Source organism: Mycobacterium sp. 1164985.4, from assembly GCF_001668575.1.
Taxonomy (GTDB): domain Bacteria; phylum Actinomycetota; class Actinomycetes; order Mycobacteriales; family Mycobacteriaceae; genus Mycobacterium.
Map to the genome: position 1 here is coordinate 1 of NZ_LZMD01000070.1, position 57,671 is coordinate 57,671.

The 57,671-nt window shown below is 65.1% G+C and carries 8 protein-coding genes (1 of these 8 running past the window's edge); 7 read left to right on the forward strand and 1 reads right to left on the reverse strand.

What is annotated here, in order from left to right:
* On the forward strand, nt 1-43,185 hold a 43,185-nt coding region (locus tag A5650_RS14035; RefSeq protein WP_067292206.1), incomplete at its 5' end, for a non-ribosomal peptide synthetase.
* 226 nt (nt 43,186-43,411) lie between these two features.
* Nucleotides 43,412-44,812: an MFS transporter gene (locus A5650_RS14040; protein ID WP_082950758.1), complete on the forward strand. Its 1,401-nt coding sequence runs from the start codon at nt 43,412-43,414 to the stop codon at nt 44,810-44,812.
* A gap of 37 nt (nt 44,813-44,849) precedes the next feature.
* Here the strand turns inward: A5650_RS14040 and pks2 are convergent, their stop codons facing one another.
* Nucleotides 44,850-51,155: a sulfolipid-1 biosynthesis phthioceranic/hydroxyphthioceranic acid synthase gene (pks2, locus tag A5650_RS14045; RefSeq protein ID WP_231992619.1), complete on the reverse strand. Its 6,306-nt coding sequence runs from the start codon at nt 51,153-51,155 to the stop codon at nt 44,850-44,852.
* A 1-nt stretch (nt 51,156) separates the two neighbouring features.
* Here pks2 and A5650_RS27125 point away from each other — a divergent pair, with 1 nt between their 5' ends.
* From A5650_RS27125 to A5650_RS14065, 5 genes are all read left to right on the forward strand, one after another.
* A complete protein-coding gene (locus A5650_RS27125; protein WP_197501882.1) occupies nt 51,157-51,672 on the forward strand; it encodes a hypothetical protein in 516 nt (171 codons plus the stop codon).
* An 81-nt stretch (nt 51,673-51,753) separates the two neighbouring features.
* Nucleotides 51,754-53,676 carry a molecular chaperone HtpG gene (htpG, locus tag A5650_RS14050; protein ID WP_067292213.1) on the forward strand — a complete coding sequence of 641 codons (1,923 nt, stop codon included), beginning with the start codon at nt 51,754-51,756 and terminating at the stop codon, nt 53,674-53,676.
* A gap of 184 nt (nt 53,677-53,860) precedes the next feature.
* Nucleotides 53,861-55,606 carry an AMP-binding protein gene (locus tag A5650_RS14055; RefSeq protein ID WP_197501876.1) on the forward strand — a complete coding sequence of 582 codons (1,746 nt, stop codon included), beginning with the start codon at nt 53,861-53,863 and terminating at the stop codon, nt 55,604-55,606.
* 28 nt (nt 55,607-55,634) lie between these two features.
* A complete protein-coding gene (locus A5650_RS14060) occupies nt 55,635-56,501 on the forward strand; it encodes an SAM-dependent methyltransferase (RefSeq protein WP_067292216.1) in 867 nt (288 codons plus the stop codon).
* Between the two features lie 6 nt (nt 56,502-56,507).
* A protein-coding gene (locus tag A5650_RS14065; RefSeq protein ID WP_067292219.1) for an AMP-binding protein crosses the window boundary here: on the forward strand, nt 56,508-57,671 show its 5' portion. 573 nt of this gene lie beyond the right edge of the window; 1,164 of the gene's 1,737 nt are visible here — the first part of the coding sequence; the start codon lies at nt 56,508-56,510; its stop codon lies beyond the right edge, outside the window.

Sequence of the window (57,671 nt, forward strand, 5' to 3'; positions counted from 1 at the left end):
GGCATCTTCGCTGAGGTGCTCGGGGTGGAGCGGGTCGGGGTCGATGACTCGTTCTTCGAGTTGGGTGGGGACTCGCTTTTAGCGATGCGGGTGGTCGCCGCGGTCAACACCGGCCTTGACGCCGGTCTGTCGGTGCGTGCGGTCTTCGAGGCGCCCACGGTGGCCGAGCTGGCGCCGCGCATCGGCACCGACCAATCCCGGCTGGCGCCGCTGGTACCTATGGCGCGTCCGACGGCGCCGTTGTCGTTCGCTCAGAACCGGTTGTGGTTCCTCGACCAGTTACAGGGACCATCACCGGTTTACAACATGGTGGTTGCGTTGCGACTGGGCGGGCGCCTCAACGCCGAAGCGCTGGGCCAGGCGCTGACCGATGTGGTGAGCCGACATGAGAGCCTACGCACGCGCTTTGTGGCTCCGGAGGGCACGCCACAGCAGGTCGTGGTGCCGGTCGAGGACGCCGACTTCGGGTGGCGGGTCGTGGATGGCAGTGGCTGGTCGGGCGGTGAGATCCAGCAGGCCGTCGACACCGCGGCGCGTCACCCGTTTGATCTGGCTGCCGAGATTCCTTTGCGAGCAACGCTTTTCCGGATCAGCGATGATGAGCATGTGTTGGTGGCGGTGGTGCACCACATCGCTGCCGATGGCTGGTCGATCACCCCGCTGGTGGCCGATCTCGGGGTGGCCTACTCGAGCCGGTGCGCCGGGCAGGCCCCGGACTGGGCCCCGCTGCCGGTGCAGTACATCGATTACACGCTGTGGCAACGCGCCCAGCTCGGTGATATGGCCGATGGCGACAGCCCCATCGCCGCGCAGTTGGCCTACTGGCAGGCCGCCTTGGCGGGTATGCCTGAGCGGCTGAATCTGCCCACCGATCGACCTCACCCCCCGGTGGCCGAAAACCGCGGTGCCAGTATGGTTGTCGAGTTCCCGGTCGATCTGCACCAACAGGTCGCTCGACTCGCCCGCGAACACAATGCGACCAGTTTCATGGTGGTACAGGCTGCGCTGGCGGTGCTGCTGGCCAAGCTCAGCGCCAGCACTGAGGTGGCGACCGGTTTCGCGATCGCCGGGCGCAGCGATTCGGCCCTCGACGGGTTGGTGGGCTGCTTCATCAACACCCTGGTGTTGCGTTTCGAAGTCGACGGTGACCCCACTGTGGCCGAGGTGCTGGCACAGGTACGCCAGCGCAGCCTGGCCGCCTACGAGAATCAAGATGCCCCGTTCGAGGTGTTGGTCGAGCGGCTCAACCCGACGCGCAGTCTGGCTCATCACCCGCTGGTGCAGGTGTTGTTGGCCTGGCAGAACTTCCCCGGCCAGGAGAACGGCCCCGTCTCGGGATTGAGCTTGGGCGATCTGCAGGTCACCCAGCTGCCGACCGAAACCCACACCGCGCGCATGGATCTCGCGTTTTCGCTGGGAGAACGATGGACTGAGGCCGGCGAGCCCGCCGGAATCAGCGGCGCGGTGGAGTATCGCACCGATGTCTTCGATGCAGCCAGCATCGAGGCGCTCATCGAACGTTTGATTCGGGTGCTGGTGGCCATGACCGCCGACCCGCAGCGGTTGTTGTCGTCGGTGAACCTGCTCGATGAGCATGAACAGGCCCGGCTGCAGCAGTGGGGCCACCAGGCGGCGCTGACCACCCCGGCCGGTACGCCGGAATCCTTACCAGCGCTGTTCGCGACTCAGGTGGCACGTAACCCGGACGCGCTCGCACTGACCTGCAACGGCCGTTCCACGACCTATGGGCAGCTGGACGAGGCGGCCAACCGGTTGGCGCACCTGTTGGCCGCTCACGGTGCGGGTCCGGGAACCCATGTGGCCCTTTTGTTCTCCCGGTCGGCCGAAGCGATCGTGGCGATGTTGGCGGTGCTCAAGACCGGAGCGGCGTACGTGCCGATCGATCCCGGCCACCCAGACGCGCGGATCGAGTTCGTGCTCACCGACTCCGCGCCGATCGCGGCGATCACCACCGCGGACCTGCGTCCGCTGCTGGACGGACACGAACTGCCGGTCATCGATATCGACGACCCCGCCATCGAGTCGCAATCCAGCACAGCGCTGCCCGCGCCGTCACCAGACGACATCGCGTACCTGATCTACACCTCGGGCACCACCGGCACACCCAAAGGCGTGGCCATCACTCACCGCAACGTCACCCAGATGCTCGGCGTACGAAACGGCCTGCCGCCGGGACAGGTTTGGACGCAGTGCCACTCGTATGTCTTCGACTTCTCGGTCTGGGAGATCTGGGGCGCACTGCTGCACGAGGGCCGGCTCATCGTGGTGCCCGAAGCGGTGGTGGCTACGCCGGAGGACTTCCACGCCTTGCTGGTCTCGGAACGCATCAGCGTGCTCACCCAGACTCCATCGGCGGTGGGGACGTTCTCCCTGGAGGGCCTGGAGTCCACGGCGTTGGTGGTGGGTGGTGAGCCGTGTCCTCCCGAGTTGGTGGAGCGGTACGCGCCCGGCCGGGTGATGATCAACGCCTACGGACCCACCGAAACGACGGTCTATGCGGCGATGAGCGCGCCGCTGGAAGCGGGCTCCGGTATGGCGCCGATCGGTTCGCCGGTGCCGAACGCAGCGTTGTTCGTGCTCGACGAGCGGTTGTGTCCGGTGCCCGCCGGAGTCGTCGGTGAGCTGTATGTGGCCGGTGCCGGCGTGGGGCTCGGCTATGTGGGCCGCGCATCCTTGACGGCATCACGGTTCCTGGCCTGTCCGTTCGGCGGTGCTGCGGCGCCAGGCAAACGCATGTATCGCACTGGGGATCTGGTGTCCTGGGGCGCTGACGGGCAGCTACGCTATCTGGGCCGCGCCGACGAGCAGGTCAAGATTCGCGGTTATCGCATCGAACTTGGCGAGATCCAAGCCGCGATATCCAGGTTGGATGGCGTCGAGCAGGCGGTGGTGATCGCCCGCGAGGACCGCCCCGGCGACAAACGGCTCGTGGCTTACGTCACCGGGACCGCTGACCCCACCACGCTGCGGGCTGCGGCCGCCGAGCAGCTACCCACCTACATGGTGCCGGCTGCGGTGGTCGCACTCGACGCGCTGCCCTTGACGGTCAACGGCAAACTCGACACCCGTGCGCTGCCGGCTCCGGACTACTCCGATATCAATCGGTACCGCGCCCCGTCGACCCTGACCGAGGAGATCCTTGCCGGCATTTACGCCAAGGTGCTCGGCGTGGAACGGGTCGGTGTCGACGACTCGTTCTTCGACTTGGGCGGGGATTCACTGTCGGCGATGCGGCTGATCGCCGCGATCAACAAGACTCTGGATGCCGGTCTTCGGGTGCGCACGTTGTTCGAGGCCCCCACGGTGGCCGGTTTGGCGCCATTGATCGGCGTCGATGAAACCCGTCCAGAGCCGCTGGTGGTGGCAGAGCGGCCAGCGGTGGTGCCGTTGTCGTTCGCCCAGAACCGGTTGTGGTTCATCGACCAATTGCAAGGCCCGTCAGCGGTTTACAACATGGCCGTGGCGTTGCGTCTGGATGGACGTCTCGATGTCGAGGCGCTCGGGCGAGCGCTTGCCGACGTCGTCGCCCGCCATGAAAGCCTGCGCACACGGTTCCCCGCACCCAAGGGGATTCCCGAGCAGGTGGTGGTCCCGGTCGAGCACGCTGACTTCGGGTGGGACGTCATCGATACCGACGGCTGGCCGGTGGACCGGTTGCATCAGGCCATCGACGGCGCGGTCCGTGAACCGTTCGATCTCGCAGTCCGGATTCCTCTGCGGGCCAAGCTCTTCCGCGTCGCCGATAACGAACACGTGTTGGTAGCGGTGGTGCATCACATCGCCGCTGACGGCTGGTCGGTCGCCCCGCTGGTGGCTGATCTGGGCGTGGCGTACAGCGCCCGGTGCGCGGGTCAGCCCCCCGGGTGGACCCCGTTGCCCGTGCAGTACGCCGATTACACGCTCTGGCAGCGCCGACAGCTCGGTGATCTCGATGATCCCGAAAGCCGCATCGCCGCACAGCTGGCCTACTGGCAGCAGGCTTTGGAAGGGTTGCCCGAGCGACTGGATCTTCCCACCGACCGGCCCTATCCGCCGGTGGCCGATTACCGCGGCGCCAAAGTGCTCGTCGACTGGCCCGCCGAGTTGCAGCAGCAGATCGTGCGGGTGGCTCGCGAGCACAACGCGACCAGTTTCATGGTGGTGCAGGCTGCACTCACGGTGCTGCTCGCGAAGCTGAGCGCGAGTTCCGATGTGGCAGTAGGGTTTCCGATCGCCGGGCGCCGCGACGCCGCGCTCGATGAGTTGGTCGGTTTCTTCGTCAACACGCTCGTGTTGCGGGTGGAGGTAGCCGGCGACCCGACGGTCGGCGAGTTGCTGGGTCAGGTGCGCGCGCGGAGCCTGGCCGCTTTCGAGCACCAGGATGTGCCGTTCGAGGTGCTGGTGGAGCGGCTCAAGCCGACCCGCAGTCTCACCCATCACCCGCTTGTGCAGGTGATGTTGGCCTGGCAGAGCAACGATCTTGCCGCCGAGCTCGATTTGGATGACCTACACGTCACGTTGATACCTGCCGACACCCAAACTGCCCGTGCGGATCTGACGTTCTCGCTTTCCGAGCGTTGGAGTGACGACATGAAGGCCGCCGGAATCGGCGGAGAAGTGGAATTTCGCACCGATGTGTTCGATGCGGCCAGCGTCGAGGCGCTGACCCAGCGGTTGGAGCGCGTGTTGACGGCGCTGACCGCCGACCCGACGCGGCGGCTGTCGTCGGTTGATGTGCTCGACGAGCACGAGCACGCCCGGCTGCAGGGATGGGGTAACCGGGCGGTCTTGACCGCGTCCACGCGGCCGGCGACATCCATCCCCATGCGGTTCGCTGCCCAGGCCACCCGTACTCCGGGGGCGGTGGCGCTCAGCTATGACGGCAGTTCGCTGACCTATCGCGAGCTCGATGAGGCGTCCAACCGGGTAGCGCACCTGTTGATTGCTCGCGGGGCGGGTCCCGGACAGCGGGTGGCGTTGCTGGTGGAGCGCTCGGCTGCGGCGGTCGTGGCGATGCTAGGGGTGCTCAAGGCCGGGGCAGCCTATGTGCCGATCGATCCGGCGTATCCCGACACGCGGATCGGGTTCGTGCTCGCTGATGCGGCACCGATCGCCGCGCTGACCACTGTCGGCCTGGCTCACCGGCTAGCTGGCCATGACCTCTTGGTCATCGATATCGACGACCCCGCCATTGATGTTCAACCCGACACGTCACTGCCGGGGCCGTTCCCGGACGACGTTGCTTACCTGATTTACACCTCGGGCACTACCGGCGTTCCCAAGGGTGTGGCCACCACCCACCACAACGTCGTTCAGCTGTTGGAGGATCTGGACGCGTACCTTCCGGCGGCCGCGGTCTGGACGCAGTGTCATTCCTACGGTTTCGACACCTCGGTGTGGGAGACCTGGGGACCGTTGCTGCACGGGGGTCGGGTGGTGGTGGTGCCCGACTCGGTGACCCGCTCGGCGGAAGACCTGCACGCCTTGTTGGTTACCGAACAGGTCGATGTCCTCACCCAGACTCCGTCGGCCGCGGGGGTGTTGTCGCCGCATGGGTTGGACGGGCTGGCGCTGGTCGTCGCCGGTGAGGCCTGCCCATCCGAATTGGTGGACCGGTGGGCGCTGGGGCGGTTGATGATCAACGCCTTCGGTCCGACCGAGACGACGATGGTCGTGACGCTCAGCGCGCCGCTGGTGCCGGCGGCGGGTCCACCGCCGATCGGCGCACCGGTGCCGGGGGCCGAACTGTTTGTGCTCGACGGCTGGATGCGTCCGGTGCCGGCTGGGGTGGTCGGCGAGTTGTATGTGGCCGGCACCGGGGTGGGCGTCGGGTATTGGCGGCGGGCTGCGTTGACCGCCTCGCGATTCGTGGCGTGTCCATTCGCCGCGGCTGGGGCGCAGGGACAACGGATGTACCGCACCGGGGATCTGGTGTCGTGGGGCCCGGATGGGCAGCTGCGCTATCACGGGCGTGCGGATGAGCAGGTCAAGATCCGCGGGTATCGCATCGAGCTCGGCGAGATCCAGGCTGTCTTGGCGGCCTGTGACGGGGTCGATCAGGCAGTGGTGATCTCCCGCGAGGACCGCCCCGGTGACAAGCGCCTGGTCGGCTATATCACTGGCTCCGCCGACCCGGCTTTTGCACGCGCACAGTTGGGTGAGCGGTTGCCCGGCTACATGGTGCCCGCGGCGGTGGTCGTGCTCGACGCGCTGCCGCTGACGGTCAACGGGAAGCTCGACACCAATGCTCTACCGGCGCCGGAGTACAGCGACGTCGACCGGTACCGCGCCCCCACTGGTGCTGTCGAGGAGATCCTTGCGGGAATTTTCGCCGAGGTGCTCGGAGTCGAGCGGGTGGGGATCAACGACTCATTCTTCGACCTGGGTGGGGATTCCCTGTCGGCAATGCGACTCATCGCTGCCGTCAATGCTGTTCTGGAAACCGGTCTTGCGGTACGCGACGTGTTCGAGACACCCACTGTGGCCGGGCTGGTCCCCCGGATCGGCGCTGGCAGCGCTGGGTTGGCGCGCTTGGTGGCAGTTGAGCGGCCGGCGGTGGTGCCGTTGTCGTTCGCCCAGAGCCGGTTGTGGTTCATCGAGCAATTGCAAGGGCCCTCTGCGGTTTACAACATGGCGGTCGCATTGCGGCTGAGCGGGCGTCTGGACGTTGAAGCGTTGGGGGCGGCGCTGGCTGATGTCGTGACCCGCCATGAAAGCCTTCGCACAATTTTTCCGGCACCAAAGGGGACTCCTCAGCAACTGGTGGTGCCGGTCGAGCGGGCCGATTTCGGATGGCGGATCACCGACGCCGACGGCTGGCCCGAGGCTCGGCTCCAAGCGGACATCGACACCGCGGTGGCAGAACCCTTCGACCTGGCGAATCAGATCCCCTTGCGCGCAAAGCTGTTCCGCGTCAGCGATGACCAGCATGTGTTGGTTGCGGTGGTGCATCACATCGCCGCTGACGGCTGGTCGGCAACGCCGCTGGTGACCGATTTAGGCATAGCTTATTCCGCCCGGTGCGCGAGGCGGATCCCCGAGTGGATGCCACTGCCGGTGCAGTACACCGATTACACGCTCTGGCAGCGTGAGCAACTGGGTGATCTCGACGATCCCCACAGTCGCATCTCCGCTCAGGTGGCCTACTGGCAGAAGGCCCTGGCTGGGGTACCTGAACGGTTGAATCTTCCCACGGATCGGCCGTACCCGGCGATCGCCGATTACCGGGGGGCCCGGGTGCCGGTGGAATGGTCCGCGAAGTTGCAGCAGCGGATCACGCAGGTGGCTCGTGCGCACAACGCGACCAGTTTCATGGTGGTGCAGGCCGCTTTGGCTGTGCTGCTTGCCAAGCTCAGCGCCAGTTCCGATGTGGCAGTCGGTTTCCCGATCGCCGGGCGCCGCGATCCTGCCCTGGATCGCCTGGTGGGCTTCTTCGTCAACACCTTGGTGCTGCGCGTCGACGTGGCCGGTGATCCCGACATCGGTGAGTTGGTGGAGCAGGTGCGCGCGCGGAGCCTGGCCGCCTTCGAGCACCAGGATGTGCCTTTCGAAGTGCTGGTGGAGCGGCTGAAACCGGCTCGGTCGCTGACTCATCATCCGTTGGTGCAGGTGATGTTGGCGTGGCAAAACAATGACTTGCCTGACGAGCTGGCGTTGGGTGATATTCAAATCGCCCGCTTGCCAGCCGAGACACGCACTGCGCGAGTGGATTTGACGTTCTCGCTTTCCGAACGTTTTGGCGAGGCCGGTGAGCCCGTCGGGATCAGTGGAGAAGTGGAGTTCCGCACTGATGTGTTCGATGCGGGCAGCGTTGCCGCCCTCGTTGACCGTTTTGAGCGGGTGCTGGTGGCGCTGACCGACGATCCGTCGCTGCGGTTGTCGAGGGTCGATGTGCTCGATGAGGTCGAGCATGCCTGGCTGGAAAAGGCCGGCAACGGGGCGATCTTGAGTGCGCCGGGTCCCGCGGACGCGTCGGTCCCGATGCTGTTCGCCGCGCAGGTGGCGCGTACCCCGGAAGCCGTGGCGCTGACATGCCGGGGCCGTTCCATGAGCTACCGGGAACTGGAGGAGGACGCCAACCGGTTGGCGCATCTGCTGGCCGACCACGGTGCGGGGCCAGGACAGCGGGTGGCGCTGCTGTCTCACCGTTCCGCCGAAGCGGTGGTGGCGATCTTGGCGGTGCTCAAGACCGGGGCGGCTTATGTGCCGATCGATCCGGCGCATCCGGATTCGCGGATCGAATTCATGCTGGCCGACGCCGCCCCAATCGCGGCGCTGACCACATTGGATCTACGCCCGCGTCTGCGCCCAGAAGAGCTGTTGATCATCGATATCAACGGTCCAGCTGTCGATGCGCAACCCAGCACCGCATTACCGCTACCTGCTCCCAGCGACATCGCCCACGTGATCTATACCTCGGGCACCACCGGTGTCCCCAAAGGTGTGGTGGTCACCCAGCACAACATCATCCAGTTGTTCGACTCACTTCAGATCAGCGTGGATCTCGCGCCGGGACAGGTCTGGACGCTGTTTCATTCGTTGGCGTTCGACTTCTCGGTGTGGGAGATCTGGGGTGCGCTGTTGCATGGGGGCCGGCTGGTTGTGGTGCCCGAGGAGGTGGCTCGCTCCCCAGAAGACTTCCAGGCCTTACTGATTCGCGAACAAGTCACCGTTCTCACCCAGACCCCCTCGGCGGCGGCGATGCTCGGTACCGACGGGTTGGAGTCGGCGTCGTTGGTGATCGGTGCGGAGCCGTGCCCGCCGGAGTTGGTGGATCGGTGGGCGCCGGGGCGGGTGATGGTCAACGTCTACGGGCCGACCGAGACGACGATGTGGGCGTCGATGAGTGCGCCGTTGGTGGCCGGTGCGGGGGCTCCGCCGATTGGGTCGCCGGTGGCGTGGGCGGCGTTCTTTGTGCTCGATGGCTGGTTGCGCCCGACACCGGTGGGTGTGGTGGGTGAGTTGTATCTGGCTGGTGCCGGGGTGGGCGTCGGGTATTGGCGGCGGGCTGCGTTGACCGCGTCGCGGTTTGTGGCGTGCCCGTTCGGCGGTGCCGGGGCGCGCATGTATCGCACCGGGGATCTGGTGGCCTGGGGCGCGGATGGCCAACTGCGCTATCACGGGCGCGCCGACGAGCAGGTCAAGATCCGCGGGTATCGCATCGAATTGGGTGAGATCCAGGCCGCGCTAAGCCGTCTGGACGGGGTCGATCAAGCTGCTGTGATCGCGCGTGAGGACCGCCCGGGCGACAAGCGCCTGGTCGGCTATATCACCGGCACCGCCGATCCGGCCGTGCTGCGGGCTGCGTTGGGTGAGCGGTTGCCCGGCTATATGGTGCCTGCGGCGGTGGTGGCGCTCGATGCGCTGCCTATGACCCCCAACGGCAAGCTCGACACGCGTGCGCTGCCGGCACCGGAGTACATCAACGTCAACCGGTACCGCGCTCCGGAAACGGCGGTCGAGGAGATTCTGGCCGGCATCTATGCCCAGGTCCTGGGACTCGAGCAGGTCGGGGTTGACGATTCGTTTTTTGATTTGGGTGGGGATTCGTTGTCGGCGATGCGGTTGGTCGCTGCGATCAATGCCGGCTTGGGTAGTGATCTTGGGGTGCGGGCGGTGTTCGAGGCGCCGACGGTGGCCGGGCTGGCACCGCGGATCGACACCGGTTCGGGTGGCTTGGCGCCGCTGGTGGTGGTGGAGCGGCCGGTGGTGGTGCCGTTGTCGTTTGGCCAGTACCGGTTGTGGGTGATCGATCAGGTGCAGGGCCCGTCGGCGGTGTATCACATGGCGGTGGCGTTGCGGTTGAGTGGATCCTTGGTCGCGGACGCGTTGGGGGCGGCGCTGGCCGATGTTGTCGGCCGTCACGAGTCGCTGCGCACCGTGTTCCCCGCACCTGACGGAACTCCCCACCAGGTGGTGGTGCCGGTCGAGCGGGTTGACGTCGGGTGGGGCGTGGTCGATGCCGGCGGCTGGCCCGAGGCTCGGCTTCGTGAGGCCGTTGACGCGGTGGTCGGTGAACCGTTCGAATTGGCCACCCAGATTCCGTTGCGGGTCAAGGCTTTCCGCATCGCTGATGCCGAGCATGTGTTGGTGGCGGTGGTGCATCATATCGCGGCCGATGGTTGGTCGATGCGCCCGTTGGTGGCTGATTTGGGTGTGGCGTATGCCGCGCGGTGCGCGGGCCAGGCCCCGGGGTGGGCGCCGTTGCCGGTGCAGTATGTGGATTACACGTTGTGGCAGCGTGCACAGTTCGGTGATCTCGGTGATCCCGACAGTCGCATCGGATCGCAGTTGGCCTATTGGCGGCAGGCGCTGGCGGGCCTGCCGGAGCGGTTGGCGCTGCCCACGGATCGGCCTTATCCGGCCGTGGCCGATTATCGCGGCGCCACCGTGGCAGTGGACTGGCCGGTGGATCTGCAGGAGCGGATCGCTGTGGTGGCTGCTGAGCATCATGCGACGAGTTTCATGGTGGTGCAGGCCGGCCTTGCGGTGTTGTTGGCGAAGCTGGGCGCCAGTTCGGATGTGGCGGTGGGCTTTCCGACCGCCGGGCGGCGTGACCCGGCTCTTGATGAGCTGGTCGGGTTTTTCGTCAACACGTTGGTGTTGCGGGTCGAAGTGGCCGGTGATCCCACGGCCGCAGAGCTATTGGCTCAGGTGCGTGCACGTAGTTTGGCCGCTTTCGAGCATCAGGATGTGCCGTTCGAGGTGTTGGTGGAGCGGCTCGACCCCGTCCGCAGCTTGAGCCATCACCCGTTGGTGCAGGTGATGTTGGCCTGGCAGAACAACGCCCCCGTCGCCGAGGCCGGTCTGGATGGTCTGCAGGTGACGCCGGTGCCGGTCGACACTCACACGGCGCGGATGGATCTGACGTTCTCGTTGTCCGAGCGCTTCACCGAGGCCGGGGAGCCGGCGGGGATTGGTGGGTCGGTGGAGTTCCGCACTGATGTGTTCGACGCGGGCAGTGTCGAGGTGTTGGTCGGCCGCTTGGGGCGGGTGTTGGAGGCGTTGACGGTTGATCCGTCACGGCGGGTGTCGTCGATCGATGTGCTCGACGCTGCTGAGCTTGCTCGCCTGGACGAGGTGGGTCATCGGCAGGTGTTGAGCGCTCAGGCGTCCGCCTCGTCGTCGATTCCGGCGTTGTTTGATGCGCAGGTGGTTCGTGGGCCGCAGGCGGTGGCGATCACGTGCGGCGAGCGGTCATGGACTTACCGCGAGGTCGATGAGGCCTCGAACCGGTTGGCGCATTTACTGGTTAACGCGGGTGCGGGGCCGGGGCAGCGGGTGGGTTTGCTGACCGAGCGCTCGGCGCAGGCGATTGTGGCGTTGCTGGCGGTCCTCAAGACCGGTGCGGCTTATGTGCCGATCGATCCCGTCCTGCCGGATGCGCGGATCGGGTTCATGGTTGTTGATGCCGCCCCGATCGCCGTTTTGACCACCAGCGGCCTGCGGTCAAGGCTGGCCGGACACGACCAGTTGGTGGTCATCGATATCGATGATCCCGCGATCGACTGCGAGTCCAGCACCGGTTTGGTGGGGCCGGCGCCGGAGGATGTCGCGTATCTGATGTACACCTCGGGCACGACCGGTGTCCCGAAGGGGGTGGCGGTCACCCACGCCAGCGTGACCGGGTTGCTGGGTTCAGTGGACGCGAGCCTTCCGTTGGCCGATCCGGTGTTCTCACAGTGGCATTCGCTGTCATTCGACGTGTCGGTGGCAGAGATCTTCGGGGCTCTGCTGCATGGCGGCCGGTTGGTGGTGGTGCCCGATGCGGTGGTGCGTTCTCCGGACGAGTTGCATGCGCTGCTGATCGACGAGGGTGTCGATGTGATCAGCCAGACCCCGTCGGCGGCGGCGATGCTGTCGGCGGTGGGGTTGGAGTCGGCGGTGTTGGTGGTCGCCGGAGAGGCGTGCCCGGCGGAGTTGGTGCATCGGTGGGCGGCGCCGGGGCGGGTGATGCTCAACGCCTACGGCCCGACCGAGACCACGGTGTACGCCGCGATCAGCGCCCCGCTGACCCCGGGGTCGGATGGGGTGCCGATCGGCGCCCCGGTGTCCGGCGCAGCGTTGTTTGTGTTGGACAACTGGTTGCGGCCCACAGCGCCCGGGGTGGTCGGTGAGTTGTATGTCGCTGGTTCCGGTGTGGGGGTGGGGTATTGGCGCCGCCCATCGTTGAGCTCTTCGCGGTTCGTGGCGTGTCCGTTCGGGGCGCCGGGGGCGCGGATGTATCGCACCGGCGATCTGGTGGCCTGGGGCGCCGATGGCCAGCTGCGCTATGTGGGGCGGGCTGATGAGCAGGTCAAGATCCGCGGGTATCGCATCGAGCTCGGTGAAATCCAGGCTGCGCTGAGCGGATTGGACGGAGTCGATCAGGCTGCCGTGATCGCGCGTGAGGACCGCCCCGGCGACAAGCGGCTGGTCGGCTATGTCACCGGCACCGCTGATCCGGCCGTGCTGCGCGCCGCGTTGGGTGAGCGGCTGCCGGGTTACATGGTGCCCGCGGCGGTGGTGGTGCTCGAGGCGCTGCCGTTGACGGCCAACGGCAAGCTCGACAAACGTGCCTTGCCGGCACCGGACTACACCGATGTCGATCGGTACCGGGCGCCCGAAACGGCGGTCGAGGAGATTCTGGCCGGCATCTACGCCCAAGTGCTTGGGCTGGAGCGCGTCGGGGTCGACGAGTCGTTCTTCGAGCTCGGCGGCGACAGCATTCTGTCGATGCAGGTGGTGGCTCGCGCCCGGGCGGCGGGTCTGCTGTGTCGCCCGCGCGATGTGTTCGTCGAACAGAGCGTGGCCCGGCTGGCCCGTGTGGCCCGGGTGAGCGACGGTGCGGCCGACGTGGTCGACGAGGGCATAGGCCCGGTGGTGGCGACCCCGATCATCGGCTGGCTGGCCGGCGTGGACGGCCCGACAGCCGAGTTCAACCAGACCGTGGTGGTGCAGGCCCCGGCCGCGGCGACGCAGGCCGATGTGGTGGCGCTGCTGCAGGCGTTGCTGGATCGGCATGCCATGTTGCGCCTGCACGTCGAGGACGACGGCGCTGGAGCGTGGGCGCTGCACGTGTCCGAGCTGGGGTCGGTGCCGGCGGCTGAGTGTGTGCAGGTCGTCGACCAACTCGATGACGCGGCGGTGATCGCGGCGCGGTCGCGGTTGGACCCTGCGGTCGGCAGGATGCTCAGTGCGCTGTGGGTGGCTGCCACCGGTCAGTTGGTGTTGATCGTGCACCATCTGGCGGTTGATGGGGTGTCGTGGCGAATCCTGTTGGAAGACTTGAACATCGCCTGGGCCCAGCATCACAGTGGGCAGCCGATCGACCTGCCGGCGACCGGGACGTCGTTCGCCCGCTGGTCGGCGCTGCTGGCCGAGTACGCACACGATTCGGACGTCGTGGCGCACGCCGACGCGTGGCGACAGGTGGCCGCCACCCCCGCGATGCTGCCCGCGGTGCAACCGGGTGTTGATACGTTCGCCACCGCTGGGCACTTGTCGGCGCAATTGGATGTCGCGACCACCCGGATGCTGCTGGGGGAGGTGCCGGCGGCGTTCCACACCGGAATCCAGGACATCTTGTTGATCGGGTTCGGGTTGGCGGTCGCTGAATTGTTCGGTAACCCGGCGTTGGTGGGCATCGATGTGGAGGGCCACGGCCGGGTTGAGGAATTGGCCGACGGGGTGGACCTCTCGCGTACGGTGGGCTGGTTCACCACCAAATACCCCGTCGCACTGAACATGCCAGCCCTGGACTGGGCGCACGTCATCGCCGGCGGGCCGCGTCTGGAGGCGGTGGTCAAAGACGCCAAAGAACAACTGCGCGCGCTGCCCGATGGCCTGACCTACGGGTTGTTGCGCTACCTGAACCCCCACGCAGCTGTGGATGGTGCCGATCCGGTGCTCGGGTTCAACTATCTGGGTCGGTTGGGTGCAGCGGCCGGGCAGGACTCTGAGGAGTTGTGGCGCCTGTGTTCGGAAGGCGCAGCGCTGACCGGTGCGGCCGCGGCGATACCGATGCCGCTGATGCACACCGTGGACCTCAACGCCGCCACCGCCGACACCGCAGAAGGTCCCCGGTTGCACGCCACCTGGACCTGGGCACAATCAGCGCTCAATCACGCGCAGGCCGAGCGGTTGAGCCGGTTGTGGTTCGAGGCGGTGCGCGGGATCTGCACGCTGGTGCAAGCCGGCGGCGGCGGATTGACGCCCACCGACGTCCTGCCCGCCCGGTTGAGCCAGTCCCAACTCGACGAACTCTCGCAGCAGTTCCACATCGCTGAGGTGTTGCCGTTGACGCCGCTGCAGCAAGGGCTGCTCTTTCATGCCGGCACCGCGCACGGCGACGACGTGTACGCGGTGCAACTCGATGTCACCATCGCCGGCGCACTGGATGCACAGCGACTGCACGAGGCAGTTCACCTGGCGGTCAAGCGCCATCCTCATTTGGTCGCCCGATTCTGCGACCAATTCGACGAGCCGGTACAGATCATCGAGGTCGATCCCGAACTGCCCTGGCAATGCGTCGAACTGGAGGCTGACGGAGACGATCTCGACAGGCAGGTGCGTGAGGTTTGCGCTGCCGAGCGTGTCGCGGTGGGCGACCTGAAAGAGCAGCCGCCCTTCCGGGCGGTGCTGATCCGCACCGGGCGGGATCGACACCGGTTCGTACTGACCAATCATCACATCGTGATGGACGGCTGGTCGCTGCCGCTCGTGCTGAGCGAGATCTTCGCCGGCTATTACCGCCAGCCACTCCCACCAGCGGTTCCATACCGAAGGTTCGTCGACTGGCTGTCCGAGCTTGACCTCGATGCTGCCCGCGCTGCCTGGGCACAGGTGTTAAGCGGGTTTGACACCCCGACCCTGGTGGGCCCGCCAGACCGAGTGGGGCTGGTCACCCGGGGGGTGACCGTGCATCGACTCCCTGAGCAGACCACCCGCGCATTGACCGACCTGGCCCGCTCAGGCCGCACCACCGTCAACACGGTGTTGCAGGCCGCCTGGGCCCAGATGGTGAGCTCACTGACCGGTCAACACGACGTGGTCTTCGGCACCGTGGTATCCGGACGCCCAGCCGAGTTGACGGGCGCGGAGTCGATGGTGGGGTTGTTGATCAACACTGTGCCGGTGCGCGTCACGCTCACTGGGACCGCCACCGCGAACGAATTACTCGAGCAGCTGCGAACGAATCAGCATCGCACCCTGGAGCATCAACATCTGCCGCTACCGGAGATTCACCGGCTCACCGGCCACGACCAGTTGTTCGACACCTTATTCGTCTACGAGAACTATCCCATCGACACCGCCGCATTCTCAGCTGAGCAAGAGCTGGCCGTCACCGAGTTCAGCACCCGTGAACACAACCACTATCCGTTGACCATGGCTGCCGCACCGGGCCGCGAACTGACGCTTCGCATCGAATACGACACAGAGGTATTCGATCCGGTCGGCATCGAAGCCCTGATCGAACGGATGGAGCGGGTGCTGGTGGCCATGACCGCCGACCCGACACGGCGGCTATCAGCGATTGATCTGCTCGACCAGCATGAGTACAGCAGCCCGCTGGGGCGGGCCAACCGCGGGGCTTTCACTGCGCCGCCACCGTTGGCGGTGTCGATTCCGGTGTTGTTCGACACCCAAGTCACCCGGGCCCCGGAGGCCGTAGCGATCACCTGCGACAGCGAATCGGTCACTTACCGCGAGCTTGACGAGGCCTCGAACCAGTTGGCGCATTTGCTGATTGATCACGGAGCTGGTCCGGGGCAACGAGTGGCGGTGCTGGTCGAGCGCTCCGCGCAGGCCATCACCGCGATGCTGGCGGTGCTCAAGACGGGGGCGGCGTATGTGCCGATCGATCCGGCCCATCCGGACGCCCGGATCGAGTTCGTACGCGACGATGCAACGCCTATAGCAGTCCTGACCACGGCGCGGATGCGGCCCCGGTTGGCTAGGCGTGGCGAACTGGTGGTCATCGATATCGACAGTCCGGCCATCGATGTCCAGCCCAGCACTCCGCTGCCGGTGCCGTCGCCCGACGACATTGCCTATTTGATCTACACCTCGGGTACGACGGGAACCCCGAAAGGTGTTGCGGTGGCGCACCGAAACGTGACCGGTCTACTGCAGACGCTGCAGGCCGAGGTGGGCCCGAATCAGGTTTGGTCGCAGTGTCATTCGTTGGCGTTTGACTTCTCGGTGTGGGAGATCTTTGGGGCGTTGCTCAGTGGGGGCCGGCTGGTGGTGGTGCCCGATGCGGTGGTGCGCTCGCCCGAAGAACTTCATGCGGTGTTGGTGGCCGAGCAGGTTGGTGTGCTCAGCCAGACCCCGTCGGCGTTTTATGCCCTGCAGTCCGCCGATGGGTTGGGCCCGGAGTTGGGTGATCAGCTCAAGCTTGAGACGGTGATCTTCGGCGGGGAGGCGCTCGAGCCGGCTCGCCTGGGAGGGTGGTTGGGTCGTCATCCGACCTCGCCGCGGTTGCTGAATATGTATGGCATCACCGAGACCACGGTGCATGCCTCGCTGCGGCAGATCACCGCCGACGATATCGATAGTGCGGTGTCTCCGATCGGGGTGCCGTTGGCGCACTTGGGCTTTTTTGTGCTCGATGGCTGGTTGCGTCCCACACCGGCCGGGGTGGTGGGCGAGTTGTATGTGGCCGGCGCTGGTGTCGCCGAGGGGTATGTGGGCCGGGCCGGGTTGACCGCGTCGCGGTTTGTGGCGTGTCCGTTCGGTGCTGCTGGGCAGCGGATGTATCGCAGCGGCGATTTGGTGGCTTGGGAGCCCGATGGGCAGTTGCGGTATATCGGCCGCGCTGATGAGCAGGTCAAGATCCGCGGGTATCGCATCGAACTCGGTGAGGTGCAGGCGGCGTTGAACGCCTGCGCCGGCGTCGAGCAGGCGGTGGTGATCGCTCGTGAGGACCGCCCGGGTGATAAACGCCTTGTCGGTTACATCACAGGCACCGCCGACCCGGACGAAATTCGCTCGCAACTCGATGAGCGGTTGCCGAGTTTTATGGTCCCCGCGGTGGTTGTGCTAGACGCTTTGCCGCTCACTCCCAACGGCAAACTCGACAAGCGCGCCCTGCCGGCACCGGAATACACCCGCACCGAGGGCTTCCGCGTCCCGGCCACCCTTACTGAGGAGATTGTGGCCGGTATCTACGCCCAGGTGCTGGGGGTGGAGCGGGTCGGGGTTGATGATTCGTTCTTCGAACTCGGCGGGGATTCGTTGTCGGCGATGCGGTTGGTCGCGGCGATCAATGCCGATTTAGGTAGCGATCTGGGGGTGCGGGCGGTGTTTGAGGCGCCGACGGTGGCCGCGTTGGCCCCGCGCCTGGACCTCGCCGGGGGACGTCCCGAGCCGCTGGTGGCGGTGGCGCGCCCGGCGGTGGTGCCGTTGTCGTTTGGTCAGCATCGGTTGTGGGTGATCGATCAGTTGCAGGGACCGTCGGCGGTCTACAACATGGCGGTGGCGGTGCGGCTGAGCGGACGGCTGGATGTCAAGGCGTTGGGTGCGGCGTTGGTCGACGTCATAACCCGCCAGGAGTCGTTGCGCACCGTGTTCCCGGCACCTGAGGGGATTCCTCAGCAGGTGGTGTTGCCTGTTGATCGGATGGATTTCGGCTGGGATGTCGTTGATGCCGGCGGCTGGCCGGACCACCTCTTGGATGAGGCCATCGACGCGGTGGTGGGTGAACCGTTTGATCTGGCTACGCAAATTCCGCTGCGGACGAGGCTTTTCCGCATCACCGACGCCGAGCACGTGTTGGTGGCGGTGGTGCATCACATCGCCGCGGATGGGTGGTCGGTGCGCCCGTTGGTGGCTGATTTGGGTATGGCATATGCCGCGCGGTGCGCGGGCCGGGTGCCCGATTGGGCGCCGTTGGCGGTGCAGTATGTGGATTACACGTTGTGGCAGCGTGATCAACTCGGTGATCTCGATGATCCGAAGGGCCGTATCGCGGGGCAGCTCGAGTTTTGGGAACGGGCTCTGGCCGGGTTGCCGGAGCGGTTGGCGCTGCCCACGGATCGGCCGTATCCGGCGGTGGCCGATTACCGGGGGGCCACGGTGGCTGTGGATTGGCCGGCCGAGTTGCAGCAGCAGATCGCTGTGGTGGCTGCTGAGCATCATGTGACCAGTTTCATGGTGGTGCAGGCGGCGTTGGCGGTGTTGTTGGCCAAGTTGAGCGCCAGTTCGGATGTGGCGGTGGGGTTCCCGATCGCCGGGCGGCGTGACCCGGCTCTTGATGGGTTGGTGGGGTTTTTCGTCAATACGTTGGTGTTGCGGGTCGAGGTGGCCGGTGACCCGACGGTCGGTGAGGTGTTGGCCCAGGTGCGTTCGCGCGCGCTGGCGGCGTTTGAGCATCAGGATGTGCCGTTTGAGGTGTTGGTGGAGCGGCTCAATCCGGTGCGGTCGTTGACGCATCACCCGTTGGTGCAGGTGATGTTGGCTTGGCAGAATTTCGCTGGACACGAAAACGCGCCGGCCGCTTGGATGCGTCTGGGTGATGTGGAGATAACCCCGTTGCCGGTCGATACTCGTTCTGCTCGAATGGATTTGACGTTCTCGCTTGCTGAAGGCTGGAGTGAAGCCGGGGGGCCGGCCGGGATTTCCGGGGCGGTGGAGTTCCGCACCGACGTGTTCGACGCGGCCAGCATCGAAGCTTTGATCGAGCGGTTGCAGCGCGTGTTAGCTGGATTGACCGCTGATGCGTCGCAACTGGTGTCGTCGATTGATGTGCTCGATGAGCTTGAGTACACGCGGTTGGCTGAGTTCGGCAATCAGGCAGTGTTGACCGCGCCGTTGTCACCGGAGCTGTCGATTCCGCTGTTGTTTGACGCGCAGGTCCACCGCACGCCGGAGGCGGTGGCTATTACCTGCGACGGCTGCTCGGTGACATATCGGGAGCTGGATGAGGCGTCAAATGGGTTGGCGCATCTGCTGGTTGAGACCGGGGTGGGTCCGGGCCAGCGGGTTGCGCTTATGCTGCCTCGCTCGGCTGAGGCAGTCGTCGCGATGCTGGCGGTGCTCAAGATTGGAGCCGCCTATGTGCCGATTGACCCTGTGCTGCCGGATGCACGAATCAGGTTCATGCTCGTCGATTCCGCCCCGATCGTTGCGATAACCACCGCGGGCCTGCGGTCGCGGGTGGCCGGCCAAGACGAGCGGTTGGTGGTGATCGAGGTCGATGATCTCGCGATCGACACTCAGCCCACTACCGCGCTGGCGGTGGGGCCGGCGCCCGACGACGTCGCCTATTTGATTTACACCTCGGGCACCACCGGCGTCCCCAAAGGCGTAGCGGTGACCCACCGCAATGTGACCGCCTTACTGGCGGGTGTGAACGCCGGTCTGCAATCGGTGAATCAGGTGTGGTCGCAGTGGCATTCGTTGGCGTTCGACGTGTCGGTATGGGAGATCTTCGGGGCGCTGCTTTCTGGGGGCCGGTTGGTTGTGGTGCCCGAGGCGGTGGTCGGCTCACCGGAGGAGTTGCACGCGCTGCTGGTGAGCGAGCGCGTTGGTGTGGTGAGCCAGACGCCGTCGGCGGCGGCGATGCTCTCGCCGACGGGCTTGGAGTCGGCGGTGTTGGTGGTGGCCGGGGAGGCGTGTTCGCCGGAGTTGGTTAATCGGTGGGCCGGACCGGGGCGGGTGATGATCAACGCCTACGGTCCGACTGAGACCACGGTGTACGCGGCGGTGAGCTCCCCGCTAACACCGGGGTCGCACGTGGTGCCGATCGGCGCCCCGGTTCTAGGATCGGCGGCGTTCGTGTTCGATGCTTGGTTGCGTCCGGTGCCGGTCGGGGTGGTGGGGGAACTTTATGTGGCCGGCGCCGGAGTGGGTGTCGGGTACTGGCGGCGGGCCGGATTGACGGCGTCGCGGTTTGTGGCGTGCCCATCGGGGGCAACGGGGACCCGGATGTATCGCACCGGAGACCTGGTGCGCTGGAATGCGGACGGGCAACTGCAGTACCTCGGGCGCGCCGATGAGCAGGTCAAGGTCCGCGGGTATCGCATCGAACTCGGTGAAATCCAAGCCGCATTGGCTGCCCTTGACGGTGTGGATCAGGCGGCGGTGATTGTTCGTGAGGACCGTCCTGGCGACAAGCGCCTGGTCGGTTATGTCACCGGCACCGCCGACGCGGCGACCCTGCGCGCACAAATGGGTGGGCGGTTGCCTGCCTATATGATTCCGACCGCGGTAGTGGTACTCGAGGCGTTGCCATTGACGGTCAACGGCAAGCTCGATAAGCGTGCCCTGCCGGCGCCCGAGTACAGCGACACCGAACGCTATCGCGCCCCGGAAAGCGCGGTCGAGGAGATCCTGGCCGGCATCTACGCCGAAGTTCTCGGGCTCGAGCGGGTCGGGGTTGATGACTCGTTCTTCGCGTTGGGTGGCGACAGCATTTTGTCGATGCAGGTGGTGGCTCGGGCGCGAGCGGCGGGTCTGCTGTGTCGCCCACGCGATGTGTTTACCGAGCAGACTGTGGCGCGGCTTGCCCGAGTCGTCACGGTGGCCGACGGCGCGGACGGAGTAGTCGATGAGGGCCTGGGCCCGGTGGTGGCCACCCCGATCATGGGCTGGCTGGCGCAGGTGGACGGTCCGACAGCCGAGTTCAACCAGGCGATGGGCATCCAGGCCCCGTCCGGAACCACCGAGACTGATGCGCTTGTGCTGGTTCAGGCCCTGTTGGATCGGCATGCCATGCTGCGGTGCCGCGCCGAGCACGACGGTGCCGGGGGGTGGTCGCTGAGGGTGCCCGAGCCCGCATCGGTACAGGCCAGCGATTGCGTGCAGGTCGTCGAGGAGCTCGATGATGCGGTACTGGTCGGGGCGCGGTCGCGGTTGGACCCGGCGGCCGGGGTGATGCTTGCCGCGGTGTGGGCCAGTTCGACCGGTCAGTTGGTGTTGATCGTGCACCATCTGGCGGTTGATGGTGTGTCGTGGCGAATCCTGTTGGAAGACCTGAACATCGCCTGGGCCCAGCACCGTGGTGGTCAGCCGATCGTCCTGCCCGCCGGTGGGACGTCGTTTGCGCGGTGGTCAGCACTGCTGGCCGAGCACGCCAACAGAGATGCGGTTGTCGCTCAGGCCGAAGTGTGGCGAAAGATTTCGACGATCCCGGCGGCGTTGCCGCCGGTGCAACCCGGGGATACGTTCGCCACCGCGGGCAACCTTTCCGTACAGTTGGACACCGACACGACACGCCTGTTGTTGGGGCAGGTGCCGGCGGCGTTTCACGCTGGTGTACAGGACATTCTGTTGATCGCTTTCGGGCTGGCGGTCAGCGAGTTCCTCGGCCACCCCGCGCGGGTGGGCATCGATGTGGAAGGCCACGGCCGGCATGAGGAACTGGCCGCCGGACTGGATTTGTCGCGCACGGTCGGCTGGTTCACCACCAAGTACCCGGTGGCATTGGGCCCCGGAAACCTTGAGTGGGCGAAGGTGACCGCCGGTGACGCGGTATTGGGCGGGGTCATCAAGGACGCCAAGGAACAATTGCGCGCTCTGCCCGAAGGCTTGACCTACGGATTACTGCGCTATTTGAACCCCGACGTCGAGCTCGAGGGGCCCGATCCAGTGATCGGGTTCAACTATCTGGGCCGACTCGGCGCCGGGGCGGGCGCGGACTCCGATCAGTGGTGGCGGCCCTGCGCGCAGGGTTCGACGCTGAGCGCTGTGGCGGCGATCGCGATGCCGTTGATGCACACCGTGGAGCTCAACGCCGCCACCGCCGACACCGCAGACGGTCCCCGGTTGCACGCCAACTGGACCTGGGCGCCGTCGGCACTCGATGCGGCACAAGTAAACCGGTTGAGCCGGTTGTGGTTTGAGGCGCTGCGCGGCATCTGCACACTGGTGCAAGCGGGCGGGGGCGGATTGACGCCCTCAGACATCGCCCCAGCGCGGTTGAGCCAACCGCAACTCGACGAACTCGCCCAGCAGTTCCAGATCGCGGATGTATTGCCGTTGACCCCGCTGCAGCAGGGGCTGCTGTTCCACGCCGGTGGTGTCCAAGACGACGACGATATCTATGCGGTGCAACTCGAGATCACCCTCAGCGGCCCACTGCATGTGCAGCGACTGCGCGATGCAGTGCACATGGTGGTGACCCGACATCCGCATCTGGTGGCGCGGTTCTGCGATCGGTTCGACGAGCCGGTGCAGGTCATCGAAGCCGAACCTGAACTGCCCTTGCACTACATCGATTTGAGCGCTAGCAACCTCGACGTCGAGGAGCGGATCAAGCGGCTGTGTGCTGATGAGCGCGCCGCGGTGTGCGATCTGAGCGGGCCTGCGTTTCGGGCGGCGCTGATGCGCACCGACGTTGATCGGCATCGGTTCGTGCTGACCAATCATCACGTTGTGATGGACGGTTGGTCGCTGCCGATCCTGTTGGGGGAGATCATCGCCGGCTATTACGGCCAGCCCCTGCCACCGCCCGTTCCGTATCGCAGGATTATCAGCTGGCTGGCCGAACGCGACCTGGATGCCGCCCGGGCGGCCTGGGGCGAAGTGCTGGCCGGATTCGACACCCCCACCCTGGTGGGTCCCCCGGGCAGGGTCGAGCTAGGCCGGCGAGGTGTGGCCGCGCATCAGCTGTCTGGGCAGACCACCCGCGCGCTGAGCGAGCTGGCGCGTGCGCTCCAGACCACGGTCAACACGGTGCTCCAAGCCGCTTGGGCGCAGCTGCTCTGCTCACTGACGGGTCAGCACGATGTGGTGTTCGGCACCGCGGTCTCGGGGCGCCCGGCGGAGTTGGCGGGCGCGGAGTCGATGGTGGGGATGTTGATCAACACGGTGCCGGTGCGCGCGACGCTGACCGCGGCGACCACTGGCGCTGAATTGCTCGCGCAGTTGCAAAGCGCCCACCGCCACACTCTTGAACATCAGCATCTCGCGCTGCCCGAGATCCATCGCCTGGCCGGTCAGGATCAGTTGTTCGACACCTTGTTCGTTTATGAGAACTATCCCATCGACACCACCGCGGTTTCAGGCGATGGTGACTTGGCCGTCACCGAGATAAGCACGCGCGAGTACAATCATTACCCGCTCACGGTCGCGGCTGCACCCGGCCCCGAATTGAGCCTGCGCATCGAATACGACGCTGATGTCTTCGACGCGGCCGGTATCGGGGCGCTGATCGAGCGGTGGGGTCGGGTGTTGATGGCGCTAACCGTTGATCCCGGCCGGCGGCTGTCATCGATCGACCTGCTCGATCAGGTCGAGAAAACCGCATTGGATGAGGCCGGCAATCGGGCGGTGTTGACCCGGCCGACAGCGAATTCCACCTCGATCCCAGGGCTCTTCGAGGCCCAGGTCGCCCGCATCCCGGAGGCGGTGGCGATCAGTTGCGGCGGCGATTTGGTGACCTACCGCGAGCTTGATGAGGCGTCGAATCGGTTGGCGCACCTGTTGATTGCTCACGGAGCGGGCGTAGGCCAGCGGGTGGCGCTGCTGGTCGAGCGCTCCGCCGAGGCCATCATCGCGATGCTGGCGGTGCTCAAGACGGGGGCGGCGTATGTGCCGATCGACGCGACGCATCCCGATGCGCGGATCGAGTTCGTGCTCGCCGACGCCGCGCCGATCGTCACGATCACCACCGCCGAGCTGCGTCCGCGGCTTGCCACCCACGCAGAACTGGTCGTTGTTGATGTCGATGCTTTCGCCATCGAGGCCCAGCCCGCCACCGGATTTGCGGTGCCATCGCCGGACGATATCGCCTACCTGATCTACACCTCGGGCACCACGGGAACCCCGAAGGGGGTGGCGGTGGCGCACCGCAGTGTGACCGGTCTGCTGCAGACGCTGCAGGTCGCGGTGGGCCCGAATCAGGTGTGGTCGCAGTGCCATTCGTTGGCGTTCGATTTCTCGGTGTGGGAGATCTTTGGGGCGCTGCTTTCTGGCGGTCGGCTGGTAGTGGTGCCCGATGCGGTGGTGCGCTCGCCCGAGGAGTTGTGTGCGCTGTTGGTCGGCGAGCAGGTTTCGGTGTTGAGCCAGACCCCATCGGCGTTTTATGCGTTGGCTGCCGCCGAGGCAATGGCTGCCGAGCGGGCGGATCGGCTGAAGTTGCAGACGGTGGTGTTTGGCGGGGAGGCGCTGGAGCCGGCCCGTCTCGGGGCGTGGTTGGGTCGACATCCAGGGTCACCGCGGCTACTGAATATGTATGGCATCACCGAGACCACGGTGCATGCTTCGCTGCGGCAGATCACCGCCGCCGATATCGACAAGGCGGTGTCTCCGATCGGGATGCCGTTGGCGCACTTGGGCTTTTTCGTCCTCGATGGTTGGTTGCGCCCGGTGCCAACCGGGGTGGTGGGGGAGTTGTATGTCGCCGGCGCTGGGGTGGCCGAGGGCTATGTGGGGCGGGCGTCGTTGACCGCGTCACGGTTTGTGGCGTGTCCGTTCGGCGGCGCCGGGGCGCGGATGTATCGCAGCGGGGATCTGGTGGCCTGGGAGCCCGATGGGCAGTTGCGCTATGTGGGCCGCGCTGATGAGCAGGTCAAGATCCGCGGGTATCGCATCGAACTCGGTGAAGTCCAAGCCGCGCTGAACGCCTGCGACGGGGTTACTCATGCGGTGGTGATCGCGCGTGAGGACCGCCCCGGCGACAAACGCCTTGTCGGTTACGCCACCGGCAGCCTCGATACGGCCGAGATTCTTTTGCAACTGGCCGAGCGGTTGCCGGGCTATATGGTGCCGACCGCCATCGTCCCGTTGGACGCGTTGCCGCTGACGATCAATGGCAAGCTCGACGAACGCGGGCTGCCAGCACCCGAATACACCGATATCGACCGGTATCGTGCGCCCGAGACCCCGGTCGAGGAGATCCTGGCCGGAATCTATGCCCAGGTGCTGGGTATCGAGCGGGTCGGGGTAGATGAACCGTTCTTCGCGTTGGGTGGCGACAGCATCTTGTCGATGCAGGTCGTGGCGAGGGCCCGAGCGGCCGGCCTGCTCTGCCGCCCGCGCGATGTGTTTGTCGAGCAGACCGTGGCGCGGCTGGCACGGGTAGTCCGGGTCATCGACGGCGCGGTTGGCGTCATCGACGACGGAGTGGGACCTGTCGTGGCCACTCCGATCATGGGCTGGCTTCACAGCCTGCAGGGCGCGATTGATCAGTTCAACCAGACGATGGTGGTGCAAGCCCCGGTCGGAGCCACTGAAGCCGATGTGGTGGTGGTCCTGCAAGCGTTGCTGGATCGACATGCCATGCTCCGGCTGCGCGTCGCTGAGGATGACGCGGGGGAATGGGCGCTGCAGGTGCCCGACGTCGGCTCGGTACAGGCGGACCATTGCGTGCATAGCGTGGAGACGCTCAGCGACGAGGCTCTGATCGAGGCGCGGTCACGGTTGAACCCGGCCGCGGGGAGCATGGTCAGCGCGCTGTGGGCCAATGCGACCGGTCAGTTGGTGTTGATCGTTCACCACCTGGCTGTTGACGGGGTGTCTTGGCGAATCCTGTTGGAAGACCTGAATATTGCTTGGTCCCAGCATCACAGTGGACAGCCGATCGCGCTGCTCCCGAGTGGAACGTCGTTTGCCCGGTGGTCGACACTGTTGGCCGACCACGCGCGGACCGCTGAAGTCGTCAGCCAGGCTGAGGCGTGGCGGCGAGTGACTGCTGTCGCCCCGGTCGCACTGCCGACGGTGCAACCCGATGTGGACACCTACGCCCGCGCGGGACATTTGTCGGCGCAGCTGGATACCGAGACGACCCGGATGCTGCTCGGTCAAGTCCCGGCATCGTTCCACGCCGGGGTCCAAGACATTTTGTTGATCGCCTTGGGACTGGCGTGCGCGGAACTGTTGGGGATGCACGGTCTTCCAATTGCTATTGATGTCGAAGGCCACGGCCGCGATGAGGACCTCGCCGACGGAGTGGACCTGTCGCGCACGGTGGGCTGGTTCACCACCAAGCACCCCATAGCGCTGAGCGTCGGCGGGCTGACCTGGGCGCAGGTCATTGGCGGTGACGCGGTGTTGGGCGCCGTCATCAAGGACGCCAAAGAACAACTGCGCGGCCACCCGGACGGCCTGACCTACGGATTGCTGCGGTACCTGAACCCCGATGTGGAGCTGGATGCCGCGGATCCGGTCATCGCGTTCAACTATCTGGGCCGGTTGGGCGCTGCGGCAGGCGACGTCTCCGATGGGTTCTGGCGTGTTAGTGCTGCTGGTTTGGCGTTGACCGGTGCGGCGGCGGCAATTCCGATGCCGTTGGTCCACACCGTGGAGCTGAACGCCGTCACTGCCGATACCGATTCCGGCCCGCAGTTGCAGGCGAACTGGATCTGGGCGCCTTCCGCGCTCGATGCGGCGCGAGTAAACCGCTTGAGCCGGTTGTGGTTTGAGGCGTTGGGCGGAATCTGCGCGCATGTGCGCGCTGGTGGGGGCGGGTTGACGCCCACCGATATCGTTCCGGCGCGGCTGAGTCAGCCCCAACTTGATGAGATCCAGCGGCAGCACCGGATCGCGGATGTGTTGCCGTTGACTCCGCTGCAGCAGGGTCTGCTGTTTCACGCGGGCACCGATCACGACAACGACGATGATGTGTATGCGGTGCAGCTGGATATCACCATCGCCGGCGCCTTGGATGCAGAGCGGCTGCGCGCGGCGGTGCACACCGTGGTCGGCCGCCATCCACATCTGATGGCCCGCTTCTGCGACCGATTCGATGAGCCGGTACAGATCATAGAGACTGACCCCGAAATACCCTGGCGCTTCGTTGATGTGCCCTTCGGCGTCGATATCGAGGAGCAGGTCGGGGCGATTTGTGCTGCTGAACGCGCCGCGGTCGGCGATCCTACTGAGCAGCCGGCATTTCGGGCGGCGGTGATTCGCACTGGACCTGATCGGCACCGGTTTGTGCTCACCAATCACCATATTGTGATGGACGGCTGGTCGCTGCCGATCCTGCTGGGTGAAATCTTCGCCGGCTACTACCGCCAGCCGCTGCCCCCACCGGTGTCGTATCGCCGATTCATCAGCTGGCTGGCCGAGCGCGACCTCGACGCCGCCCGCGCGGCCTGGCGCGAGGTTCTGGCCGGGTTCGACACCCCGACTCTGGTAGGTCGGCCGGACACGCTGGGGTTCGGCAGTCGAAAAGCGTTCTCCTGCAGACTGTCTGAGCGAATCACTCGAGGGCTTGGCGAGTTGGCGCGCGCACATGATACGACCGTCAGCACAGTGTTGCAGGCGGCGTTTGCGCAACTGCTGAGCTCACTGACCGGCCATCGCGATGTGGTGTTCGGCACCGTCGTCTCCGGACGCCCGGCTGAGGTGGCGGGTGCGGAGTCGATGATCGGGCTGTTGATCAACACCGTGCCGGTGCGCGCAGCTCTCAACGCATCGACCACGACCGCTGAGCTGCTCGAGCAGCTGCAGACCGCGCAGCACCAAACCTTGGACCACCAGCACTTGGCGCTACCGGAGCTTCACCGCCTCACCGGTATCGACACGCTGTTCGACACGCTGTTCGTCTACGAGAACTACCCGGTTGACACCGCCGAGTTGTCAGGCGACGGCGAGCTCACCGTCACTGAATTCGCGGCCCGCGAATACAACCACTACCCGCTCGCGTTGCAAGCCGCACCAGGCCGCGAACTGGCGCTGCGCGTCGAATACGACACCGACGAGTTCGATGCGGGCAGCATCGAAGCGCTGATCAAGCGGTTCGAGCGCGTGTTGGTCGCGATGAGTTCCAACCCATCACGGACGTTGTCATCGATCGACGTGCTGGATGCAGCTGAGCTCGGCAGACTCGACGAGGTCGGCAACCGGGCGGCCTTGACTGCGCGAACACTCACACCGGTGTCGATTCTTGTGCTGTTCGCCACGCAGGTGGGCAAGGCCCCTGAAGCCGTGGCGATTAGCTGTGGTGGCCACTCGGTGACATACCGCGAGCTAGACGAGGCGTCGAATCGGTTGGCCCATTGGTTGACTGCTCGCGGACTGCGTCCGGGTGAGCGGGTTGCGCTGCTGATGAATCGCTCGGCCGAGGCGGTCGCGGCGATCCTGGCGGTGCTCAAGACCGGGGCAGCGTATGTGCCGATTGACCCGGGCCATCCGGATGCGCGGATTGGATTTGTGCTCGACGATGCCGCCCCGAAAATCGCGCTCACCACCGCCGAACTGCGACCGCGGCTGACCGAGCAAGACATCGTGGTCGTGGATATCGACGATCCCGCCATCGATGCCCAGCCGGTCACCGCGTTACCGCCGCCTTCCCCGGACGACATCGCCTACTTGATCTACACCTCGGGCACCACTGGTGTCCCGAAGGGCGTCGCAGTAGCGCACCGCAACGTCATTCGGCTGTTAGAGGCGTTGGAGGCCGACGTGCCGGCGCCGGCGGTTTGGTCGCAGTGTCACTCCTTGGCCTTCGACGTTTCGGTCTGGGAGATCTTCGGCGCGCTATTGAGCGGCGGGCAGTTAGTGATGGTGCCCGACGAGGTGGTGCGTTCTCCGCAGGAGCTGCACGCGGTATTGGTGAGCGAGCAGGTCAGTGTGCTCAGCCAGACCCCATCGGCGTTTTATGCCCTCCAGGCCGCGGATGCGGTGAACCCCGAGTTGGGCGACCAATTGAAGTTGGAGACAGTTGTTTTCGGCGGGGAAGCGCTCGAACCTGCTCGCCTCGGGGCGTGGTTGGATCGTCATCCCGGGTTGCCGCGACTACTGAACTTGTACGGCATAACCGAGACCACGGTGCATGCCTCAATACGCGAGATCCTCGCCGCCGATGTCAAGAATGCGGGCTCCCCGATCGGGGTTCCGTTGGCGCATCTAGCCTTCTTCGTGCTCGATGGCTGGTTGCGCCCCGTGCCGACCAACGTGGTAGGGGAGTTGTACGTGGCCGGTGCCGGACTGGCCGAGGGTTATACGGGCCGGGCCGCGTTGACCGCGTCACGTTTTGTGGCATGCCCGTTCGGCGGACCTGGACAACGCATGTATCGCAGCGGAGATCTGGTCGCGTGGAGCCCGGATGGCCAACTGCGGTATGCGGGCCGAGCTGATGAGCAGGTCAAGATCCGCGGATACCGCATCGAACTCGGTGAAATCGAAGCCGAACTCAATGCACTCGACGGAGTCGATCAGGCAGTAGTGATCGCCCGCGAGGACCGCCCAGGCGACAAACGCCTTGTCGGCTATGTCACCGGGACCGCCGATCCGGCCGCGCTGCGCGACGCGCTGGCCAAGCGCCTGCCGAGCTACATGGTTCCGGCCGCCGTCGTCGCGATCGAAGTGTTGCCATTGACCGTCAACGGCAAGCTCGACAAACGCGCATTGCCGGCACCGGAATACACCGGCAGCGAAGGCTACCGCGCTCCGGCCACGCTGACCGAGGAGATTGTCGCCGGGATCTACGCTCAAATTCTCGGAGTGGAGCGGGTCGGGGTGGATGACTCGTTCTTCGATCTGGGTGGGGATTCGTTGTCGGCGATGCGGTTGGTCGCTGCGATCAATGCCGGCTTGGGTGGCCACCTTTCGGTTCGGGCGGTGTTTGAGGCGCCGACGGTCTCCGAACTGGCGCCGCAGATCTGCGCCGACAAGGGTGGGTTGGCGCCGCTGGTGGCCGGTGAGCGCCCTGCGGTGGTGCCCTTGTCGTTCGGCCAGCATCGGTTGTGGTTCATCGATCAGTTACAAGGGCCCTCGGCGGTCTACAACATGGCCGTGGCGCTGCGGTTGAACGGACGCCTGAACGCCGATGCGTTAGGAGCGGCATTAGCCGACGTCGTAGACCGCCATGAGAGCCTGCGCACGCTCTTCCCTGCGCCCGAGGGGATCCCGCAGCAGATGGTGCTTCCAATCGAGCGGGCAAACTTCGGCTGGGAGGTCGCAGATGCCGGCGGGTGGCCTGACCGCCGGATGAGTGAGGCCATCGATGCGGTGGTGAGCGTGCCGTTCGATTTAGCCACCGATATTCCGTTGCGGGCCAAGCTTTTCCGTATCAGCAGAGACGAGCATGTATTGGCGGCCGTGGTGCACCACATTGCCGCTGACGGAATGTCGATCGCTCCGTTGTTGGGTGATGTGTCGGAGGCTTACGCCGCGCGGTGTGCGGGCCGGGCTCCCGAATGGGCGCCCTTGACAGTGCAGTACGTCGATTACACGCTGTGGCAGCGCGCGCAACTTGGTGATGTTGCCGACTCCGGCAGCCCCATCGGCGCGCAGCTCGCCTATTGGGAGCAGGCGTTGGCCGGGATGCCCGAGCGCCTGGTGCTGCCTACCGATCGGCCCTACCCACCCGTTGCTGATTACCGCGGTGCGAAGGCGCTTGTCGATTGGTCCCCGGAATTGCAGCAGAGGGTGGCTCGCCTTGCTCGAGAACACAATGCGACCAGTTTCATGGTGGTTCAAGCCGCCTTGGTCGCGTTGTTGTCGAAGCTCAGCAACAGCCCTGAGGTGGCGGTGGGGTTCATCGTCGCGGGTCGTCGCGATCCCGCGCTCAACGAGCTGGTCGGGTTCTTCGTCAACACCTTGGTGTTGAGGGTGGACGTGGGGGGAGATCCCAGCGTCGGAGAGTTGTTGTCTGAGGTGCGCGCGCGCAGCCTAGCGGCCTATGAGCATCAGGACGTGCCCTTCGAGCTGCTGGTGGAGCGGCTCAAGCCGGCTCGGTCGCTGGCCCACCATCCGCTGGTGCAGGTGTTGTTGGCCTGGCAGACGCTTGCTGGTCAGAAGAACTTGAACGTCGGGCGGACCTTCGGTGATCTGGAGGCCGTGCCGCTGCCGCTGGAGACCCGCACCGCGCGTGCGGATCTGGCCTTCCATCTCGGAGAGCACTGGACCGAGACTGGCGAACCCGCCGGTATCGGCGGCGATGTCGAATTCCGCACTGACGTGTTTGACGCAGGCACCATCCAGGCGCTTCTCGAACGTTTTGAGCGGGTGTTGATGACGATGACCGCCGGACCCGCCGGGCGTCTCTCGACGTTGGATCTGCTTGATGCGGATGAGCACGCGTTCCTCGACGAGATCGGCAATCGCGCGGTGTTGTCGGAGCCTGCGAGTGCGCCTGTGTCGATTCCGGCAGCCTTTGCCGCACAAGTGGCTCGCACACCTGAGGCGGTCGCGGTCACCATCGAGGGTTGCTCGCTGACGTACCGAGAACTCGACGAGGTGTCGAATCGGTTGGCGCACTCGCTCGTTGCTCATCGGGTAAGTCCGGGTGAGCGGGTGGCGTTGCTGTTGTCGCGCTCGGCCGAAGCAATTCTCGCGATGCTGGCGGTGCTGAAAACCGGTGCGGCGTACCTGCCGATCGATCCAGCGCTGCCGAGGGCGCGGATGGAGTTTGTGCTCGACGACGCCGCACCGATTATCGCGATCACCACCGCGGGACTCCGGTCGCGGCTCGATGGGATTGACCTGCCGGTGATCGATGTCGACGATCCCGCATTGGACATTCAATTCGCCACGCCGCTACCGATGCTGGCACCGGCGCCCGACGATATTGCCTACTTGATCTACACCTCAGGTACCACCGGAGCCCCGAAGGGCGTAGCCGTGGCTCACCGCAACGTCACCCGACTGTTGAAATCGTTGGACGCGGAGATGGACTTGGCGGGGCAGGTGTGGTCGCAGAGCCATTCGATCGCCTTCGACTTCTCGGTCTGGGAAATCTGGGGTGCGTTGCTCACTGGTGGGCGGCTGGTAGTGGTGCCCGATGAGGTGGTCCGTTCACCGGAAGAGTTACACGCCCTGCTGGTCGCCGAGCAGGTAACACTCTTGAGCCAAACTCCTACGGCGTTCTATGCGCTGCAAACCGTTGACGCGCAATATTGGTCGGAAACCTCGATCACGGCTTGGGAACGCCAAGTGACACGCTGGCTCGGGATGGATTCCTCGCAGTCCCCCGAGGCAAATGATGAACTGAAGCTGCAGACGGTGGTGTTCGGCGGGGAAGCGCTAGAACCTCAGCGTCTGGAGACCTGGTTGGATAACCATCCAGGATCACCGCGCTTGATCAACATGTATGGCATCACCGAGACCACGGTGCACGCGTCCTACTGCAAGATCGTCGCGTCCGATCTCAACAGCACTGTCAGCCCAATTGGGGTCCCCTTGGCTCACCTTGGGTTCTTTGTGCTGGACAGATGGTTGCGTCCGGTCCCCGTAGGGGTGGTCGGAGAGCTGTATGTGGCGGGCGCGGGTCTGGCTGAAGGGTATGTGGGTCGGGGTCCTTTGACGGCGACGCGATTCGTGGCGTGTCCGTTCACCGGCGCTGATGAAGTCGGACAACGCATGTACCGCACAGGAGATCTGGTCTCGTGGGCTCCTGGCGGCCAGTTGCGCTATGTGGGCCGTGCTGATGAGCAGGTCAAGATCCGCGGGTACCGCATCGAACTCGGCGAGATCCAGGTGGCGCTTGCCGATTGCGAGGGGGTGGAGCAGGCCGCGGTGATCGCCCGAGAGGACCGCCCGGGCGACAAGCGCTTGGTCGGCTATGTCACCGGGACCGCCGACCCCGCCTCATTGCGCACCGCACTGGCGGAGCGGCTGCCGAGTTATATGGTGCCCGCGGCGGTGGTGGTGCTCGAGACACTGCCGTTGACGGTCAACGGCAAACTCGACAAACGCGCGCTGCCGGCACCGGAATACACCGACGATCATCGCTACCGGGCGCCCGAAAGCGCGGCCGAGGAGATCCTGGCCGGCATCTACGCCCAGGTGCTCGGGGTGGAGCGGGTCGGAGTCGACGACTCGTTCTTCGCACTCGGCGGCGACAGCATCTTGTCGATGCAGGTGGTGGCTCGGGCCAGGGCCGCGGGTTTGGTGTGCCGCCCGCGGGATGTGTTCACCGAGCAAACCGTGGCACGGCTGGCTCGCGTCGTCGAGACGTCCGACAACACGCCTCGCGTCATCGACCTGGGACTGGGCCCCGTGGTCGCCACCCCAATCATGCGTTGGCTTGCCAGTGTGGAGGGCCCAACAGACGAGTTCAACCAAACGGTGGTGGTTCAAGCCCCGTCTGGCGCAACGCATTCCGACGTAGTGGTGCTGATGCAGGCGCTGCTGGACTGGCACGCCATGCTGCGCGTCCACGTCGAGCGAGACGGCATCGGGGGGTGGACGCTGACGGTGCCCGAGCCCGGGGCGGTGTTGGCGAAGGACTGTGTGCACATCGTCGAGGAGCTCGATGAGGCGGCGGTGATCCGGGCGCGGTCGCGGTTGAACCCCGCGGACGGCGTGATGCTGGCCGCGGTGTGGGCTTCGGCGACGAGCCAACTGGTGCTCTGCATCCACCACTTGGCGGTGGATGGGGTGTCGTGGCGAATCCTGTTGGAAGATCTCAACATTGCTTGGGCGCAGCATCACGCTGGGTTGTCGATCGCCCTGCCGGCGGGTGGAACGTCGTTTGCACGGTGGTCGGCGTTGTTGCCCGAGCACGCCCACACGCCGAAGGTGCTCGCCCACGCTGAGGCGTGGCGGCAGATCGCCGCCACCCCGCCGGTGTTGCCGGCAGTGCAGCCGGCCGACACGTTCGCTACCGCCGGACACTGGTCGGCACAGCTGGATGCCGACACAAGCCGCGTGTTGCTTGGTGAGGTGCCGGCGGCGTTTCACGCCGGCATCCACGACATCCTGGTAACCGCACTCGCCCTCGCCCTCGCGGAATTTCTCGGCGTCGATGAAGCCCCGATATGTATCGACGTGGAGAGCCACGGCCGCGAGGAGGAGTTGGCCAACGGAGTTGACCTGACGCGCACGGTGGGCTGGTTCACCACGCTGTATCCGGTGGCATTGAGCGTCGGCGGGCTGGATTGGGCACAGGTGATCGCCGGTGAGGCGGCGCTGGGGGCCGTGGTCAAGGACGCCAAGGAACAACTGCGTGCCCATCCCGACGGATTGACCTACGGACTGTTGCGTTACCTGAACCCCGACGTGGAGCTGGACGGGGTCGACTCGCCCATCGCGTTCAACTATCTGGGCCGGTTGGGCGCGGCGGCCGGTGAGGTTTCCGATGACCTCTGGCGTATTTCCCCGGAAGGCTTGGCGCTGTCTGGGGCAGCGTCGGCGATCGCGATGCCGTTGCTGCACACCGTGGAACTCAACGCTGCCACCGCCGACACCGCGGAGGGTCCGCGCCTGAACGCGACCTGGACCTGGGCGGCCTCGGCACTCGATGCAGCGCAGGTGGATCGGTTGAGCCGCTTGTGGTTTGAGGCCCTGGGTGGGATCTGTGCGTATGTGCGTGCCGGCGGGGGCGGACTGACCCCCACTGATGTCCTGCCGGCTCGGTTGAGTCAGGCTCAACTCGACGAACTACAGGACCGATATCGCGTCGCGGATGTCTTGCCGTTGACCCCGCTGCAGCAGGGCCTTCTGTTCCACGCCAACACTGTGGAAGACGGCGACGATGACTTGTATGCGGTACAGCTCGATTTCACGATCGTCGGCCCACTGGAGGCGCTGCGGTTGCGCGATGCGGTAAACGTCGTCGTCAAGCGGCACCCGAATCTAGTCGCTAGGTTCTGCGACCTGCCTGACGAGCCGGTGCAGGTCATCGAGGCCGATCCCACGGCGCCGTGGCAGTACATCGATCTGATCTCCGAAGACAGCGGTGACGATGCCGAGGAGCAGGTCCAAAGTGTCTGCGCCGCCGAGCGCGCCGCGGTCTGCGATCTGATCGGGCACCCGGCATTCCGGGCGACGTTGATCCGCACCGGGCCTGATACGCACCGGCTTTTGCTGACCAACCACCACATCGTGATGGACGGCTGGTCGATGCCGATCCTATTGGGCGAGATCTTCTCCGCCTACTACCGACAGCCGTTATCAGTGGCCACTTCGTACCGCACGTTTGTGAGCTGGCTCGCCGACCGGGATCTCGACGGTGCGCGCGCGGCGTGGAGCGAAGTGCTGGCGGGGTTCGAAACTCCCACGCTGGTGGGCCCGCCATCCCGACTTAGTCTCGGCACCCGAGGCGTGGTGCGGCATCAGCTGTCGGAGCAGAACACCGAGGCGCTGATTGACGCGGCGCGGACGCATCACACGACCGTGAACACGGTGTTACAGGCCGCTTGGGCACAGGTGCTGAGCTCGCTGACCGGCCAGCAGGATGTAGTGTTCGGCGCCGCTGTCTCAGGGCGCCCCACGGAGATGGCCGGTGCGGAATCAATGGTGGGTCTGTTGATCAACACGGTGCCTGTCCGCGCAAAGCTCACTGCCGGGAGCACCGCCGCCGACCTGTTTGAGCAACTGCAGAGCGCAAACAACCACACGCTGGAGCACCAGCATCTGGCATTACCGGAGATGCACCACCTCACCGGTCACGACCAGTTGTTCGACACCTTGCTCGTGTATGAGAACTACCCGATCGACACCGCCGAGTTGGCCGGCGAACACGAATTGGCGATCACTGCGTTCACTGCGCGCGAACTCACTCACTATCCGCTTGCCGTGCAACTTTCACCCGGTCGGGAACTCGGGTTACGCGTTGAATACGACGCTGATGTGTTTGACGCGTCCAGCATCGACGTGTTGGTTGGGCGTTTTGAGCGGGTGTTGGTGGCGATGGTTGGCGATCCGTCGCGGCGGTTGTCGTCGGTGGATTTGCTTGATGCGGGTGAGCATCTGGTCGTGCAGGGGTGGGGTAATCGGGCGGTGTTGTCGGGGCCGGGGCCGGTGGCGGTGTCGGTTGTGGGGTTGTTCGCTGAACAGGTTGCTCGTTCGCCGGAGGCGGTGGCGCTGACTTTTGAGGGTCGGTCGTGGTCGTACCGGGAGGTGGATGAGGCGTCCAATCGGTTGGCGCACTTGCTGATCGGTTTCGGCGTGGGCCCGGGTGAGCGGGTGGCGTTGTTGGCGCCGCGCTCGGCGCGGGCGGTGATCGCGATTTTGGGGGTGCTCAAAACCGGGGCGGCGTATGTGCCGATTGATCCGGCTCATCCGGATTCGCGGGTGGAGTTTGTGTTGGCTGATGCCGCGCCTATGGCGGTGTTGACCACGGCGGGGTTGGCCTCGCGGGTGGCCGGGCGTGCGGGGCTGATGGTTATCGATATCGACGATCGCGCTGTTGAGGCCCAGCCGGTTACGGCGTTGGCCGTACCGGGCCCTGATGAGATCGCCCATGTGATTTACACCTCGGGTACGACCGGGGTGCCCAAGGGGGTGGCGGTCACTCAGCACAACGTCACGCAGTTGTTCGATGCGCTGCAGATCGGTGTGGAGTTGGTGCCCGGGCAGGTCTGGACGCTGTTTCATTCGTTGGCGTTCGATTTCTCGGTGTGGGAGATCTGGGGTGCGTTGCTGCATGGCGGCCGGTTGGTGGTGGTGCCCGAGCAGGTGGCGCGGTCGCCGCAGGATTTCCATGCCTTGTTGGTGGCCGAGCACGTCACGGTGTTGACTCAGACGCCGTCGGCGGTGGGGATGTTATCGCCGCAGGGGTTGGAGTCGGCGGCGTTGGTGATCGGGGCTGAGCCGTGTCCGGTCGAGGTGGTGGATCGGTGGGCGCCGGGGCGGGTGATGGTCAACGTCTATGGCCCGACCGAGACCACGATGTGGGCGTCGAAGAGTGCGCCGTTGGTGGCCGGTGTGGGGGCTCCGCCGATCGGTGCGCCGGTGGCGTGGGCAGCTTTTTCCGTGTTGGATCCGTGGTTGCGTCCGGTGCCGGCGGGGGTGGTCGGGGAGTTGTATGTGGCCGGCGCCGGGGTCGGTGTGGGGTATTGGCGGCGCGCGTCGTTGACCGCGGCGCGGTTTGTGGCGTGTCCGTTCGGTGCTGTTGGGCAGCGGATGTATCGCACCGGCGATCTGGTGGCGTGGGACCCCGATGGGCAGTTGCGCTATGTGGGCCGCGCTGATGAGCAGGTCAAGATCCGCGGGTATCGCATCGAATTGGGTGAGGTGCAGGCGGCGTTGAACGACTGCGATGGGGTCGAGCAGGCGGTGGTGATCGCTCGTGAGGACCGCCCAGGCGACAAACGCCTGGTCGGCTATGTCACCGAGTCAGTTCCCGGGACTGCGGATCCGGCCGAGTTGCGCGCGGCGCTGGCCCGACGGTTGCCCGGTTATATGGTGCCCGCGGCGGTGGTGGTGCTCGAGGCGTTGCCGGTGACGTCCAACGGCAAACTCGACAAGCGCGCCCTGCCGGCCCCGGAATACCAGAACAGTGATCGCTACCGCGCGCCGGGCACTGCGGTCGAAGAAATCCTGGCCGGCATCTACGCCCAAGTCCTCGGAGTCGAGCGAGTCGGCATCGACGACTCCTTCTTCGAACTCGGCGGGGACAGCATCTTGTCGATGCAAGTGGTGACCCGAGCCCGGGCGGCCGGTCTGGTATGTCGACCCCGTGATCTTTTCGTCGAGCAAAACGTGGCCCGCCTCGCACGGGTCGCCCGCCTCGCCGACGATGCGGCCGACGTCGTCGATGAGGGCATTGGCGCGATGGTCCCGACACCGATCATGAGTTGGTTGGCCACCATGGCGGGGCCGGTTGACCAGTTCAACCAGACCGTGGTGTTGCAGGCCCCCGCCGACGTCTCTGAGGCCGATGTGGCGGTGGTCTTGCAGGCGCTGTTGGATCGGCATCCGATGTTGCGGTTGCGCGTCGACGAAGATTCCGCCGGCGGTTGGGCATTGCATGTGCCCGAAATCGGCTCGGCACAGGCGACCGAGTGCCTGCGCACGGTCGAGAGACTCGATGACGAGGCGGTGGCGTCGGCGCGGTCGCGATTGAACCCGGCTGCTGGGCTGATGATCAGCGCACTGTGGGCCAGCGCGACGGGTCAGTTGGTGTTGATCGCTCACCACCTCGCCGTCGACGGGGTGTCATGGCGAATCCTCCTCGAGGATCTCAACATCGCCTGGGCCCAGCACCGAAGCGGACAGCCGATCATTTTGCCTTCGGCCGGAACGTCGTTCGTGCGGTGGTCGGAACTGTTGGCAGAACGCGCACGCATGCCTGAAGTCGTTGGCTGGGCTGATGCATGGCGTCAGATTGCGCAGATCCCGGATGCTCTCCCGACGGTGCAACCTGCGGTGGACACTTATGCCAACGCTGGGCAGACGTCGATGCAGATGGACGCCGAGACCACTCGGACGCTACTCAGTGAGGTGCCAGCAGCGTTTCACGCCGGGATCCACGAGATCTTGTTGATCGCATTCGGATTGGCGTGCACGGAATTCCTCGACAACCCGGAAGCGCCGGTCGTCATCGACGTGGAGGGCCACGGCCGTGATGAGGAACTGGCCGACGATGTGGACCTGACCCGCACGGTTGGCTGGTTCACCACCAAGTACCCGGTGACCCTGACGGTCGGCGAGCTTGATTGGGCGCAGGTCACCAACGGTGATCGGGCGCTGGGTGCGGCAGTCAAGGATGTCAAAGAACAACTGCGCGCTCACCCGGACGGCCTTACCTTTGGTTTGCTGCGCTACCTCAACCCCGATGTCGAGCTGAGCGGCCCAGATCCGGCGATCGGGTTCAACTATCTAGGCCGGTTGGGTGCGGTTGCGGGCGGGACCTCCGATGAGCTTTGGCAAATCTCTGCGGAGGGCTTGTCGACGGTCGGGGCAGCCGCGACCGTCCCTGTGGCGTTGGCCCATACGGTGGAACTCAACGCGGCCACCGCTGATACCGATGACGGGCCCCGCTTGCAGGCGAACTGGACGTGGGCGCCGTCGGTGGTCGATGGTCCGCAGGTAGAGCGGTTGAGCCGGTTGTGGTTCGAGGCGTTGAGCGGAATATGTGCGTACGTGCGCGCCGGTGGCGGTGGATTGACTCCTTCGGATATCGCGCCGGCCCGACTGAGTCAGCCGCAACTCGACGAACTCGAGAAGCAATACGCGATCGCCGATGTACTGCCCTTGACGCCACTGCAGCAGGGGCTGCTGTTCCACGCCGTCGCCGCGCAAGACAACGACGATGATATGTATGCGGTGCAGCTGGATGTCGCCATCACCGGCACGCTGGACGCGCACCGGCTGCACAATGCGGTGCAGACCGTAATCGGCCGCCATCCCCATCTCGTGGCGCGGTTCTGCCCGCAATACGAGCAGCCGGTCCAGGTCATCCCGGCCGATCCGAAAATCCCATGGCGTTACGTCGATTTGAGCGTCGGCGACTTCGATGTGAATGAGCGGGTTCGAAGCGAGTGCTCCGCTGAGCGCTCCGCCGTTTGCGATTTTGCCGGGCAGCCGCCGTTCCGGGCGGCGTTGATCCGCACCGCGGCGGACCGACATCGGTTTGTGTTGACCAATCATCACATCGTGGTCGACGGCTGGTCCATGCCCATCCTGCTCGGCGAGATTTTCGCCGGCTATCACCGCCAGCCGCTGCCGTCGGCGGTTCCATTCCGCCGGTTCGTCAGCTGGCTGGCGGAGCGCGACCTCGCCGCCGCCCGCGCCGCGTGGGGTGAGGTGATGGCCGGATTCGACACTCCCACGCTGGTTGGTCCGGCCGACCGGCTGGGGTTCGGCACCCGACACGTGAACCTCTGCCAGGTGTCTGCGGAAACCTCCCGCGCACTAGGCGAGTTGGCGCGGGCGCACCACACCACGATCAGCACCGTTCTACAAGCGGCGTTCGCACAGCTGCTGTGCTCGCTGACCGGACAACACGATGTGGCCTTCGGCGCCGTCGTGTCAGGGCGGCCTGCTGAACTGGCCGGTGCCGAGTCGATGGTCGGATTGTTGATCAACACGGTGCCGGTGCGCGCGACACTCACCGCTACTACCACCACCGCCGAGGTGCTTGAGCAGCTACAGGCGGCTCAACACCGCACCATCGACCATCAGTATCTGGCGTTACCGGAGATCAACCGCCTTACCGGTCACCACCAGTTGTTCGACACCCTGTTCGTCTACGAAAACTACCCGGTCGACACCGCCGCCTTGGCTGGGGCCGATGAGCAGGAGTTGACGGTAACCGACTTCAACGCACGCGAATTCAACCACTACCCGCTTGCGGTGCAAGCTCTCCCAGGCGATGAGCTCGGGCTGCGTATCGAGTACGACACTGATGTGTTGGACGCGGCCAGTGTTGAGGTGTTGGTCGGGCGGTTGGTGCGGGTGTTGGAGGGGTTGACGGCTGATCCGTCCCGGCGGTTGTCATCGATTGATGTGCTCGATGAGGTTGAGCACGCCCGGCTGGTCGAGGTCGGTAACCGGGCGGTGTTGACCGCGCCGGCGTCGTCGACGGTGTCGATCCCGGCGGTGTTCGCCGCGCAGGCCGCCCGGACACCGGAGGCGGTGGCGATCACCTGCGGCGAGCGGTCGTGCACCTACCGCGAGGTCGATGAGGCGTCGAATCGGTTGGCGCACTTACTGGTTACCGCGGGTGCGGGGCCCGGGCAGCGGGTTGCGCTTGTGCTGCCGCGCTCGACGCAGGCGGTCGTGGCGATGCTGGCGGTCCTCAAGACCGGGGCGGCTTATGTGCCGATCGACCCGGTGTTGCCCGATGCGCGGGTGGAGTTCATGGTTGCTGATGCCGCCCCTGTCGCGGCGATCACCACCGCGGGCCTGCGGTCGCGGCTGGCCGGCCACGACGCGCTGGCGGTCATCGATATCGACGATTCCGCGATCGACCGCCAGCCCAGCACCGCGCTGCCAGCGCCGGCGGCGGAGGATGTCGCGTATGTGATGTACACCTCGGGCACGACGGGGGTGCCGAAAGGTGTTGCGGTGACTCACTGCAATGTGACTGGCTTGGTGGCGGGTGTGGGTGCGGTCGTGCCTGCGGGGGTGGATGCGGATGCGGTGTGGTCGCAGTGGCATTCGTTGGCGTTCGATGTGTCGGTGTGCGAGATTTTCGGGGCGCTGTTGTCGGGGGGCCGGTTGGTGGTGGTGCCCGAGGCGGTGGTCGGCTCACCGGAGGAGTTGCACGCGCTGCTGGTGAGCGAGCGGGTGACGGTTCTCAGTCAGACGCCGTCGGCGGCGGGGATGCTCTCGCCGGTGGGGTTGGAGTCGGCGGTGTTGGTGGTGGCCGGGGAGGCGTGCCCGGCGGAGTTGGTGCATCGGTGGGCGGCGCCGGGGCGGGTGATGGTCAATGCCTACGGCCCGACCGAGACCACGGTGTATGCGGCGGTCAGTGCCCCGCTCAGCGCGGGGTCGGCGGTGGTGCCGATCGGCGGCCCGGTTCCGGGGGCGGCGCTGGTGGTGTTGGATGCCTGGTTGCGTGCGGTCCCGGTCGGGGTGGTGGGGGAGTTGTATGTCGCCGGTACCGGGGTGGGTGTGGGGTATTGGCGACGGGCGGGGTTGACCGCGTCGCGGTTTGTGGCGTGTCCGTTCGGGGTGCCGGGGGCGCGGATGTATCGCACCGGCGATTTGGTCGCGTGGGAGCCCGATGGGCAGTTGCGCTATGTGGGCCGCGCTGATGAGCAGGTCAAGATCCGCGGGTATCGCATCGAATTGGGTGAGATCCAGGCCGCATTGGCCGCTTGTGACGGAGTCGAACAGTCCGCGGTGATCGCCCGCGAGGACCGCCCGGGCGACAAACGTCTGGTCGGCTATGTCACCGAGACCGCGAGCGGGGCGGTGGACACGGCGGGCATCCGCGCCGCGTTGGCCCAGCGGCTGCCGGGTTATATGGTGCCCGCGGCGGTGGTGGTGCTCGAGGCGTTGCCGTTGACGGTCAACGGCAAACTCGACAAGCGTGCCCTGCCGGCGCCCGAGTACAGCGACACCGAACGCTATCGCGCCCCGGAAAGCGCGGTCGAGGAGGTTCTGGCCGGCATCTACGCCGAAGTTCTCGGGCTCGAACGGGTCGGGGTTGATGACTCGTTCTTCGCCCTTGGCGGCGATTCCCTCTCAGCGATGCGCCTGATCGCTGCCATCAACACCAGCTTGGACGCAGGCATTTCGGTCGCGACTCTGCTCAAGGCGCCGTCCGTGAAACTTCTGAGTCAGGCGATGGACGAAGTCGATAGCGCAGACATATTCGCATCCGTGCACGGCCGACATGTGAACGAAGCGCACGCTGCGGACCTCACGCTGGACAAATTCATCGATGACACGACGTTGACTGGCGCGCCGGCACTGCGTGGCCCGAGCGCCGAAATACGAACGGTCCTTCTTACCGGTGCGACAGGTTTCCTCGGGCGTTATCTGGCGCTGGAATGGCTGGAACGCATGGAACTGGTCGACGGCACGCTTGTTTGTCTGGTGCGAGCCGAATCCGACGAGGCTGCTCGGCGACGCCTGGACCAGACGTTCGACAGCGGCGACCCCTCACTGCTCGCGCACTTCCGAGAACTGGCCTCTGACCATCTTGAGGTCATCGCGGGCGACAAAGCCGAAGTGAATCTCGGTCTGGACCAACAGACTTGGCAGCGGTTGGCAGGCACCGTCGATCTGATCGTCGATGCAGCAGCTGTAGTGAACGGCGTCCTTTCTTATCGCGATCTATTCGGGCCCAACGTCATCGGCACCACAGAGTTGATCAGGTTGGCGTTGACCACGAAACTCAAGCCGTACAACTACGTCTCGACTGCCGACGTGGGCAGCCAGATCGAGCCATCGGTCTTCACCGAAGATGCCGACATCCGGGCAATGAGCGCCAGCCGCACTATCGACAACAGCTACGGCAACGGATACGCCAATAGCAAGTGGGCCGGCGAGGTGCTGCTGCGCGAGGCCAATGACCTATGTGGACTTCCCGTCGCGGTCTTCCGCTGCGACATGATCCTTGCCGACACCACCTATGAGGGTCAGCTCAATTTGTCGGATGTGTTCACCCGGATGGTGCTGAGTGTGTTGGCTACCGGAGTTGCGCCCGCCTCGTTCTACGAGCTCGACGCCGATGGAAACCGACAACGGACGCATTTCGACGGACTGCCAGTCGAATTCGTCGCCGAAGCGATCGCGACGCTGGGAACCCAGGTAGTCGACGGAACACAGACCTACCACGTGATGAACCCGCACGACGACGGTATCGGACTCGACATGTACGTCGACTGGCTTATCGAGGCCGGGTATCCGATACAGCGCATCGACGACTTCGAGGAATGGTGGCGCCGATTCCGGAGCGCTCTGGGCGCCCTGCCAGATCGCCAGCGCCAACACACTGTTTGGCAACTCTTGCCGTCAGACGATTCGGAAGGTCTACAGCCTGTGGAGCCCAGCCGGTCCTTCGCGTCGGCACATCGATTCCGCGCTGCGGTACAGGAGGCAAAAATCGGTCCAGACAACGATATCCCGCATGTCTCCGCAGAGATGATCATCAGGTACGTCAGAAACCTGCAACTGCTGGGCCTGCTCTGACGTGAAACGACATTTGCGCAGCAAGTCTGCTCAGGAATCGCCCGCTACGGCGGCTGGCAAGGACGAAGCGCGGACCCTCGTTTCCCCGAATACAGAGCAGAAGACCCGGACATCTTCGGAGGCGATCGAGCTCTCCCCGCCGGACCGTACGAGAAGGCGCTTCCGCGGCTGGCGGCCACCTCGACAGCACGTGGCCGCAATTGTTGCGATAGGCGGCGTCCAACTGATGGCGGCAATGCATGGCCCCGTCGCGGTCTTCGCACTTCCCAAGATCCAGGATGAGCTTGGCCTGTCGGATGCCGGACGAAGTTGGGTCGTCACCGCCTACCTGTTGACTTTCGGTGGCCTGATGCTGCTGGGCGGCCGCATCGGTGACACCATCGGTCGCAAACGCACATTCATCATCGGGGTCGCGCTGTTCACGATCTCCTCGGCGTGCAGCGCCATCGCATGGGACGGAAGCGCGCTCATCGTCGCCCAGTTGATCAAAGGCGCAGCCGCCGCGATCATGGCGCCGACCTGTGTGGCGCTGGTGGCGACCAACTTCCCGAAGGGACCAATACGCAACGCGGCGACGGCGGTGTTCGGCGCCATGTTCGGTGTTGGTGCGGTGGTGGGTCTCGCAGTGGGCGGGGCTCTCACCGAGGTCTCCTGGCGGGTGGCGTTTGCGGTAACCGTGCCGATCGGACTGCTGGTGCTTTATCTGGCCCACACCACACTCCAGGAAACCGAGAAGGAGCGGATGAAGCTCGATGCCACAGGGGCGGTGCTGGCCACACTTTTCTGTGGCGCCGCAGTATTCGGCATGTCGATGGGGCCCGAGAAGGGGTGGCTATCGGCCACCGCGATTTTTTCGGGTGTGGTCGCTGTCGCCGCATTTGTTGGGTTCGCCGTCGTAGAGCGCACGGCCGAGAACCCGATCGTGCCCTTCAACCTGTTCTTCGACCGAAACCGGCTGGCTATCTTCGCGACCCTATGCCTTTCCGCGGGGGTGATGTTCACCCTCGTCCTGCTGGTAACCGTGTATGTGCAGAGCCTGATGGGATACAGTCCCCTGCGCGCAGCCATCGCATTTATTCCATTCGCCATCGCGATGGCCATCGGCGTGGCGGCCGCCTCGCGGCTGGTGACGCGGTTCCCGCCACGGGCGGTGGTCTTCCTCGCCGCAATCCTGTTGTTCAGCGCGATGATGTACGGCTCCACGCTGCATCGCGACGTTCCTTATTTCCCGAACCTCGTGCTGCCGATCACTATCGGCGGTATCGCGGTTGGCCTGATGAACGTTCCGCTCGGACTTTCGTTGATAGCGAGCGTCGGCCCCGACCGGATCGGCCCGACAGCGGCCATCGCGGCGATGCTGCAGAGCCTTGGCGCGCCGCTGGTGCTCGTTGTCGTCCAGGCCGCCATCACCTCGCGCACCTTACAGCTGGGCGGTACGAGCGGGCCGGTCAAGTACATGAACGCCGCCCAGATAGATGCGCTAGACCGGGGCTACATGTACGGCTTGCTGTGGCTGGCCGGCGTGGTCATCGTGCTCGGCGTGGTCGCACAGCTCATCCGCTACACTTCGCGGGACATCGCGCATGCGGAGGAAGCCAAGAAAGCGCTCGACACGGCGAATTCTTAGCCTCGCCCAGACGCGTTCACGCGACGACGGCTGACCGCTAGGCGTTCACCTTCGGGGCAGCATCTCTGGACTGAGCCGGGGTCAGCTTTTCGGTGAGCAACCCCGCCAAGCCGCGAACCGTACCGATGTTGGTGAGGTCGCCGGCGTTGATGCGCACTCCGGTTTCGGTTTCGATGCGGGTGCGTAGCTCCAGCGCGCCGAGCGAGTCCATGCCGTACTCGGAAAGCGGTCGGTCGGGGTCAACGTTCCGGCGCAGGATCAGACCAACCTGGTCGGAGATCAGCCGCCGCAGCCGTACCGGCCACTCCTCGGGGGGCAACTCTTCAAGCTCGGCACGCAACTTGCTTGTACCGGCCGCGTTTTGACCCGCAGACTGGAACGCTTCGGCGAATGGGCTGTGCTGAGCGAAGGCGGTCAACCACGGAGTTCCCATGATGGGCGCATACCCGGTGTAGCCGCGATTGTGGCGCAGCAGCGACTCGAATGCGTACGCGCCCTCGTCGGGCGCGATGGCGATGCCCGCGCCTTCTGCCAGCGCGGTGCCGCGCCCGATCTGGCCCCAAGCGCCCCAAGCGATCGAGGTGGCCGGCAGGCCCTGAGTCCTCCGCCAAAGAGTGAATGCGTCGAGCCAACTGTTGGCCGCAGCGTAGGCACCCTGGCCGGGCGAGCCAACCAATGCGGCTGCTGAGGAGAACGAGCAGAACCAGTCGATCGGCTGGCCGGTGGTGGCAGCGTGCAGGTTCCAGGCACCCAACACCTTGGCCGCCCAGTCGCGTTCGATCAGATCATCGGTGATGTTGGGCAGCGTGGCGTCCTCGATCACCGCTGCGGCGTGCAGCACCCCGCGCACCGGCAGACCGGTCGCGGTCGCAGCCGCTACCACGCGATCGACAGTCTGGCGGTCGGTGATGTCACCGCACTCGACGACGACATCGGCGCCGATCGCGCGGATCAGGTCGATGGTCTCGAGTGTGGCTTGATCAGGCTGCGACCGGGAGGTCAGCACGATGCGTCCACACCCGCCGGTGGCCATCTTCTCGGCTAGGAACAAACCCAACCCGCCCAGGCCGCCGGTGACGATGTAGGAGCCGTCGGCGCGGAACACCGGAACCTGCTCGGGTGGCACTGTCACCAGACTCGAGCCGCTGTGGGGCACATCGAGCACCAATTTGCCGGTGTGCTGGGCGCCGCTGATCACCCGGATGGCGGTGGCGGCGTCGGCGAGCGGGTAGTGCGTGGCTTCCGGCATCGGCAGTACCCCGTCGGCGGCGAGCTGGTACACCGTGTGCAGCACGTCGCGCACCTGGTCGGGATGGCTGACCGACATCAATCCCAGGTCGACGCCGTAGAAGGCGAGGTTGCGACGGAACGGGAACAGGCCCAGCTTGCTGTCACCGTAGATGTCGCGCTTGCCGATTTCCACGAACCGCCCGCCCAACGCCAACAGCTTGAGTCCGGCGACTTGCGCGGCGCCGAACACTGAGTTGAGCACGATGTCGACGCCGTAGCCGTCGGTGTCGCGGCGGATCTGCTCGGCGAAGTCGGTGCCACGGGAGTCATACACATGCTCGATACCCATGTCGCGCAGGAATTGTCGGCGCTTCTCACTACCGGCGGTGGCGAAGATCTGCGCACCGGCGGCCCGGGCGATCGCGATCGCGGCTTGGCCGACCCCGCCGGTCGCTGAATGGATGAGCACCTTGTCGCCGGCGGTGATACGGGCCAGATCGTTGAGGCCGTACCAGGCGGTGGCATGCGCTGTGGTGATCGCGGCGGCCTGTCCGTCGGTCAGCCCGGGCGGTAGCGGGACGGCCATGCGGGCATCACAGGTGACAAAGGTGGCCCAGCAGCCATTGCCCGACAACCCTCCGACCCGGTCGCCGACCTTGTGCTCGGTCACATCGGGGCCGACCGCAGTGACGATCCCAGCGAAATCGGTGCCCAGCTCGGGCAGACGCCCCTCGAAGGAGGGATACCGGCCGAACGTGACCAGCACGTCGGCGAAGTTGATGCTCGATGCGCTGACCGCAACCTCGATCTGACCCGGACCCGGCGGAACTCGGTCACTAGCCACCAGTTCCAGCGTTTCCAGATCACCGGGGGTGCGGATCTGCAGACGCATCCCGTCGTGGGCGTGATCGGCCACGGCGGTGTGACGCTCCTCAGGACCCAGCGGAGTGGGCGACAGGCGCGCGACGTACCAGGTGCCGTCGCGCCAGGCGGTTTCGTCTTCTTCGGATCCGCTGAGCAACTGTCGCGCCAGCTGCTCAGTGTCGGTGGCGTCGTCGATATCGATCTGGGTGGCCCGCAGATGCGGATGTTCGGTGCCGATGACGCGCATCAGACCGCGCAAGCCAGCCTGCTCGAGGTTTGGCCGATCACCAGCCAAAACCGTTTGCGCGGAACGGGTCACGACGAACAGCCGTGGTGGCTCGCCGGCGATGTCCGGCAACTTGCGGGTGATGTGCACCAGATGCTGCACATGCTCGCGGCCCAGCTGCGGCGATTGCTCGTCGGCCGCACCGTTTCTCGGTCCGGTCAAGACGACCACACCGGTGACGGCACCGCCGCGCAGCTGGCTTTCCAGCTGCTCCGCACTCGAGGTGACGTCCGCGTGCTGAGGCCAGTACATGGTGGTGCACTGCCCGCCCTGGTTTTTCAGCGCGTCGGTGAGTCTGGTCGCCACTACATCCGCGGTGTCTGTGGTGCTTATCAGCAGCCAGGATCCCGCTTCGGCGTATTCGACCTCGGGCAGTTCTCGCTGCCGCCATTCGATCGTCAGGAGTCGCTCAGCCAGCACACGACCTCTTTGCCCTTCTTCGGAGACCCCCGCCCCCAATCGAAGGCCCTGCACGGCCAGCAGCACGGTGCCGTGTTCGTCCAGGACGTCGATATCGGCCTCCACGCCCGAAGCGTCGGCTTTCGTCACCCTGGTGAAGCAATACCGGACATTGCGAGCCGGACGGTAGGAGCGGAGTCGACGCACCCCGAGTGGCAGTCCCCGCGCAGCTTCACCCAGACCCCGCACCATCGGGTGGGCCTCCACGGACTGGAAACAGGCATCCAGCAGCGCCGGGTGCACGCCGTAAGCCTCCTGCTGCGAGCGGATCTCGCGGGGCAGCGCAACCTCGGCCAACACGGTGTCGGTTGTTTCCTCGCCGGTATGCACGGCGCCGAGGCCGGCGAATGCCGACCCGTACTGGATACCGCGCTGGTCCATGCGCCGGCGCACATCGTCACCCTCCTCACAGGCGGCATGCGCCAAGAGCAGAGCGGCTACGTCGTGCGCGGGAGGTTGGTCATCCTCCGCGGCCTGTAGCACCGCGGACGCATGCCGGGCTTGTTCGCCACCCTGATTCGTCTCCACCGTGAACTCGAAGACGCTCGGTGACGACAACGATGCCGAGGCGCCGACCGTGGTCTGCTCGTCGAGCAACATCGCCTGCTCGAAGCGGATGTCGCTGACCTCGGCGGCCTCGCCAAGCACATCGTGTGCGGCCGTCAGCGCCATTTCGCAGTACGCGGCCCCTGGGAACACAGCCACATTGCGGATCTGATGATCGCCCAGCCAAGGCTGCTCGGCGGTGCCGACCTCCCCTTGCCACACGTGACGTTCCGGCTCCTCTTGCAGGCGCACATGCGGTCCTAACAACGGATGCACGGAAATGGTGCAACCGCCGCGTGTCGGCGAGGATTCCTGTTCGTCGGGGCGCAACCGGAGCTGGCGGTGAGTCCAGGTCGGCAACGGAGCATCGACCAGCAGCCCGCTCGGGTAAAGCACCGAGAAATCGACTGCGGCGCCAGAAGCGTGCAGATCCGCGAGGAAGTCGAGCAGGCCATGGGGCAGTTCCTGCTCGCGGCGCATGCTGGCCAGGGCGGCCATTGTTATGTCAAGGCTGCGGGCGTTCTGCTCGAGTGGATGGGTCAGCAGGGGATGTGGTGCCAGCTCGGCGAATACCCGGTAGCCGTCCTCCATCGCGGCCTGCACCGCCGCGGCGAACCGCACCGTGCGGCGCAGATTGTCAACCCAGTAGCGAGCGTTGCACAGCGGCTGTTCGCGCGGGTCGAACGAGCTCGTCGAGTAGAACGGCACTTCCGGTGTCTGCGGGGTGATCTCGGCCAGCGCCGACGCCAGGTCGTCCAGGATCGGGTCGACCTGCGGAGTGTGCGATGCGAGATCGATCGCGACCTCACGGGCCATGATCTCCCGCTGCTCCCACTCGGCCACGAGTTCGCGCACCGTGTCAGGCGCTCCGCCGATCACTGTGGACTCAGGAGAGGCCACCACCGCGATCACGACATCGTTGATTCCGCGGGCCATCAGCTCAGAAAGCACTTGCTGAGCGGGCAGAACCACATTCGCCATCGCGCCGGACCCGGCAATGGTGGCCATCAGCCGAGAACGCCGGCAGATCACGCGCACCCCGTCTTCGAGAGAGAGCGCCCCCGCGACCACCGCTGCGGCCGTTTCTCCGAGGGAATGGCCGATCACCGCGCCTGGGCGCACCCCGTAGGACTTCATGGTTTCTGCGAACGCGACCTGCATGGCGAAAAGAGTCGGCTGCACGCGGTCTACGCCGGTCACTACCTCGGGTGCTGACATCGCCTCGGTGACCGAGAACCCCGCCTCCTGAGCGATGAGTGGCTCGATTGCGGCGACGGTGGTCGCAAACACCGGTTCGTTGGCCAGGAGATCGACGCCCATCCCGGCCCACTGCGACCCGTGCCCGGAGAACACCCACACCGGACCGCGATCGCCTTGTCCCGCTGCCGCCTGGTACGGGGTGTCGCCTTCGGCGATCTCCCGTAGTCCCGCCATCAACTCCTCGGCGCTGGCGGCGATGACCGCCGTGCGCACCGGCCGGTGTCCCCGCCGGCAAGCGAGTGTGTAGGCCAGATCCGGTAACGCAACGTCGTCGTGCGCTTGTAGCCAGTCAGCCAACCGCGCGGCAGTTCGGCGCAATTCATCGGGTGAGGTCGACGACAGCGGAAACAGCCGTGGACCGGTCCTCGCCGCGTCATCTCTCTCGCTGTCATCGGTCCGAGAAGTCGGCGGGGCTTGCTCCAAGATTGCGTGGGCGTTGGTGCCCGAGAACCCGTACGCCGACACCGCGGCCCGGCGGGGCGACCGGCCATTCGTGGGCCAGGGCGTATTCTCTTGCGGCACAAAAAGATTGGTTTCGACTCGGGCAAGCTCGTCGGGCAGGCGGGTGAAGTGCAGATTCTGCGGCACGACACCGTGCTGCACGGCCAAGACCGCCTTCATCAGTCCCAAGGTTCCCGAGGTCGACTGCGTATGACCGAAATTAGTCTTCGACGCCGCGAGCGCACACGGCCCCTCGATGCCGTAAACCTCTGCGAGGCTGCCGAATTCGATGGGATCGCCGGTCGGGGTGCCAGTTCCGTGTGCTTCGACCATGCCGACGGTGTTCGCGTCCACGTCCGCCGCAGCCAAGGCGGCTCGATAGGCCTTGGCCTGGAGCGGCTGCGACGGAGTGGTGATGTTCACCGTCCGGCCATCGTTGTTCAAAGCGGTTCCGCGCACCACGGCCAGAATCCGGTCACCGTCGCGCACCGCGTCGGGCAACCGCTTGAGGAGCACCATCACGCAACCCTCACCGGAGGCAAACCCGTCCGCGGCGACATCGAAAGCATGGCAGTGGCCGGTTGCGGACAGCATGCCGCCGGCCGATCCCGCGGAAGACTTCCGTGGGTCGAGTATCACCGTGACGCCCCCCGCGAGCGCGACGTCGGATTCGCCGTCGTGCAGGCTGCGACATGCCATATGCACCGTCACGAGGCCGGACGAGCATGCGGTATCCACTGTTATCGCCGGACCATGTAGGTCCATGGCGTAGGCGATTCGTCCCGACGCCATGCTGTAGTTGTTGCCCAAGAACCCATAGGGTCCCTCCAGCGCGTGGGCGTCGGCGGCAACCAAGATGTAGTCGTCGTGGGTCAAACCGACATACACGCCGGTCCGTGAGCCGGCCAGGCTAGTCGGGCTGAGGCCGGCATGCTCCACAGCCTCCCAGGCGGTCTCCAGCAGCAGGCGATGCTGCGGATCTATCGCGGTGGCCTCACGCTCACTGATTCCGAAGAACTCGGTATCGAAGCCGTCAACGTCGTCGAGGAAGGAGCCCCACTTCGACACCGATCGACCGGGTACCCCCGGCTCGGGGTCGTAGTACTCCTCGACGTCCCAGCGGTCAGCGGGAATCTCAGTGATCAGATCGTCGCCCCGCAGCAATGCCTCCCACAGCTCCTCCGGGGAGTTGATGCCCCCGGGAAGCCGACAGGCCATTCCGATTACGGCGATCGGCGTGGCAGCTGGGGTGCTCATCGTGGACGAAGCCTCGGCCGATTTTGGATCCGGCAGCGAATCATCCACGGACCTGAATGACGTCATTTCCCCTCCGCATGGCAATGGTTGCTGTGGTTTCCTGGCCGATGCACGGTCTGAAACCATGCATTTGTACGGTCAGCAGGACAGCGACGATGGCGCGTTCACGTGCTTCCTCGACGGCATGGGTTTGCCTCGGCAGGCAGTCACACTCGGTAACGCTAATTTCACACATGGTTTTTGTCTCGAAATCGGAGCAATCCATGTGTGCTCAACCCCACTGCGGACAACGGTGCACCTCGTGTGGGTGAGCTGGTATGTCGTCTCCGAGCGAGCCGCGTGCAGACGTTGCGGTGGCGTCAATTACTCGATCGGTGCGGGCCTGCCGGACAACCATCCGAGCCTTCCTTCTCGCCGTAAGGTGCAGATCTGCGAACAGGCCGCCGGGCCGCCCGTCCAGCAACGGAGCATCTGGCTCTCGCGCAGCATCCGGAATCAAGCGCCACATCACCTTTAGCGGCACCGACCGTCTGGTCCGCGACGCGCTCGCTATCATTTGTGCCGTTATCTGTCGGTTCTGTTTGTGGAACGGAAGCCCATGACTGCACACGTCGAACAGTTGGAGTTTCAGGCGGAGGCGCGCCAACTTCTGGAGTTGCTGATCCACTCGGTGTATTCGAACAAAGACTCCTTCCTGCGGGAACTGATCTCGAACGCATCCGATGCACTGGACAAGATGCGGCTTGAGACGCTCCGCAACAAGGACCTCGACGTCGACGCATCCGACCTGCATATCGAGATCGACGTGGATAAGGGCGCGCGCACCCTGACCGTCCGCGACAACGGCATCGGGATGACGCACGACGAGGTGGTGAATCTCATCGGCACGCTTGCCAAGTCCGGTACCGCCGAGTTGCGTCAACAATTGAGGGAGGCCAAAAACGCGGCCGCATCCGAGGAGTTGATCGGTCAATTCGGTATCGGTTTCTACTCGACGTTCATGGTGGCCGACAAGGTCGAACTGCTGACCCGGAAGGCCGGCGAAAGCCAAGCCACCCGGTGGGTGTCGAGTGGTGAGGCCACCTACACGATCGAATCTGTCGAGAATGCTCCGCAGGGCACCTCGGTGACACTGCACCTCAAGCCCGAAGACGTCGAGGATCAGCTGCACGATTACACCTCCGAGTGGAAGATCCGTGAGCTGGTCAAGAAGTACTCGGACTTCATTTCCTGGCCCATCCGGATGGAGGTGGAGCGACGTACCCCACCAGCTGAGGAAGGCGGCAAGGAAACCGTCACGATCGAAACCCAGACCCTCAACTCAATGAAGGCGGTGTGGGCCAAGTCCAAGGACGAGGTCTCCGACGAGGAGTACAAGGAGTTCTACAAGCATATTGCGCACGCCTGGGACGATCCGCTCGAGGTGATCGCGATGAAGGCCGAGGGCACCTTCGAGTATCAGGCGCTTTTGTTCATCCCGTCCCACGCGCCGTTCGACTTGTTCACCCGCGACGCGAAAGTCGGGATACAGCTGTACGTCAGGCGCGTCTTCATCATGGACGACTGTGATGAGCTCATGCCGAGGTATCTGCGTTTCGTCAAGGGAGTCGTCGATGCGCAGGACATGTCGCTCAACGTTTCTCGTGAAATCCTGCAGCAGGACCGACAGGTCACCGCGATCCGCCGTCGGTTGACCAAGAAGGTGCTGTCGACCATCCAGGAGCTGCAGTCCGAGCGTCCGGAGGACTACCGCACCTTCTGGACCCAATTCGGGTCAGCCCTCAAAGAGGGTTTGATGTCGGACACCGACAACCGAGAGACATTGCTGCGTATCTCGTCGTTCGCCTCTACGCACAGCGAAGAGGAGCCCACCACCCTGGCGGAGTACGTCGAGCGGATGAAAGACGGGCAGGAGCAGATCTTCTATGCGACCGGCCAGTCCCGCGAGCAACTGCTCAGGTCGCCGCACCTGGAAGCATTCCGGGCGAAAGGGTATGAAGTGCTGCTGCTCACCGATCCCGTCGACGAAATCTGGGTCGGATCTGTGCCTGAGTTTGATGGCAAACCGCTCCAATCAGTCGCTAGAGGTGAGGTCGATCTCGACTCGGAGGAGGAAAGCGAGGCAGAGCGCGAGGAGCGCGACAAGGAATTCGCCGACCTGCTGGCCTGGCTGAAAGAGACCTTGAGCGATCACGTCGCAGAAGTACGGTTGTCAAAGCGCCTAACCGAGTCGCCGGCCTGCCTCATAACCCCCACCTTCGGCATCACACCCGCGCTGGCACGCATGTATCGAGCCTCCGGGCAGGCGGTTCCGGTGTCGAAGCGGATCCTCGAACTCAACCCGGAACACCCCTTGGTGTCCGGCTTGCGGAAGGCCCACAAGGACGGCGGTGATCGGGCCTCGCTGGCCGAAACAGCAGAATTGTTGTACGGCACAGCGCTTCTCGCGGAAGGTGACGTCCCGGAGGATCCGTCGAAGTTCGCTGGGATGCTCGCCGAGCGGCTGGCTCGCACCCTGTAAGCACCGAACTGCACGGCGCCGACCCCGTTCGACCCCGCGTCTGGTGCGAAGGGGGCGCGTCGGCAAACACGGCCGTGGTGACAGGCATTGTGAGATTCTGCAGAAACAGCAGATGGCGGCGGAACGATAGTCTTCCAGCAAACCTTCTTTTCACGCGTGGAACGGGACTGGTCACGGTAACCTGATGCCCGTGATTGAGACGTCCATCCCTGCGGTCCTGCGCGAACGTGCCAGTCTGCAGCCCAACGACCTCCTTTACACGTTCATCGACTACGAGCAGGAATGGAACGGAGTCGCCACAAGCCTGACATGGTCGCAGGTGTATCGGCGAACGGTGAACCTGGCCCAAGAACTCGCACGTCATGGCTCGCCCGGTGACCGCGCGGTGGTGCTGGCGCCGCAGGGGCTCGACTACATAATTGCGTTCCTCGGTGCGATACAGGCGGGCCAGGTCGCTATTCCACTTTCGGTGCCGCTAGGTGGCGTCAGCGACGAACGCGTCGGCTCGGTGATGCAGGACGCGACCCCGTCCATCGTTCTCACCACGTCCGCTGTGTCGGACGTGGTGGCCGGCCAAATCGGTACGCAGTCTGATGGACCCGTGCCAACGATCATCGAAGTCGACTCGCTCGACCTCGATGCTCCGACAGTGGCCGGGGCCGGACGCGAAGAGCACCCGAACACGGCCTATTTGCAGTACACCTCTGGCTCGACCCGAACCCCTGCCGGGGTGGTGATGTCCCACAGGAACATCCTGGCCAACTTCGAGCAGGCGACATCCGATTATTTCCTGGAGTACGGCAAGGTCCCGCCGCCGGACACAACTGTCGTGTCGTGGCTGCCGTTCTACCACGACATGGGCTTGTACCTGGGAGTCTGCGCGCCAATCCTGCTGGGTCTGCCCGCTGTACTCACCAGCCCAGTGGCGTTCCTCCAGCGACCGGCCCGATGGATGCAATCGTTGGCGAGCCACACCAAGGTCTATACGGCCGCACCGAACTTCGCCTTTGAACTGGCGACGAGCAAGACGTCGGACGACGATATGGCCGGTCTCGATCTCTCAGACGTGCTTGCCATTACGACGGGTAGTGAACGGGTCAATCCGGCGACGCTGCGGCGATTCGCCCAGCGGTTCGCGCCGTTCAATCTGCGCGAAGAGGTGCTGCGACCTTCGTACGGCCTTGCGGAAGCAACCGTGTATGTGGCCACCCGTGTCGGCGCTGAGCCACCGGCCGTAGTGCGCTTCGACTCCGAGAAACTGACGGCCGGTAAGGCAGAGCGGTGCGAAAACGGAGGCGGCACGCCGCTTGTCAGCTATGGGGTGCCCAAGTCGCCGATGGTCCGCATCGTTGACTCCGATACGAAGGTCGAGTGCCCTGCGGGGATTGTCGGCGAGATCTGGGTACACGGCGACAACGTGGCGATGGGTTACTGGGGAAAACCCGAAGAAACCGAAACCACTTTCGGAGCAACAATCGTCGGCCCGTCGACCGGCACCCCCGAGGGCCCCTGGCTGCGGACCGGGGACTCGGGGTTCTTGTCAGAAGATGAGTTGTTCGTCATCGGCCGCATCAAGGACCTATTGATCGTGTACGGGCGTAACCACTCGCCCGATGACATCGAGGCGACGATACAAGAGATCACGAGGAGCCGGTGTGCGGCCATCGCGGTTCCAGATCGGCAGACCGAAAAGCTCGTCGTCATCATCGAGGCCAAGAAGCGAGGGGAGTCCGATCAGGAGGCTGCGGAGACGCTCGCCGCGATGAAGCGTGAAGTCACTTCAGCGATATCGAATTCGCACGGCCTCAGCGTCGCCGATCTGGTGCTGGTGTCGCCCGGTTCGATACCGATCACGACAAGCGGCAAGGTTCGGCGGGCCGCGTGTGTCGACCAATATCGACGCGGACAATTAGCCCGCATAGACGCATAGCAAGGATGCTTCAACTGAAGGGGGAGGAATGACAACTACAACCGAGCGTGGTGCATCGCCGGAATCGATCCAGCATCACTACGACGTGAGCAACAAGTTCTACTCGCTCTGGCTAGACGAGTCGATGACCTATTCGTGTGCTCTGTGGGACGGGCAATCCGACGATCTGGCCGGCGCGCAAACACGGAAGATCGATTACCTCGTCACCGAGGCCGGTGCGAAGGGACGCGCCCGCGTATTGGACATCGGGTGCGGGTGGGGTTCGGTCATGCAGCGCATGGTTTCCGAATATGGCGTACAGCATGTGACTGGCCTGACGCTGAGTGAGGCCCAGGCTCATCATGTTGAAGGCCTCGGCGACTCCCGCTTGGAGGTGCTCATCCGGGACTGGGCGGATTTCGTGCCACATGAGCGGTATGACGCCGCGATCTCTATAGGCGCGATGGAGCACTTCGTGAAGTTCGGCAGGAAACGGTCGGACAGGGTGGCGGCATACCGGCGATTCTTCGAGAAGTGTCATGAGTGTCTCAATCCAGGAGCCGGTCTTGCACTGCAGACGATCGGCAAAGGCAATGTCGCGATGGACCAGCAGGGGTTGGAGGATTGCCTTTTCATAGCCGAGCACATTTTTCCCGAATCGGATCCGCCGCGGCTTGCAGAAATTGCACATGCCGCCGAGAAGTTGTTCGAGATCAGGTCGGTGGTTAACCATCGGGAACACTACGCACGGACGTGCTCGGCGTGGCTCGAGAGGTTACGAGGCAATCGGTCTGAGGCAGAGGAAATCGTGGGTCCCGAAAAAGTGTCCGTCTACGAGCGATACCTCGAAGCATCGATCAGGCAGTTCCAGCTCGAACATGCGAATCTTTACCGAATTTCGCTCCGGAGGGTGTGAATCCGCGTGAATGATGCTTCCCCCGCGGCCATGATCCGTGAACGCGCCGGTTTCCAGCCCAACGACACAGCGTTCACGTTCATCGACTACGACCGGGACTGGAACGGTGTCCCCGAAAGCCTGACGTGGGCCCAACTGTATCGGCGAACGACGAAGGTCGCCAACGTGCTCGCGCGTTGCGCGTCGCCCGGCGATCGGGCGGTGATATCGGCGCCGCAGGGCCTCGATTACATTGTCGCCTTCTACGGCGCGCTGCAAGCCGGTCTCATCGCTGTTCCCCTCTCGGTCCCGATGGGGGGCGTCAGCGATGAGCGCGTTGACTCAGTTCTCCAAGACTCCTCGCCCTCCGTCGTTCTCACCACGTCTGCGGTCGTCGACAGCGTTACGAAGGCAGTACAGCCGGAAGACGACGCTGCGCCGCCTGTCGTTGTGGCTGTCGATTCCATTGACCTCGACGCGCCGGCGGGACCCGATGCTGGGTTCGGGGCCGGTTCGGATATCGCGTTTCTGCAGTACACGTCCGGTTCGACGCGCACACCGGCGGGCGTCATGGTGTCCAACAGGAACCTCATGGTGAACTACCGGCAGCTGATGTCGGACTTGTTTGCCGACGACGGAAATGTGCCTCCGCCCGACACCACCATTGTTTCGTGGCTGCCGTTCTATCACGACATGGGGTTGATGGTCGGAATCTTTGTCCCGGTCCTGGCGGGGCTTCACGCTGTGCTCATGAGCCCAGTGGCGTTCTTGCAGCGGCCGGCCCGCTGGATGCAGTTGCTGGCGACCCAAAATCACGCATTCTCGTCGGCGCCGAACTTCGCGTTCGAAATCGCCGCGAAGAAGACGTCCGACGACGACATGGCGGGGCTCGACCTCGGGCAGGTGCGTGGGATAGGTAGCGGAAGCGAACGTATCAATCCCGCCACCATCGAGCGCTTCACGAAGCGGTTCGCCCGCTGCAACCTCCGCGAGACGGTATTGCGTCCCGGATACGGCTTGGCGGAAGCGACGGTGTACGTGGCGACCGGGCGGCCGAATCAAGCGCCGAAAGTCGTTCGCTTCGAGTCCGAAAAGTTGACTGCCGGCAAGGCAGAGCGGTCTGAAAACGGTGGTGGCACACCGTTGGTCAGTTACGGTGTACCGCACTCGCCGACGGTTCGAATCGTCGAC

Coding starts and splice junctions, on each gene's coding strand:
- A5650_RS14040 (WP_082950758.1), top strand. CDS start 43,412: ATGGCGGCAATGCATGGCCCCGTCGCGGTCTTCGCACTTCCCAAGATC.
- pks2 (WP_231992619.1), bottom strand. CDS start 51,155: ATGAGCACCCCAGCTGCCACGCCGATCGCCGTAATCGGAATGGCCTGT.
- htpG (WP_067292213.1), top strand. CDS start 51,754: ATGACTGCACACGTCGAACAGTTGGAGTTTCAGGCGGAGGCGCGCCAA.
- A5650_RS14055 (WP_197501876.1), top strand. CDS start 53,861: ATGCCCGTGATTGAGACGTCCATCCCTGCGGTCCTGCGCGAACGTGCC.
- A5650_RS14060 (WP_067292216.1), top strand. CDS start 55,635: ATGACAACTACAACCGAGCGTGGTGCATCGCCGGAATCGATCCAGCAT.